57 protein-coding genes, 2 tRNA genes and 1 riboswitch (1 of these 60 running past the window's edge) are annotated in these 56,693 nt (G+C 56.9%); of the genes, 32 read left to right on the plus strand and 27 right to left on the minus strand.

Translation table 11 applies throughout. The annotated features are described in order from the left end of the window. Positions 1-59 precede the first annotated feature (59 nt). The 7 genes from ACN080_RS06850 to ACN080_RS06880 all read left to right on the plus strand — a co-directional run bounded on the left by ACN080_RS06850 (position 60) and on the right by ACN080_RS06880 (position 5,292). Positions 60-133: transfer RNA gene (locus tag ACN080_RS06850), tRNA-Cys, on the plus strand. Between the two features lies 1 nt (position 134). Beyond that, positions 135-206 (plus strand) — tRNA-Val (locus ACN080_RS06855). Positions 207-444: 238 nt separating this feature from the next. Continuing rightward, positions 445-1,326, plus strand: coding sequence for a cytochrome (locus ACN080_RS06860; RefSeq protein ID WP_419104318.1), 882 nt, complete (start codon positions 445-447; stop codon positions 1,324-1,326). A gap of 28 nt (positions 1,327-1,354) precedes the next feature. Continuing rightward, positions 1,355-1,969, plus strand: coding sequence for a peptide deformylase (gene def, locus ACN080_RS06865; protein WP_419113371.1), 615 nt, complete (start codon positions 1,355-1,357; stop codon positions 1,967-1,969). 23 nt (positions 1,970-1,992) lie between these two features. Further along, on the plus strand, positions 1,993-2,919 hold the full coding sequence (fmt, locus tag ACN080_RS06870; protein WP_419113372.1) for a methionyl-tRNA formyltransferase: 927 nt from the start codon (positions 1,993-1,995) through the stop codon (positions 2,917-2,919). Beyond that, positions 2,916-4,649 carry an RsmB/NOP family class I SAM-dependent RNA methyltransferase gene (locus tag ACN080_RS06875; RefSeq protein WP_419113373.1) on the plus strand — a complete coding sequence of 578 codons (1,734 nt, stop codon included), beginning with the start codon at positions 2,916-2,918 and terminating at the stop codon, positions 4,647-4,649. The genes fmt and ACN080_RS06875 overlap by 4 nt, the downstream gene beginning before the upstream one ends. A 34-nt stretch (positions 4,650-4,683) precedes the next feature. Further along, complete coding sequence (locus ACN080_RS06880; protein WP_419100479.1) at positions 4,684-5,292, plus strand: DedA family protein; 609 nt, start codon at positions 4,684-4,686, stop codon at positions 5,290-5,292. Between the two features lie 80 nt (positions 5,293-5,372). Here ACN080_RS06880 and ACN080_RS06885 read toward each other — a convergent pair whose 3' ends face one another. After that, entirely contained in the window at positions 5,373-6,728 is a 1,356-nt protein-coding gene (locus tag ACN080_RS06885; protein WP_419104321.1) for a Na+/H+ antiporter family protein, read from the minus strand. 164 nt (positions 6,729-6,892) lie between these two features. Here ACN080_RS06885 and rpe point away from each other — a divergent pair, with 164 nt between their 5' ends. Beyond that, a complete protein-coding gene (rpe, locus tag ACN080_RS06890) occupies positions 6,893-7,558 on the plus strand; it encodes a ribulose-phosphate 3-epimerase (protein ID WP_419100523.1) in 666 nt (221 codons plus the stop codon). A 14-nt stretch (positions 7,559-7,572) separates the two neighbouring features. After that, positions 7,573-8,370, plus strand: a complete 798-nt coding sequence (locus ACN080_RS06895; protein ID WP_419113374.1) for a hypothetical protein — start codon at positions 7,573-7,575, stop codon at positions 8,368-8,370. 24 nt (positions 8,371-8,394) lie between these two features. Here ACN080_RS06895 and ACN080_RS06900 read toward each other — a convergent pair whose 3' ends face one another. Continuing rightward, positions 8,395-9,132, minus strand: a complete 738-nt coding sequence (locus tag ACN080_RS06900; protein WP_419111901.1) for a DUF6318 family protein — start codon at positions 9,130-9,132, stop codon at positions 8,395-8,397. A gap of 210 nt (positions 9,133-9,342) precedes the next feature. After that, positions 9,343-9,651, minus strand: a complete 309-nt coding sequence (locus ACN080_RS06905; RefSeq protein WP_419113375.1) for a hypothetical protein — start codon at positions 9,649-9,651, stop codon at positions 9,343-9,345. A 167-nt stretch (positions 9,652-9,818) separates the two neighbouring features. Next, positions 9,819-9,950, plus strand: a riboswitch (FMN riboswitch). A gap of 143 nt (positions 9,951-10,093) precedes the next feature. Between ACN080_RS06905 and pnuC the strand changes: the two genes are divergently transcribed. From pnuC to hisF, 8 genes are all read left to right on the plus strand, one after another. Beyond that, complete coding sequence (gene pnuC, locus ACN080_RS06910; protein ID WP_419104324.1) at positions 10,094-10,807, plus strand: nicotinamide riboside transporter PnuC; 714 nt, start codon at positions 10,094-10,096, stop codon at positions 10,805-10,807. Next, positions 10,804-11,856 (plus strand): bifunctional diaminohydroxyphosphoribosylaminopyrimidine deaminase/5-amino-6-(5-phosphoribosylamino)uracil reductase RibD, encoded by a 1,053-nt coding sequence (gene ribD, locus ACN080_RS06915; protein ID WP_419113376.1) that lies wholly within the window; start codon positions 10,804-10,806, stop codon positions 11,854-11,856. The genes pnuC and ribD overlap by 4 nt, the downstream gene beginning before the upstream one ends. 47 nt (positions 11,857-11,903) lie before the next feature. Further along, positions 11,904-13,220, plus strand: coding sequence for a 3,4-dihydroxy-2-butanone-4-phosphate synthase (gene ribB / locus ACN080_RS06920; RefSeq protein ID WP_419113377.1), 1,317 nt, complete (start codon positions 11,904-11,906; stop codon positions 13,218-13,220). Beyond that, complete coding sequence (locus ACN080_RS06925) at positions 13,210-13,827, plus strand: GTP cyclohydrolase II (protein ID WP_419113378.1); 618 nt, start codon at positions 13,210-13,212, stop codon at positions 13,825-13,827. Before ribB ends, ACN080_RS06925 begins: the two co-directional genes overlap by 11 nt. 106 nt (positions 13,828-13,933) lie before the next feature. After that, positions 13,934-14,404: a 6,7-dimethyl-8-ribityllumazine synthase gene (ribH, locus tag ACN080_RS06930; protein WP_419100470.1), complete on the plus strand. Its 471-nt coding sequence runs from the start codon at positions 13,934-13,936 to the stop codon at positions 14,402-14,404. 143 nt (positions 14,405-14,547) lie between these two features. Next, positions 14,548-14,811, plus strand: a complete 264-nt coding sequence (locus ACN080_RS06935) for a phosphoribosyl-ATP diphosphatase (RefSeq protein ID WP_419100469.1) — start codon at positions 14,548-14,550, stop codon at positions 14,809-14,811. Positions 14,812-14,840: 29 nt separating this feature from the next. Then, positions 14,841-15,686 carry an ATP phosphoribosyltransferase gene (gene hisG, locus ACN080_RS06940; RefSeq protein WP_419113379.1) on the plus strand — a complete coding sequence of 282 codons (846 nt, stop codon included), beginning with the start codon at positions 14,841-14,843 and terminating at the stop codon, positions 15,684-15,686. A gap of 71 nt (positions 15,687-15,757) precedes the next feature. After that, positions 15,758-16,519: an imidazole glycerol phosphate synthase subunit HisF gene (gene hisF, locus ACN080_RS06945; protein ID WP_419113380.1), complete on the plus strand. Its 762-nt coding sequence runs from the start codon at positions 15,758-15,760 to the stop codon at positions 16,517-16,519. Here the strand turns inward: hisF and ACN080_RS06950 are convergent. Both ACN080_RS06950 and ACN080_RS06955 read right to left on the minus strand, forming a co-directional pair. Then, complete coding sequence (locus tag ACN080_RS06950; RefSeq protein WP_419113381.1) at positions 16,516-17,679, minus strand: MFS transporter; 1,164 nt, start codon at positions 17,677-17,679, stop codon at positions 16,516-16,518. The genes hisF and ACN080_RS06950 overlap by 4 nt on opposite strands. A 4-nt stretch (positions 17,680-17,683) precedes the next feature. Further along, positions 17,684-18,169, minus strand: coding sequence for a DUF2087 domain-containing protein (locus ACN080_RS06955; protein WP_419113382.1), 486 nt, complete (start codon positions 18,167-18,169; stop codon positions 17,684-17,686). 303 nt (positions 18,170-18,472) lie between these two features. Between ACN080_RS06955 and ACN080_RS06960 the strand changes: the two genes are divergently transcribed. The 3 genes from ACN080_RS06960 to ACN080_RS06970 are packed head-to-tail and all read left to right on the plus strand — an operon-like array spanning position 18,473 to position 21,719. After that, positions 18,473-19,714 carry an alpha-hydroxy acid oxidase gene (locus tag ACN080_RS06960; RefSeq protein ID WP_419104331.1) on the plus strand — a complete coding sequence of 414 codons (1,242 nt, stop codon included), beginning with the start codon at positions 18,473-18,475 and terminating at the stop codon, positions 19,712-19,714. A gap of 1 nt (position 19,715) precedes the next feature. Continuing rightward, on the plus strand, positions 19,716-21,077 hold the full coding sequence (locus tag ACN080_RS06965; RefSeq protein WP_419113383.1) for an MFS transporter: 1,362 nt from the start codon (positions 19,716-19,718) through the stop codon (positions 21,075-21,077). 42 nt (positions 21,078-21,119) lie between these two features. Beyond that, a complete protein-coding gene (locus tag ACN080_RS06970) occupies positions 21,120-21,719 on the plus strand; it encodes a DUF4230 domain-containing protein (protein ID WP_419113384.1) in 600 nt (199 codons plus the stop codon). 202 nt (positions 21,720-21,921) lie between these two features. Here the strand turns inward: ACN080_RS06970 and ACN080_RS06975 are convergent, their stop codons facing one another. Next, complete coding sequence (locus tag ACN080_RS06975; RefSeq protein WP_419113385.1) at positions 21,922-22,563, minus strand: TIGR03085 family metal-binding protein; 642 nt, start codon at positions 22,561-22,563, stop codon at positions 21,922-21,924. Positions 22,564-22,627: 64 nt separating this feature from the next. On the opposite strand from ACN080_RS06975, the gene hisI reads away from it, so the two are divergent. The 9 genes from hisI to ACN080_RS07020 all read left to right on the plus strand — a co-directional run bounded on the left by hisI (position 22,628) and on the right by ACN080_RS07020 (position 30,560). Next, positions 22,628-23,026, plus strand: a complete 399-nt coding sequence (gene hisI / locus ACN080_RS06980; RefSeq protein WP_419113386.1) for a phosphoribosyl-AMP cyclohydrolase — start codon at positions 22,628-22,630, stop codon at positions 23,024-23,026. A 95-nt stretch (positions 23,027-23,121) separates the two neighbouring features. Further along, positions 23,122-24,690, plus strand: coding sequence for an anthranilate synthase component I (locus ACN080_RS06985; protein WP_419113387.1), 1,569 nt, complete (start codon positions 23,122-23,124; stop codon positions 24,688-24,690). Continuing rightward, entirely contained in the window at positions 24,691-25,302 is a 612-nt protein-coding gene (locus tag ACN080_RS06990; RefSeq protein WP_419104336.1) for a Trp biosynthesis-associated membrane protein, read from the plus strand. 156 nt (positions 25,303-25,458) lie between these two features. Further along, positions 25,459-25,707, plus strand: a complete 249-nt coding sequence (locus ACN080_RS06995) for an HGxxPAAW family protein (protein WP_419104337.1) — start codon at positions 25,459-25,461, stop codon at positions 25,705-25,707. 165 nt (positions 25,708-25,872) lie between these two features. Further along, positions 25,873-26,697, plus strand: coding sequence for an indole-3-glycerol phosphate synthase TrpC (gene trpC, locus ACN080_RS07000; RefSeq protein WP_419113388.1), 825 nt, complete (start codon positions 25,873-25,875; stop codon positions 26,695-26,697). A gap of 52 nt (positions 26,698-26,749) precedes the next feature. Beyond that, entirely contained in the window at positions 26,750-28,090 is a 1,341-nt protein-coding gene (gene trpB / locus ACN080_RS07005) for a tryptophan synthase subunit beta (RefSeq protein WP_419100455.1), read from the plus strand. After that, positions 28,090-28,950: a tryptophan synthase subunit alpha gene (trpA, locus tag ACN080_RS07010; protein ID WP_419113389.1), complete on the plus strand. Its 861-nt coding sequence runs from the start codon at positions 28,090-28,092 to the stop codon at positions 28,948-28,950. Before trpB ends, trpA begins: the two co-directional genes overlap by 1 nt. Then, complete coding sequence (gene lgt / locus ACN080_RS07015) at positions 28,947-29,906, plus strand: prolipoprotein diacylglyceryl transferase (RefSeq protein WP_419113390.1); 960 nt, start codon at positions 28,947-28,949, stop codon at positions 29,904-29,906. Before trpA ends, lgt begins: the two co-directional genes overlap by 4 nt. A 186-nt stretch (positions 29,907-30,092) precedes the next feature. After that, positions 30,093-30,560, plus strand: coding sequence for a hypothetical protein (locus tag ACN080_RS07020; RefSeq protein ID WP_419113391.1), 468 nt, complete (start codon positions 30,093-30,095; stop codon positions 30,558-30,560). A gap of 124 nt (positions 30,561-30,684) precedes the next feature. On the opposite strand, the gene ACN080_RS07025 is transcribed toward ACN080_RS07020, so the two are convergent. Beyond that, positions 30,685-31,707 carry a phosphotransferase gene (locus ACN080_RS07025; protein ID WP_419113392.1) on the minus strand — a complete coding sequence of 341 codons (1,023 nt, stop codon included), beginning with the start codon at positions 31,705-31,707 and terminating at the stop codon, positions 30,685-30,687. Between the two features lie 606 nt (positions 31,708-32,313). Between ACN080_RS07025 and gltB the strand changes: the two genes are divergently transcribed. After that, on the plus strand, positions 32,314-37,011 hold the full coding sequence (gene gltB, locus ACN080_RS07030) for a glutamate synthase large subunit (protein WP_419113393.1): 4,698 nt from the start codon (positions 32,314-32,316) through the stop codon (positions 37,009-37,011). Beyond that, positions 37,004-38,467 carry a glutamate synthase subunit beta gene (locus tag ACN080_RS07035; RefSeq protein ID WP_419113394.1) on the plus strand — a complete coding sequence of 488 codons (1,464 nt, stop codon included), beginning with the start codon at positions 37,004-37,006 and terminating at the stop codon, positions 38,465-38,467. Before gltB ends, ACN080_RS07035 begins: the two co-directional genes overlap by 8 nt. 76 nt (positions 38,468-38,543) lie before the next feature. On the opposite strand, the gene ACN080_RS07040 is transcribed toward ACN080_RS07035, so the two are convergent. Both ACN080_RS07040 and ACN080_RS07045 read right to left on the minus strand, forming a co-directional pair. Beyond that, positions 38,544-39,104 (minus strand): flavodoxin domain-containing protein, encoded by a 561-nt coding sequence (locus ACN080_RS07040; protein WP_419113395.1) that lies wholly within the window; start codon positions 39,102-39,104, stop codon positions 38,544-38,546. A gap of 38 nt (positions 39,105-39,142) precedes the next feature. Then, a complete protein-coding gene (locus ACN080_RS07045) occupies positions 39,143-39,730 on the minus strand; it encodes a flavodoxin domain-containing protein (protein ID WP_419100447.1) in 588 nt (195 codons plus the stop codon). 337 nt (positions 39,731-40,067) lie between these two features. Between ACN080_RS07045 and pyk the strand changes: the two genes are divergently transcribed. Further along, a complete protein-coding gene (gene pyk, locus ACN080_RS07050) occupies positions 40,068-41,537 on the plus strand; it encodes a pyruvate kinase (RefSeq protein WP_419100446.1) in 1,470 nt (489 codons plus the stop codon). A 976-nt stretch (positions 41,538-42,513) separates the two neighbouring features. Here the strand turns inward: pyk and ACN080_RS07055 are convergent. The 18 genes from ACN080_RS07055 to ACN080_RS07140 all read right to left on the minus strand — a co-directional run. After that, positions 42,514-42,720, minus strand: coding sequence for a phage holin (locus tag ACN080_RS07055; RefSeq protein ID WP_419113396.1), 207 nt, complete (start codon positions 42,718-42,720; stop codon positions 42,514-42,516). 15 nt (positions 42,721-42,735) lie between these two features. Continuing rightward, on the minus strand, positions 42,736-43,575 hold the full coding sequence (locus tag ACN080_RS07060; RefSeq protein ID WP_419113397.1) for a LysM peptidoglycan-binding domain-containing protein: 840 nt from the start codon (positions 43,573-43,575) through the stop codon (positions 42,736-42,738). An 85-nt stretch (positions 43,576-43,660) separates the two neighbouring features. Next, positions 43,661-44,059, minus strand: a complete 399-nt coding sequence (locus ACN080_RS07065; RefSeq protein WP_419113398.1) for a hypothetical protein — start codon at positions 44,057-44,059, stop codon at positions 43,661-43,663. A 12-nt stretch (positions 44,060-44,071) separates the two neighbouring features. After that, positions 44,072-45,079, minus strand: coding sequence for a hypothetical protein (locus ACN080_RS07070; protein ID WP_419113399.1), 1,008 nt, complete (start codon positions 45,077-45,079; stop codon positions 44,072-44,074). A gap of 9 nt (positions 45,080-45,088) precedes the next feature. Next, positions 45,089-47,062: a polysaccharide deacetylase family protein gene (locus ACN080_RS07075; RefSeq protein WP_419113400.1), complete on the minus strand. Its 1,974-nt coding sequence runs from the start codon at positions 47,060-47,062 to the stop codon at positions 45,089-45,091. A 15-nt stretch (positions 47,063-47,077) separates the two neighbouring features. After that, on the minus strand, positions 47,078-47,515 hold the full coding sequence (locus ACN080_RS07080; protein WP_419113401.1) for a hypothetical protein: 438 nt from the start codon (positions 47,513-47,515) through the stop codon (positions 47,078-47,080). Next, entirely contained in the window at positions 47,508-47,921 is a 414-nt protein-coding gene (locus ACN080_RS07085; protein ID WP_419113402.1) for a carbohydrate-binding protein, read from the minus strand. The genes ACN080_RS07080 and ACN080_RS07085 overlap by 8 nt, the downstream gene beginning before the upstream one ends. 15 nt (positions 47,922-47,936) lie before the next feature. Then, entirely contained in the window at positions 47,937-48,860 is a 924-nt protein-coding gene (locus tag ACN080_RS07090; RefSeq protein WP_419113403.1) for a hypothetical protein, read from the minus strand. Continuing rightward, positions 48,860-49,942 (minus strand): Gp37-like protein, encoded by a 1,083-nt coding sequence (locus ACN080_RS07095; protein WP_419113404.1) that lies wholly within the window; start codon positions 49,940-49,942, stop codon positions 48,860-48,862. Before ACN080_RS07095 ends, ACN080_RS07090 begins: the two co-directional genes overlap by 1 nt. Continuing rightward, the gene (locus ACN080_RS07100; RefSeq protein ID WP_419113405.1) at positions 49,942-50,811 is read right to left on the minus strand and encodes a phage distal tail protein; all 870 of its coding nucleotides are present in this window, start codon (positions 50,809-50,811) and stop codon (positions 49,942-49,944) included. The genes ACN080_RS07095 and ACN080_RS07100 overlap by 1 nt, the downstream gene beginning before the upstream one ends. 10 nt (positions 50,812-50,821) lie before the next feature. Continuing rightward, a complete protein-coding gene (locus ACN080_RS07105) occupies positions 50,822-53,980 on the minus strand; it encodes a tape measure protein (RefSeq protein WP_419113406.1) in 3,159 nt (1,052 codons plus the stop codon). Positions 53,981-54,023: 43 nt separating this feature from the next. Beyond that, positions 54,024-54,494 carry a hypothetical protein gene (locus ACN080_RS07110; protein ID WP_419113407.1) on the minus strand — a complete coding sequence of 157 codons (471 nt, stop codon included), beginning with the start codon at positions 54,492-54,494 and terminating at the stop codon, positions 54,024-54,026. Further along, the gene (locus ACN080_RS07115) at positions 54,455-54,733 is read right to left on the minus strand and encodes a hypothetical protein (RefSeq protein WP_419105057.1); all 279 of its coding nucleotides are present in this window, start codon (positions 54,731-54,733) and stop codon (positions 54,455-54,457) included. The genes ACN080_RS07110 and ACN080_RS07115 overlap by 40 nt, the downstream gene beginning before the upstream one ends. 125 nt (positions 54,734-54,858) lie before the next feature. Continuing rightward, positions 54,859-55,428 (minus strand): hypothetical protein, encoded by a 570-nt coding sequence (locus ACN080_RS07120; protein WP_419105058.1) that lies wholly within the window; start codon positions 55,426-55,428, stop codon positions 54,859-54,861. An 82-nt stretch (positions 55,429-55,510) separates the two neighbouring features. After that, positions 55,511-55,711 carry a hypothetical protein gene (locus ACN080_RS07125; protein ID WP_419113408.1) on the minus strand — a complete coding sequence of 67 codons (201 nt, stop codon included), beginning with the start codon at positions 55,709-55,711 and terminating at the stop codon, positions 55,511-55,513. Between the two features lie 3 nt (positions 55,712-55,714). Continuing rightward, complete coding sequence (locus tag ACN080_RS07130) at positions 55,715-56,137, minus strand: hypothetical protein (protein WP_419113409.1); 423 nt, start codon at positions 56,135-56,137, stop codon at positions 55,715-55,717. Positions 56,138-56,141: 4 nt separating this feature from the next. Further along, positions 56,142-56,381, minus strand: a complete 240-nt coding sequence (locus tag ACN080_RS07135; RefSeq protein ID WP_419105061.1) for a hypothetical protein — start codon at positions 56,379-56,381, stop codon at positions 56,142-56,144. 2 nt (positions 56,382-56,383) lie between these two features. Continuing rightward, on the minus strand, positions 56,384-56,693 hold the 3' portion of the coding sequence (locus ACN080_RS07140; RefSeq protein ID WP_419113410.1) for a hypothetical protein. 14 nt of this gene lie beyond the right edge of the window; the window shows 310 of its 324 coding nt (coding positions 15-324); its start codon lies off the right edge, out of view; its stop codon occupies positions 56,384-56,386.

The following is a 56,693-nucleotide window of genomic DNA, read 5'->3' on the forward strand; positions in this document are numbered from 1 at the left end:
CGTCAACCGCTCTCTCGGAAACACTAGTTTTCGCAACTCAGGCCCCGGCCTGAGCGTGTGGTGGGGTGGTCGAGTGGTTAGGCAACGGTCTGCAAAACCGTGTACGCGGGTTCGAATCCCGTCCTCACCTCCACGCGCGATTGGCGCAGCGGTAGCGCACTTCCTTGACATGGAAGGGGTCACTGGTTCGATCCCAGTATCGCGCACAAAGAGAAGCCCGGCCTCCTAGGAGGTCGGGCTTTTTGATGCCCAGTGATCAACAGGGGACTTAGCCAGAAGACAGCAGCAAAGCAGTATAGGGGTAGCCGAGCTTACCTACGGGTGCCCTCGTATTGAGGTGACCAGGCGCGTATAATCGATAGAGCGCCGGCAGCCCAGATTGATGCAAGGTACCCGGCGCCTGAATCTATCGCCAACCCCGCCCCACCACGTCAGGACGTTTCTTTGACCACTCCCATGCTCGCGCAGGCCACCGACCACGGTCGAATGTATGCGCGCACCGTGGGCGGGGAGTTGCTGGTGCCTTCCATTACTACAGTTATTGGGCAACAGGCCAGTGACTTGAGTGGTTGGCATGGCTACATGGCAGCCAAAGCTGCTCTTGAAGATCAGCGAGCCTACCGAGCATCAAGTAGCGCTGGGCTCAAATTTGCCATTATCCGTGACGCGGCGAGCGCATCGGAGCGCTACCGAGACGATGCCGCAGCCCGCGGGGACCGTGTGCACAACTATGCGGAGCAGGTCGCCCTACGAGCCATGGGCCTGCCTCATGAGCTGGAAGGCTACCGTGAAAACCTGATAGCCCACGGTGAGCAGGCCTACGCTGACCGTTTTGATGAGTGGTGGGAACAGTACCGCCCTCAACCCTTAGCTACCGAGGTCACTATCTGGAACCAGACAGTGGGTTATGCTGGCACCCTTGACCTGGTAGCAGAAATAGCGGGCCACACCTGCATCATTGACTATAAAACCAAGGGCACCGACCGCAAAGGTCGGGTAAAGCCTCTGGACGATAAGGTCGTTATGCAACTGGTGGCCGGGCTCAAAGCTGAAGAGGCTCTTATCGACGCTGAAAACGGTGAGTGGGAGCCTTGGAAACACGGTGGAGCTAGCATCTTGATGGGGGTAGCCGTGGGCCAGACCCAGGTTGTTCCCCAGCAAGCCAACCCACAGGTACTCAAAAGCAACTGGTTCAAATTCTGTGCCCTCAAAAGAGTATGGGATCTGAACCGAGAGCTGACTGAGAGTACCGAAGAGTCACTGATGCCCCTGGTGCCGCCACCGTTTGCTGATTCTGCCGAGCACCCCGGTAAAGCTGCCTCATAGACCCCTGTACCCTAGCCCAAGAGAGCTCATGACCATTCTGACTATCCGCACCGTAGGTGACCCGGTTCTCCGCACTCCCTGTGACCCCATTACCGTTTTTGACCAGGACCTGTGCAGGCTGGTCCATGACATGCTCGAAACCATGTACGCCGTTGAAGGCGTGGGATTAGCTGGCCCCCAGGTGGGGATTGCCAAGCAGATTTTTACCTTTGGCAACATTGATGGGCTTGAAGGGCACGTCATTAACCCGGTGATTGAGATAGGGGACGAACCCCAGGAGGGTGGCGAGGGGTGCCTTTCCGTTCCCGGTTTATCTGCTGCGACTCCGCGCAAGAACTGGGCGCGAGTTACGGGTCTTACCTGTGAGGGGCAGCCTGTGACTTACGAGGGCCAAGGCCTTTTTGCTCGCATGCTGCAGCACGAGACTGACCACCTGCATGGCACTATGTTTATTGATCGCTTGGTGGGCGAAGACAAGAAAAACGTCTGGCGTAAGATCCGCCAGTCTAGCTACAACGAGGTAGCCGCCGCCGTCCAAGGGGAGAGGGCCTCTCAGGCCTCATCGGTTTTTGGTGCCCTCGGCGGTTCGCTGGGCGCAGGCCAAGGAAAGGCCGGGCGCAAGCCGGGTTCCTTTGGTATCTAGTCGGTCCTCACAAGAAAGTTGATATGAAGGTTTTATACGCTGGCACGCCTGAACTCGCGGTTGCCCCGCTTGATGCCCTGCTCCAAGCTGGGCACGACGTTGTTGCTGTGCTGACCCGTGAAGATGCTCCGGTGGGGCGTAAGAGGGTTCTTACTCCCTCACCCGTAGCCCAGCGTGCTCAGGAGCTGGGAGTACCCGTTATTAAGGCCAGCCGCTGGGACGACGAGATTCACGCTGCTGTAGCTGACACCGGGGCGGAGATTGCGGCTGTTGTTGCCTTTGGAGTCCTGCTCCCTCAGCGAGCGCTGGACCTTCTTCCCCACGGCTGGATTAACCTCCACTTTTCTGCGCTTCCTAACTGGCGCGGTGCCGCACCGGTTCAGCGAGCGCTGATGGCCGGGGAAAGCGAAATCTTCTCGAATACTTTCCGTATTGAGGCAGGCCTGGATACCGGCCCGGTCTTCCGTCAGGAGTCAACACCTGTGGGCGAGTTTGATACCGCCGGTGATATCCTGAACCGGCTCGCGGCTACCGGTGGAGCCCTGCTCTCTGCTACCTTTGCAGACATTGCTCAGGGCGCTACCGGCCAGCCCCAAACCGGGCAGGCAACACACGCTGCCAAGCTCACCATCGCCGACGGAAAAATTGACTTCAGCCGCACCACCGGCCAGATTCTAGCTCAGGTAAGCGGCGTGACACCCGAACCTGGGGCATGGGCGGAGCTTGGCGGTGCCCGCTTCAAGATTGGCATGCTTCGCCGCTCAGAAGCTCCCACTCGAGGGACACCAGGCACAGTCCACCTTGTGGGCAAGAAACCTGTTGTCACCTGTGGTGACGGTAGCCTTGAACTTACCCAGGTCCAACCTGCCGGGAAGAAGATGATGAACGCCGCCGATTGGGCACGAGGCCAAAGCGCGGCTATCAAGGATCAGAAAGTAGTTTTGGTATGAGTGCCCATGACGCACCCCGCGCAGCACGCGGTCACGGTAAAGGCCGTCCTAGCTCAGCCAATCGAGGCGGTACCCCCAACCCGCGCGGCTCCCGCGGCAAACGAAGTGCCGGGCCCCAGACCGGTAACACGAGTGGTTCCTACCGTGGGCGTCCTGCACAGGAAAACAGCGCGCACGACAAGGAGAGCCGCCGTAATGCTAAGGGCCGTGAACGCAACCGGAAGGCCTTCAAAGACCGCGTCTTTTCTGATGCCGCGCCCTCACAGCGCGCCCGCAGAGCTGATAAGGCCCGCGCTGTCGCCTACCAGGTATTGCTGGCTGTAGCCCATGAGGACTCTTACGCTAATCTGGTTTTGCCCAAAGCTATCCGCACTGCACGGCTCGATGCCCGTGATGCTGGCTTTGCCACCGAGCTGACCTACGGAACCTTGCGTAATCAGGGAACCTATGATGCGATTCTGGCCCACTGTGTTGACCGTCCGGTGGAAAAAATCGGTACCAAGATTCTCTTGGTCCTCCGTTTGGGAGTTCACCAGCTCATGGCCATGCGAGTGCCCGATCATGCCGCTCTCAACCAGACCGTTGCACTGGCCCGTTCCGAAATCGGTACCGGCCCTGCCAACTTCGTCAATGCGGTCTTGCGCCGGGTCTCAGAACGGAGCCCCGAGCAATGGCACGAACTGATTGCCTCTCAGGCACCCGATGAGCTGACCCGTCTGGCCCTGGAGAAGTCCCACCCGGCCTGGGTCGTCCGGTCCTTCCGTCAGGCCCTTGCTGCCCACGGCCGTGCGCCCAGTGAGGTAGAGCAACTGCTTGAAGCCGATAACCTCTCACCGGTAGTGAACCTGGTTGAGTTACCCGGGCTGGGGACCCTAGACGAGGCCCGCGCCGCCGGTGCGAGCGACGGTGAGCTCGTTCAAGGTTCTGCCCTGTACGCTTCGGGCGACCTAGCCCGGTTAGAGACAGTGCGCAGTGGTGTGGTTCGGGCCCAGGACGTCGGCTCACAGTTGGTAGCTCGTGCTCTGGCTGATGCCCCACTGGAGGGCCCAGACAGTCGCTGGCTTGACCTCTGCGCAGGTCCCGGCGGTAAAGCCGCCCTACTTGGTGCCCTGGGGGCCCAGCGCGGGGCTACCCTGGTGGCTAACGAGTCTGCTGAGCACCGGGCCGAACTGGTCCGCCGTTCTCTGGCCCCGCTTCCGGAAGGCACCTACACGGTGCTCACCGGTGATGGCCGGGAAATTGCCAGCACACTGAGCCAGCAGAAAAAAATGCCCGGTAGCGCAGAAGCCAGCGCACTTTTTGACCGTGTTATGGTCGATGTTCCCTGCTCAGGTCTAGGTGCCTTGCGCCGCCGTCCCGAGGCTCGTTGGCGTAAGAACCCCCGCGATATCGCTGAGCTTCTGCCCCTTCAGCTCTCGCTCTTCCAGGCCGCAGCAGAAGTCACCCGACCCGGTGGTCTGATTGCCTACGTCACCTGTTCTCCACATACCGCAGAAACCCAGAGCATCGTGCACGATATTCTGCGTAAGACCGACGTGACCCTGCTCGACTCGGGGGCCGCACTCACCTCGGTAGCCCTGACCGATGACCGGGGGCAAAGCCTACTGGCAGGGGAGAAAGACCCCTCCTTTAGCCCTGATGGAGCAGGTCAGGGCGCAACCACCGCTCAGCTCTGGCCCCATATCCACGGGACTGACGCTATGTTCTTTGCCCTCTTTCGCAAAAACTAGGTCTGTAAGCCCTCACTTTAGAAAGTTATAATCTATGTCCTCTTTACTAGACCCCCAGCATCTCATAACCACGTTCGGCCTCATTGGCATTGCGCTGGTTCTTTTCGCCGAGACCGGCCTGCTGATTGGCTTCTTCCTGCCCGGCGACTCGCTCCTGTTTATCGCAGGGCTCATGACTAGCGGCGAGACCAAAATTGCACCTCTATGGGCCCTACTTTTGGTGACCGTCACCGCAGGTTTCGTGGGTGACCAGACCGGGTACCAGATCGGAAAGAGCACAGGGCCGGCAGTTCTGCGCTCACGGGCTGGTCGCATGATTGGCGATGAACGCATCAACAAGGCCCACGAGTACTTTGCAAAATACGGTGCCCGAACCGTAGTCATCGCCCGCTTTGTCCCCATTGTCCGTACCGTCGTCCCCGTCTTAGCAGGCATCAACGAGATGCCCCGCACAACCTTTGTTAAGTGGAACCTGATCGGAGCATTCCTCTGGGGCACCCTGCTGCCCATCGCAGGTCACTACCTGGGAGGAATCGCCTTTATCCGTGAGCACGTTGACCTGATCGTTGTGGGTATCATTCTGCTCTCTTTGATTCCTGTCCTGATTCAGGTGCTCACAACCCGCAAATCAGCCAGCTCTTAGATGCCACAGCAGGCATGGCAAAGGGGCCGCTGCTACCCGGAATGGTAGCAGCGGCCCCTTGAGCTCGTGAGGTAAGGTTTTTACAGAATCATGGCCGCGACCCAGCCTGCGCCCAGCAGTGGCAGATTATAGTGCAAGAAAGTGGGAATGACGGTGTCTCGAATATGGTCGTGCTGACCATCAACATTCAGACCGGAAGTGGGTCCCAGGGTTGAGTCAGAGGCTGGGGAACCGGCATCACCAAGCGCACCTGCGGTACCGATGATAGATACCGTCGCAAGTGGCGAGAATCCCAAGGCAAGGCACAGCGGCACGTAGATGGTGGCGATAATGGGCAAGGTTGAGAAAGAAGAACCAATACCCATGGTCACAATAAGACCGACAACTAGCATAGCTAGAGCAGCCGCGGCCCTGTTACCTGCGAAGACATCGGCAACAAATGAGACCAGCGGCTCAACGTCACCGGTTTCTGAGATAACGGAGGCAAAACCCTGTGCCGAAATCATGATGAAGCCGATCAGCGCCATCATGCGCATACCGGACGTAAAGACATCATCAGCCTTGCGCCACTCAACCGCCCCGGTCACCATGAAAATTGTCAAGCCAACAAGTGCTCCGACCAGAAGTGAGTTAGCCTCGGTCTCCATGCTCTGCATAAGAACCTGCACTGCGAAGGTCGCAACAATAGCAATCAGAGCAACAAGGACCTTGAATGTGCTGATCTCCTGGGAAGCCTGTGATGCAGAATCAATGTCAACATCACGGTAGATTCGGGGTTTGCGGTAAGAGAAGAAAATAGCAAGGAGCAGACCGAAAACCATACCGGCGGCAGGAATCATCATCGCTTGCATGACATTAATACCGTCTGTGGACATACCTGCCAACTTGATATTGCCCAGCAGAATGTCATTGAGGAAGATAGCGCCAAAACCAACCGGTAGGAACATATAGGTTGTCACCAAACCGAAAGTGATCACACAGGCCAGCAGACGGCGGTCAATATGCAGACGGTTAAAAACAGCTAAGAGCGGCGGAATAACCAGAGGGATAAAAGCGATATGCACGGGAATAAGATTCTGAGACATTACGGACATGGCCAAAATCCCCGCGAGAAGGAACCACTTGACGGCAAATTCAAGGCCGTTTTTTCCTTGAGCGCTTTGGACACCCACCCGGTTAATAATTGATCCAGCAAGTAACTGGGGTAGCCCTGAGCTGGAGACGGCCATAGCGAATGCACCCAGTAGGGCATAGGAGAGAGCAAGCATGGCTCCGCCGGAGAGGCCCTCCTGATAGGCCACCATGGTTCCATCGAAACCGAGCCCGCCGAACAAACCACCCACCAGCGCACCAATAAAGAGCGCTAGGACAACATGCACACGGGCCGCGGAGAGGACAAGCATCACGAGTACTGCAAGCAGAACCGAGTTCATCATTTTCCTAACCTTTGCGAGAAGAAGCCAGTATATTTTAGCTGTGAGGGAGCTGTAAGCCCCTACACATACAGGCCCCTGAGACTGTGATGGTGATTATCTTTACTGCTTCAGGCGCTCAAGGCACTAGCATGGAAACAGCACATCATCTTGACCGAGGAGACTTCATGACCTGCCATATTCACCCGTCTATTCTGAGTGCAGACTTCTCGCGGCTGGGCGAAGAACTCAAGGCTATTTCTTCAGCCGATGCGGCCCACATCGATGTGATGGACGGGCACTTTGTCCCAAACCTGACCTGGGGCCTACCCGTGGTGAAGAGGCTCAAAGAGGTTTCCCCGGTGCCGTTTGATGTGCACCTGATGATTGAGGACGCTGATCGCTGGGCTCCCGCCTACGCCCAAGTGGGCTGTGAATCGGTGACCTTCCACGCTGAGGCGGCTACCGCCCCGATTAAGCTGGCTCGTACCCTGCGTGAGTCCGGGGCACAGGCCGGTATGGCTCTGCGCCCGGCCACCGGGGTGGAACCCTATCTGGATATGCTCACCGAGCTGGATATGCTATTGATTATGACGGTCGAGCCCGGCTTCGGCGGCCAGCCCTTCTTGGACCTTACTCTGCCCAAGATTCGACGTGCGGCCGCCGCTATTGAAGGCTCAGGCGCTGACCTGGTGCTACAGGTTGACGGCGGGATAACCACCGAAACGATCCTACGCGCGGCAGAAGCCGGTGCCACCTGCTTTGTGGCCGGTTCTTCGGTCTATGGGGCCGACGACATCCCCGCCGCTATTGCCGGGCTGCGCCGGGCGGCAAGTCTCAGCCCGCAAGCATAAATGAAGGGAAAATAATGAGTAGCCAAACACACCTTCTGACCCAAGCTGATGCTGCGCTCTCACGGGCGCAGGAAAAAATCAGCCAGAAACGTCTGGAAGAAGCTCTGGCTGACCTGCGTGAAGCCAGCGCTGGGTTTGAGAATGCCGGCGAAGTCTTTGGCCTGATTCTTGCCCTTAAAATCTCAAGCGAGGTTAACCGCGATCTAGGCAGGCTTGATGGCGCTCTGGAGCAGGTTAAAGAGGCTTACACTCTACTGGCTGAGAAGAAACCCCATGCCGAACAACTCCCGGATTTTGCCACAGAAACGGGTTCAATCTATGCGGAGCTGGGGCAGCTTGAAAAAGCTAAGCAATGGTACGCTCAGGGGCTAGGCGGCTACGAGTCCTCCGGTAACGTCCAAGGGCAGGCTCATAATTACCTGGCTTTAGCGGGTTTAGCGCGCTACGGTTCGCAAGAGAGCCAGGCCCAGGAGCTTTTAGAAACCGCCTATGGGCTCTACCGTCAGGCTGGTATGCCCCAGCAAATGGTGCAGGTACGTAGTGCTATGGCCCAGGGGCTTCTGGCAACCGGTGAAGAGCAACAAGCTCTGAACTACCTCACCGAGGCACTAGACCTTGCCCGCGAACACAATGACCTGGTGGGCTTGGGGGAGACTCACCAGCTTCTAGCCCTGGTTATTGCCCAGCAGGGGAATTCAGAGCAGGCCGAAGAACACCTGCGAGCAGCTACAGAGCACTACCGTGCGGCCGGTGACCTAGAGGCCGCTGAGTTTGTCCAGGACTTGCTTCAGAAACTGCCCCCAAGCTCATAATGCCTAGGCCACAGGTTCAGTTTTTTACTGCCCAGGTTTACTGCCCTCGGTGGTGGTAATGAATTTCCAGTTGCCCTCGATGTACTCAGCAATAAATACGACTTCCATGGCGGGGTCACCCTCGATGTCGTAGGTGTATTCCCTTCCTGTTCGCGGGTCTGTCCCGCGCATGAGGCCGTCTGTAAGCTCAAGGCTGATGACCATACCTTGGGCCCCCTTGCCCACATCGGCTAGGGGAGAGTTGAGCCGAGATATAGACATCGTGTTGCCTTCAATCCACCCCTTGATGGTGTAGACGTCCTTACGCGATGCAATAATCTCTGACCACCGGGGGCTGACTCTGGGTGAAAGTGTATCTTCAAGGGGCTTGAAGTCACCCGTCTCGACCGCGTAGTTGAAGGTTGCGGCCCAGTGCTCGGCAAAGAGATAAAGCCCATCTGCGGTTTGTTGGCGAGCACCGGGGTCTGCCACCGGTGGGGCCAGCTCGGTTTTGGGGCCTTCGGTGGTTTTGCCGTGCAACCGGGGTGATACTGATTGTGAAGGAGTCACCCTGCCTGCTGAATCATGGGGTGAGGCAGAGGGCTGGGTCCCTAGCGTGCTTTGGGGGCTGGGGCTTGAACTGGCTGATGGGGTTGAGCTGGTGCTTTGCTCAGCTTTTTGATAGCCAGTCTTCTCTGGCTGAGGGGCTTGAAGAACGCACCCGCTCAGGCTGAGTACGAGAGCAAACCCTAGGGCGGCGGAAGGAAACAGGGAAGCGGTCATTGCGGGCTCCTTAAACACTGGTAGAAGAATCTGATACAACCAAAACAGGCTGTACCTTCTTCTTACTCAAGGAGCCGCATAAGCGCTAGTGACATGGGAAAACTAAGCTATTTATGACTCGGTTGTGACATAGTTATTGCCTCCGGGGGTAACTTATCCACAGATAGATGTAGATTATCTCCCATGCGTCCAGACTTCCCTGCTGGTGTGCTACCCCCTGATGTTTTCCTCTGCCCGCTGGGCCGCTAACGGGTTACCCATCGCCTGATGAATGGTAGCCAGCATCATCCAGTACTCGGTCTGCTCAGCCTCGGGGCGCTTGGCCAGAATGGGCTTGACCAGAGTGAGCACGTTAAGAGCCTGCTTGTTTTGGGCTTCGTCCAAGAGCTTCTGCGCACCGCGAACAGCACGGGCAATGGCCTGTTCCGGCTTGCGCTTAAGCAGATGAGCAACTGCCCCGTGCTCCTGCTTAAAGGTGGTATCGCGTTTTTGGACGTTAGCGGGTTTTGTATCGCTCATGGGCTTTACCCTTCACTGGGGAGAGAAAAAATCTTCACCTATCCTAGCAAGCCGACCTCTTATCTGCCCTGCCCGTTTAGAGCCGCCTAGTCGAGCTGAGTTCGGCGGTCAGCAAACAGGTACCCAAGACAGCCCCGTACGTGCTATAACTTGAACAGTAATAAAACATCGTGCTCCGGGACCCGGTGAAAATCCGAACCGGCGGTGATAGTCCGCTAATCCTTAGCCCCTTTGGGGTAGGGACCTGACAGGTGAAACTCCTGTACCGACAGTACAGTCTGGATGGAAGGTAGCACGAGCAAACCGTCGAGACGGCCCCCGTGCCGTCTGCCGTACCCGTTCGGGTGCAAAGAAGACCTGCCCTGGCAGGCACTATCTTGGCGCACCTGTGCAGGGCACACCTGGTTTTGTTCTCCCGGAGCCACTAGCTTCGGGAGTTTTTATGGATCTCTTGCGGTGGCTCTTCGACGCACAGATTGCCCTTGGCGATCACCAGTCACTCTTGGTGCGCGAAGTCCTCGGAAATATTTTTGGCCTGCTGTCTGCCCTGGGCGGTATGCGCCGTAAAGTTTGGGCCTGGCCGGTAGGCATTATAGGTAATCTGCTCTTGCTCACCGTCTTTTTGGGCACAGTCTTCGGGTCTGACTACGGTACTGCTAATCTCTTAGGCCAAGCAGGCCGACAGCTCATGTTTATCGCGGTATCCATCTGGGGCTGGTACCGGTGGAGCCAAACCCGCAGGGGCCTGGGGGCGAACCAGTCAGCTGTATCACCGCGCTGGGCCAGTGGCCGGGAACGAATTTTTATGGTGCTTTTTATGATCCTGGGAACAGGCTTACTGACCCCGGTATTCCGAGCGCTGGGCTCCTATGAGCCAGTCTGGTCCGACGCCTGGATCTTCACCGGCTCCCTGCTAGCAACCTTCGGCATGGCTAAGGGTTGGGTTGAGTTCTGGCTGGTCTGGGTAGCTGTCGATATCGTCGGTGTTCCTCTGCTCTGGTCAGCCGGTTACTACGCCAGCGCCTTCATGTATATTTTCTACGGTGCTTTCACGCTAACCGGTTTCTTTATCTGGTGGCGAACCCGCAACCGCGAGGCAGACCGGGTGGAACTGGAAACTATCTTCCCTGACCCCACAGTGGATGTCCGAAAATGACGCATGTGGGCAAGGTGCTGGCCATGCGGTTGGCGCTTGCGGCTGCACGGCGGGGCCTTCGGGGCGCCAACCCTCTGGTCGGCGCAGTCATCCTATCCGCCGATGGTCACCATCTAGTGACTGGCTGGCACCGAGGGGCCGGAACCCCGCACGCCGAGGCCCACGCTATTGCCCAGGCTCGCTCAGCCGGTATCGACCTGACCGGTGCCCGTATGCTGGTTACCCTAGAACCTTGCAACCATACCGGCCGCACCGGCCCCTGTGCCCACGCTATCGCCCAAGCCGGAATCAGCGAAGTCATCTACGCCTCCAGCGACACCACCGACCTGGCCGCAGGTGGGGGAGACTACCTGCGCTCCCAGGGAATCACGGTAGGCTCTGGGCTTTTAGCTGAGGAGTCTTTTGCCCTCAACAGGCGCTGGTTCCAGGCTCAGGTAGCCGGTCGCCCCTTCGTCACCGCAAAAATTGCCAGTAGTTTGGACGGCTTTATCGCGGCCGGCGACGGGACCAGCCAGTGGATTACCGGCCCAGAGGCCCGCCAGGACGGGCACACCCTGAGAAGCCGGGTAGACGCCATTGCTGTCGGTACCGCAACCGTTGCGTCTGATAACCCCCAGCTCACCGCCCGTGCTCAGGGCCGACTATCAGAGCGCCAGCCCCTGCGCGTCGTCATTGGGCGTAGCTCACTGCCTGACGCTAGCTACCTGCAATCTGCGGTAGCGGCAGGTCAAGCCCTGCACTACCGTAGGCGTGAACTAACCGAGGTTTTCTCAGACCTCTACAGGCAGGGAGTCCGTCACCTCATGATTGAGGGCGGCCCCACCCTGCTGACTGCCTGCATGGCTCAGGACCTGGTGGACGAACTCTACTGGTACCGGGCGCCCCTGCTCCTGGGCGCGGGGAAACCTGCTCTAGGGGAGCTGGGCATCGACACCCTGAGCCGGGCGGCCCGTTGGGAGCTCGATGACCTGGGCATGTCCCCAGCCCTGCGACAGCTTGGCGTCGACACAGCAACCCACCTGGTACCGTCCTCTCAGACCCCGCACTAAGACTTTTTACCTAGCCGAACTTTCCAACCAGCCCGAAAGACCACCTCATGTTTACAGGAATTATTGCCGCAACAGGAACCGTAGAATCCATTGAACCGGTCCTCGACTCAGCAGGCCGCCCCAAATCCGCGGTGGTCACAATCAAGGCGGGCGATCTTATCGCTGACCTTGAGCACGGCGGTTCCTTAGCCGTCAACGGCGTGTGTCTGACCGCCACCCGCACCCAGGAAATTGCCAAGGGTAGCTTTGCTGCTGACATGATGGGCGAAACCCTAGAGCGCACCAACCTAGGCAGGTTGGCCCCCGGCGACCGGGTCAACCTGGAACGCTGTATGCCCGCCAACGGTCGCTTTGACGGGCACCTAGTGCAAGGACACGTTGACGGGCTGGGCACCGTTGTGCTGGTTCAGGACCACGAGTCCTGGCGGACCATCCGGATTAGGGCACCCCGTGATATGGCCTCCTACCTGACAGAAAAGGGCTCCATTACCGTATCTGGCGCTTCCCTGACCATCACCGCTGTTTCCCAACCCCAGGCGGACACCACCTGGTTTGAAGTGGGCCTGATTCCTGCCACCCTTGAAGCAACCACCCTGGGCGAACTCACCGTGGGTGATACCGTCAACCTGGAAACCGATGCGCTGGCCAAGTATGTCCAGCGAATTCTGGCTGTTTCCGGTTCTGTGCCGGGCCTGGGTATAGCTGCCCCCGTCCCGGCTGCTTCATCGGCCCACCCTACCGAGGCCCTCGATACCGTTGAACGAGCCATCGCAGAAATCGCTCGTGGAGGGGCCGTGATCGTTGTAGATGACGAAGACCGCGAAAACGAAGGTGATATCATCTTTGCCGCCGAACACGCCACCCCTGAGCTCATGGCCTTCACCATTCGCTATACTTCCGGCGTGATTTGTGCCCCGATGAGCGGTGAGCGTGCTGACCTACTCAATTTGCCCCCTATGGTGGAGGTCAACGAGGACGCTAAGGGCACCGCCTACACCGTCACCTGCGATGCACGGTACAAGGTGACCACCGGCATCTCAGCGGCTGATCGAGCCAACACCCTAGGAGTACTTGCAAACCCCGAGTCTGGAGCGCGTGACCTGACCCGCCCCGGCCACGTTCTGCCGCTCCGGGCGGTAGAAGGAGGCGTGCGCGTGCGCCCTGGACACACCGAAGCCGCCCTTGAACTGAGCACCCTCGCTGGCCTATCGGGTGTTGGCGTTATCGCAGAAGTAGTGAACGACGATGGCACCATGATGCGCTTTGATGGCCTGCGCGCATTTGCCACCCAGCACAAGATGCCCATGATTTCAATCGCTGATCTCGTGAGCTACCTAGAGGAACGTGACACCTTTGAACAATAAAATAGCTGAACTGATCCAGAGCAGCGACCCTGTTCTGGTGCCCACTGCGCAGGGTATTTTTGCTGTGCGCGGCTTTGAATTTTCAGATGGTAACGAACACATGCTGGCCACAGCCGTTGATGCTGACGGGAATGAGAAAACGGAGGAGAGCTCCCCACTCATCCGGCTTCACTCAGAGTGCGCTACCGGCGATTTGCTGGGGTCCTACCGCTGTGATTGCGGACCCCAGCTAGAACAGGCGCTAGAGACCGTCCAGCGTCAGGGCGGGGCTGTTCTCTACCTACGCGGGCAGGAGGGCCGGGGCATCGGGCTGGTTAACAAGCTTCGGGCTTATGCCCTACAAGACCGGGGGATAGATACCCTGGACGCCAACCTTCAGCTGGGCTTGCCCGCAGATGCCCGCGACTACACCCAGGCCGCTGCTGTCCTCACAAGGCTGGGGCTCACACAGATCCGCCTGCTCAGCAACAACCCCGCCAAGGCAGAAGCCCTGGAAAGGCTGGGAGTGAGGGTACTTGAACTAGTACCTGACATTGTTGAACCCCGCCCCGAAAACGAGGGCTACCTAGCCACCAAACGCGACCGGATGCGGCACCGCCTGGCCTAGCAACCAGCCCTATAGGGCTCAATGGCCGATAGACTTCAAAACAAGAACTAAGAGAGTGCCTGCCCCTAAGCAGGCAGAACCGAAGGCCCCAAGCAAGGAGAACACCATGAGTGGCGCAGGAGCACCTACACCCACCATTAACCCCCAGGACACCGCCGGGCTGTCCCTGGCTATCGTTGCCGCCTCCTGGCACACCCAGATCATGGACGGACTGCTTGATGGCGCCCGCCGTGCGGCCCAGGAGGCGGGAATTGAGCCCCTGATCGTGCGCGTTCCGGGCACCTTTGAGTTGCCGGTAGCTGCCGCTCACTTGGCGGAGAAGTTTGATGCTCTTGTGGCCCTGGGCGTTGTAGTGCGCGGTGATACCCCGCACTTTGACTACGTCTGTGATGCCGCGACCAGCGGTCTGACCAAGGTATCTGTTGAGAGCAAGACCCCTATTGGCTTTGGTGTTTTGACCTGCCATACCGAACAGCAGGGCCTGGACCGGGCGGGGCTTGCCGGTTCATCCGAGGACAAGGGCTATGAAGCTACCGCCGCCGCATTAGAAACCGTGGTCGCCCTGCGCTCAATCTAAGGCTTCATGACTCAGAAGGTAAGTGCTCAGGGGTGGTTTTCAGCTCAGCCCACCCCCAGCGCTGGCCTACCGGGGTGCCCGAAATGCAAGATGCGGGCACCCCAGCTACTCCCACCCACCCAAATCACGGTAGGCTAAAGGGCGTGAAGAATTTTGAAACCCTGTTCGCAGAATTAGCTGAAAAAGCTCAAACCCGGCCTGAAGGCTCCGGCACGGTTGCCGAGCTGGACCGCGGTGTACACTTTATCGGCAAGAAAATTGTTGAAGAAGCGGCAGAAGTATGGATGGCTGCCGAATTCCAATCCGACGCCGAATGTGCTGAAGAAGCCTCACAACTGATTTACCATTTGCAGGTCATGATGATCGCCAAGGGACTGACTCCCGAAGATATCTACAAGTACCTCTAAATCTCATCACCCGCAAAGGACTATAGACTATGCTGCGCGTTGCTGTTCCCAATAAGGGCATGCTCTCCCAAGCCGCCATTACTATGCTGACCGAGGCCGGTTACCTTCAGCGTCGTGACTCTCGCGAGCTGGTTCTGGTGGACCGTGAAAATGATGTGGAGTTCTTCTACCTGCGCCCCCGTGACATTGCGGTTTACGTTGGCGAAGGTACCCTGGATGTTGGTATTACCGGCCGGGACCTGCTGATTGATTCTGGTACCCACGCTGAAGAAGCCCTCAACCTTGACTTCGCCCGTTCTACCTTCCGCCTGGCCGGTCCCGTAGGAGTGTACAGCGACCCCAAAGAGCTAGAGGGTAAGCGGATTGCAACCTCTTACAAGCGTTTGCTGACCGACTACCTGGAGCGTTCCGGTATCAAGGCTTCGGTTGTCAGGCTGGACGGCGCGATTGAGTCGTCTACCCGCCTGGGCGTTGCCGATGCTATCGCCGATGTGGTGGAAACCGGTAACACTATGCGTGCCGCCGGTCTTGAGCCTTTTGGTGACCCGATTATGCGCTCAGAGGCCCTGCTTATTAAACGCCCAGGTGTGGAGGATCATGCCGGTCTTGAACGTCTTCAGCGCCGGCTAGAGGGTGTGCTGATTGCCCGCCAGTACGTGCTGATTGACTACAACATTGCCGAAGAAAACCTTGCTCAGGCGACCCAGCTCACTCCCGGTCTTGAGGCCCCCACTATTTCACAGCTCTCTCGGGAAGGCTGGGTAGCTATCCGCTCAATGGTTCCCCGCAAGAGCGCCAATCTGGTGATGGATAAGCTCTATGAGATTGGTGGTCGCGGAATCCTGGTGACCGCTATCCAAGCCGCCCGCCTGTAACCTCCCCGCGCGGTTCCTCTTCGAGGCCCGCCTACCAAAACATTGACTGACCGATAAGAAAGGGCTAACCCGTGGGTGTAGCTATTCGTGTGATTCCTTGCCTAGACGTTGACGCTGGTCGCGTAGTCAAGGGCGTCAAATTCGAGGGCCTACGCGATGCCGGTGACCCGGTGGAACTGGCCAAGCGCTACAATGCCGAGGGCGCCGACGAGCTAACTTTCTTGGACGTTACCGCCTCTTCATCGGAGCGCCAGACCACCTTTGATGTGGTGGCTTCAACCGCTGAGCAGGTCTTTATCCCCCTGACAGTGGGCGGCGGTGTACGGTCGGTGCAGGACGTTGACCGGCTCCTACGAACCGGTGCCGATAAGGTATCCATCAACACCGCCGCAATCTCCCGACCAGAGGTCATCAACGAGATTACCGAGCGGTTTGGCTCCCAAGTTTTGGTGCTCTCCTTGGACGCTAAAAAATCTGACGCGACTCCCAGCGGCTATGAGGTCACGACCCACGGCGGACGCAAGTCCACGGGCTTGGACCTGTTAGAGTGGGCCGCTGAGGCTGCCGAGCGCGGTGTAGGCGAGATCTTACTGAACTCTATTGATGCCGATGGCACCAAGGCCGGCTTTGACCTGCCTATGATTCGTGCGGTGCGCCAGGTGGTTTCGGTGCCCCTGATTGCTTCGGGTGGCGCCGGTGCGACCGAGCACTTCCCGCCCGCCATTGAAGCTGGGGCCGATGCTGTCCTGGCCGCCTCTATCTTCCACTTCGGTGAAGTCTCTATCGGCGAGGTCAAAGCCGCAATCCGCGAGGCTGGCTACCAGGTACGCTAGACCCTCCCGCGCAAACGGGGGATAACTAGAGCGAAAGCGCCCGCCCCAAGAACTATGGAGCCACTGGTCAGCATAAGCTCACGTGGGACAGTCGATCCCCACAAGCCACCGGCAAGGTAGCCAAGGAGCAAGCAGATTTTGACCAGCCAACCGTAGGCCGCCCAGGCTCGCCCCTGCTGGTTCTCAGCTACCCTGCTCATGATGGTGCTGTTCATGAGGCTGATAAAGATCCCGTTGCCAGCCCCAGCTACCAGGTAGATTCCTGCCGCCCCCAGCGCCGTAGGCAGAAGCCAGGCAATACTGAAAATACCAGCACCCATGAGCATGCCACTGGCAACCAAGGGTAGAACCGGGCGATGAGCCGGAATCTTAGCTGATAGAAGAGAGCCCATAATAATCCCCAGCGCCCAGCACCCCGAAACAAGACCGAAGACAGTCTCGTTCAAATGCAGGTAGCCGGTCAGCACAAAGACGGACACCACATCGTCTAAGGATGTTCCCAGAACGCAACAGACCAGAAAAAGAAAGCCTGCCCCGCCCAGAAGCTGGGGGCTTGACAGTATCCTAAAACCGAGCAGGGCGCCCTTGGTTTCCCTTGCCTCCACAACCAGCGCGTCCCGGGTCGATACCGCAAAAGCCAGTAGGGCCACGCAGAAGAGGGCCAGTGAACTGGCCAGCAGGAGCGCCTGAACAAGCCCCTGCCCAACCAGCAAGCCGCCCACCGCTAGGCCCAGAACACCGGCAAGGCCCGCAATCATGCTCAACCAAGAACCTGTGCCTTGGGTATCGGTTGAATAGTGGGTGGCCAGCTTGCGAGCTACCGGCCCCACCAGCGCGGTAGCTGTGCTAACGGCGAGCGTTCCCAGAATAATAGCTGGCCAGATGGTCCATGCGGCTATCGCACAATAGATAAGGGACTGAAAGGCCAGGGCGAGCGGCCACCACCACCAACGGATAGCGGTGTCAGCGAGCTTGCCACCCCACAGACCCAGAAGAACCTGCGGTAGTAGGGAAGCTAGCAGGAGAGCTGAAAGCAGATTAGCCTGCCCCTCAGCGGCCGCCTTGAGCCCGAAAGCTATGCTGATCATGGACTCACTGACCGAAGAGAGAAAAACAGCACCCAGGACAAGTTTCAGTTTGAAAGGGGTGGAGCGATTCATCTGCCTACCTTTCAGCCAGATAACCCGGCAACCAGATAGCCTCCCAATCGGGTGCCTCATCGTGCAGGAGCGTGCCTTCGCGCACGGCAAGTTGGGTAGCTAGCCGGTAGCTCCTGCCGCTTGAGCTTCGCACCAGATAGCCGTATTGCACCATCTCCCGGCGCATGAACGCAAAATCGTGCCAGAGTGCTTTCAAAATCTCGTTGACCTCTGGCTCAGAGTAGATTCGGCCCGGTTCAAAGTAGGTGACCAGGTGCAAGAGAATATGGGCCCGCGTTCTGCGTTTGGATGGCCAGCTTGTGAGAACCCCGTCTTTGAAGAAGCGCTGTACCACGGTTTGGTGGGTGAGTTCAGCTTGAGCTACGAGTGAGGGTTCTGCTGTTTGCTGAGCTAGTTCATCGATCAGACCCTGCCGGGCAGCGGTAAAGTTCAGCCCGGTTTCCTGCATGCGGGCGCGGACAAGTTTTTTAAAGTTTCGGTTAGCGGTCATAGATACAACGATTCCTGCGTACTCTAGCTACGCCGTCTATCGGTATTCCTATGCCAGCCAGCCCGCTGTCAGGGCTGCTCCCAGAGAAAATCTATTCCCTTCGCACTGTGTGCCGCTTGCTAGAGTTACGGCTGGTGCTGGGCGTTGGGGCCGCCACAGATATTAAAGCACACCCTCTAGCTTGAAAAAATAAAATAATTTATTTTTCCCTAGTTTTTAAAAAAATAGATGGATTTTTTAGCTTGCGGTGCCAAGCACGATAACCTATCTGATACCCAAACGTGAAAGAAACCGGGAGTCATTATGCCTACGCCTCGCCTGGTACCTCTAAGGCGCCAGCTTCCATCAGCTCACATGCTCAAGGACTTTATGAAGTTCGATCTGCCCACCACAGATTTCCGGGCCCGCCGCCTAGCTAGAGCAGCCGACTCTTGGGACCTGCGCGCTCTAGCCCAACGACGCACCCCAAAGGGTCCTTTTGACTATGTAGATGGTGCTGCAGAGAAAGAGCTGTCACTACAGCGGGCACGTCAAGCCTTTGACAATCTGGCCTTCGAGCCGGGGGTGCTACGAGATGTTGCCCAAGTCGATCTATCAACTGGCATGGCTGGAGCCCCTTCCGCTATGCCGCTGGCTATTGCCCCGACAGGTTTTACCCGCATGATGCATGCCGAAGGCGAAATCGCAGGTGTGAAGGCCGCTCATCAAGCAGGTATCCCTTTTACCCTCTCTACTATGGGAACTGAGACCATCGAAGATGTTGCCGCCGCAGGACCAGACGGTCGCCGCTGGTTCCAGCTCTACCTGTGGAAGGAGAACCGTTCTAAGGCTTTTGAGCTGGTTGAACGTGCCCACAAGGCAGGCTATGACACCCTCATGGTAACCGTTGACACCGCTGTGACCGGTGCCCGCCACCGGGACGTTCGTAACGGCATGACCTTCCCTCCCAAGCTAAGCGCCAAGACTGTCATTAACGCTAGCTACCGGCCTGAGTGGTGGTTCAACTTTCTGACCACCAAGCCTTTAGGTTTCACCAACTTTGGGGAGGGAACCAAGTCGGTGCAAGAGATCGGCAATATGTTCGATCCCACCCTCAACTTTGAGGACCTTGCCTGGCTCAGGCAGCAGTGGCCCGGCCAGTTGCTGGTTAAGGGGATTCAGACAGTCTCAGATGCCCAGCTATCTGTAGAGGCTGGTGCTGATGGTGTTGTCCTGTCCAACCATGGGGGCCGCCAGCTGGATAGGGCACCAGTGCCCCTCTATACTCTGCCGGAAGTCCGCCAGCGCCTGGGGAATGACTACACTGTCCTGCTGGATACCGGTGTCATGTCCGGGGCAGATGTCGTTGCTGCCTGCGCCTTAGGAGCGGACGGTGTCATGATTGGACGGGCCTATCTTTATGGTCTGATGGCCGGCGGGGCAGAAGGAGTCTGCCGCCTGCTGGATATTTTCCGAGCAGAGATGACACGTACCCTACAGCTCATGGGCATCAGCTCTCTTGACCAGCTCACTCCCGATCACGTCCGTTTGGATTGGAGGCCTTAGAATGAGCACTCTTGCTACCCTCAAAGCAGACTTGAACCCTAATACCCGCAGAGCACTGCTGGCTTCTATGCTGGGCTCCTTGGTTGAATGGTATGACTATGCTCTATACGGAGCTGCAGCCAGTTTGGTCATCGGTCCGCTCTTTTTTGGGCAGATGGAATCAGGCTCGACCATCGCCGCCTTTGCCACCTTTGCTGTGGGCTTTGTGGCCCGCCCTCTGGGTGGTCTCTTGATTGCCTGGTTGGGGGATAGGCGGGGCCGTAAACCTGCCATGCTCCTGACCATTATCATCATGGGTATTTCTACGGTGGGTATTGGCCTTTTACCGACAGCTGAGCACCTCGGTGTCTGGTCAGTGGTTCTACTGGTTATTTTGCGTCTCTTGCAAGGGCTGGGTGCTGGCGCAGAACTAACGGGGGCACTGACGCTGGTAGCTGAGTACACTCCGGTACAGCGCCGAGGTTTTTGGACCTCTCTGGTTCTTTCGATGCCACCAGCTGGCTCCCTGCTGGCCACTTTAGCTTTTATGCTGGTGAGCGGACTGCCGGAAGAAACTTTTAGAGGCTGGGGTTGGCGTCTTCCCTTCCTGCTTTCGGCGGTACTTTTTGCAGTGGCAATTTTTATCCGTAACAAGCTGGAGGAATCCCCGGAGTACCGAGCTGCTATGGCTCAGCAGGAGCAGAAGAAAGAGGCCCTCAAAGTTCCCTTGGCAGATGTCTTGCGCACCAATTTCAAGCAGGTACTCATCGGCTTTATGGCTGTTACCGGCCATAATGCCAATAACTACATCATTTCGATTGTTTCGATTACCGTCATGATTAACTACGGTGGGCTAAGCCGCAGCGACGCCCTGATGCTGGTTATGCTGGCAACTATTTTTGGTGTTGTGCTATCACCGGTGGGTGGTGCCCTGGGCGATAAGCTGGGAGCTGGCAAGGTCATGCTCCTGGGATCAGTCACAGGACTAATCTTTGCCTTCCCACTGTTTACGGCACTAACGTCGGGTAGTTTCCTGCTCATTTTCTGTGCTCTCTCCATTTCTTTTGGTGTCGTCTTGGCGACGACATCGGGCCCCCAGGGTGCTTTCCTGGTTAACCTCTTTCCCATCAAAACCCGCTTTACTGGCGTTGCCTTGGCCCGTGAACTGAACGGTGTGGTGATTGCAGGTTTCACTCCTATGATCGTTGCTGCACTCTTTGAATTCGGTCAGGGGAGTATCGTTCTGCCCTCCCTCTATATGGCTACTTGTTTCGCTGTGACAGTGGTGGCAACCCTATGGGCTAAGGACTCGGGTAATAATTCCGCTGCCCAGGTTGTCCCGGCAGTCAATGGGTGGGATCCTGAGCTCAGTTCTAAGGTATAAACCGGGCTTTAGTCTGGAAGATTTTTGAGGAATAGATCCCACATGAAAAAGAAAACACGGGGCTTGGCCCTATTCCTAGTGCTGGTAGCCTTGGGTGTTTTAGCGGTGAGTGCTATCTTCCCTAAGAAAGATGACCTCAACCATGAATTGTCGGAGGGCTTTGAACCAATTGCAGAGCTCAGCCTAGAAAAGTACTACTTCACAGATATAGCAGTCATTGATGAGCCCGCAAAGGTTCTTGGCTTGGATATTCCCTTTGCACACAAGAAGGTCATCTTCACCCATGAGGGCTCAGTCAAAGCTGGGATCGATAACTTTGAGGCTATAGAGGTAGCAGTGAATCAGAAGTCACAGACAATCACTCTGAGAGCCCCAGATGTCAGGTTGCTCGAAACCAAAATAGACCCCTCCAGCGTCAACGTCTACGATCAGGCCATGAACCCTTTCAACCAGCTAAAAGTGGAGGATATTACCGGGTTACTGGCTAGCAAAGAGCAAGAAGCCAAGGACAAAGCCCTTGAAAACGGTCTGCTGGACCGAGCCCGGGACCGTGCCAAGAGCCTGCTTTTATCCCAGGTGCAGAGCCTGGTTACCGGGACCTCTCTTGAGGGCTATAAGGTTGAGCTTGAGTGGCAGGGCTAAGGGGTGACAGGGCTAAGGGGTGACAGGGCTAAGGACGATCCCTGGGCGGGGGAGAGATGCAGGGCCTCTAGGCCATCAGCTGTAGAGACTTTACTCTCATGATTAAGCGGTAGGGGTGGACGTGCGCCACTCCTACCGCTGAGATTAAAACACAGGGTGAAAAGGATTAAAGAAAGTTCAGCCTAAAAATAGCTGGCTTAAGTTAACCTGCGAGGGTGGCCTGAGAGGCATCTTCCCGGCCAAAGAGGTAGAGCACCAGTTCGCCCGGTTGGCCGGTCAGAATCTGCGCCTTTTGACCGGGATGTGGAGCAATAACTGTGTGGACGCTGGGCCTGTATCCCGGTGCATCCAGTACCAGGCCAGGGGGGAACTTCTTACCCGCCATGAACCGAGCGCGTTTTCGCAGAGCCTCCCAGAGCTTTTGCTGAACTTCGTCCTGTAGGGTGCGCGGTTCCACGGTGGCATCGGCGGCCCGGCGTACGTCCTCGGTATGCACAAAGTACTCCAGCAGGTTCATGGCCAGGTCGAGCTGAGGGGCGCGCGAACGCATGCCCAAATACCCCGGCAGAGCCTGAAAACGCGCCAGACCCTGCTCGTATCGCTCGGATTCGGCCAAATCATCAGCCAGTTGCCCGGTTAGTCGGTCAGTGCGGGCGGCTAACGGTCCGCCAACAACACCTGCCGCGGCCAGTGGTTGCGACTCTCTCAGGAGTAGGTGGGCCAGCATGTGCCTGGTTTCCCAACCCTCACAGAGGGTACGGGCCAAAGGGCCTGCTTGGGACAGTGCCAAGCAGAGAGCTTGGCGTTCAGAAGTTACGAGTTCTAAGGGAGAAAGTGCCGTCATGCTTCCTATCCTAACCCTAGGGCGAGAGCAAAGGGGCTTGGGGCCTATCGGTTAGGATAGTTGGGTGACTACACCACTTCAAACCGCAGCCCCCCAGACCTCGCTTGACCCCGCTATTGTCGCTCAACTCAAGCGTGATGAGAATGGGCTCTTTGCCGCAATTATCCAGCAGTTCGACAGTAAAGAAGTTCTCATGCTGGGCTGGATGAATGATGAAGCCCTAGGTCGGACTCTGACCGAGGGGCGGGTAACTTTCTGGTCACGTTCTCGCCAGGAATACTGGCGTAAAGGTGATACCAGTGGCCACTACCAGTACGTTAAGAGCGTCAGCATCGATTGTGACGGTGACGCACTTTTGGTGCAGGTAGACCAGGTAGGAGCTGCCTGCCATACCGGAACCCCCACCTGCTTTGAGGCGGGTGGAGTTTTACCCGCCGTCAGCGGAACACGGCCTGTAGAATAGGCCCGACTAGGCCTTTTCGCAGGGCACCTTGTGCGGTTCCCCTGACCCTTGAGGGAACGCCCCCTACCATTCGCCACGTATTGTCAGAGGTAAAGATGCAGGATCTTGGAATCATTGAACCCACCCTTGAAAAGTTTAGGCAACTCGCTACTACCCGCCGGGTTATTCCGGTTCGGGTCAAGGTTTTAGCTGATGCCATGACTCCCATCGGTATTTACCGGTCGCTGGTCCTTGCCGACGGTGCCCCGGCTCCTGGTACTTTCCTGCTGGAATCTGCCAATGAGCAGAAGCAGTGGTCACGCTACTCTTTCATCGGCGCCTCTAGCCGCTCTACCTTGACCACACACGACGGGAAAATTGTCTGGCAGGGTCTCACCCCCAGCGGTGCGCCCACCGAGGGCGACCCCGTCCAAGCTATCCGTGAGACCCTTGAGATGCTCCATACCGAACCTTTTGAGAATCTGCCCCCGCTCACCAGTGGCCTGGTGGGCTACATGGGCTGGGATGTTGTTCGTCACTGGGAGAAACTCAGAGGCGGCCCCGCAGATGACCTTAAACTGCCCGAGTTTGCCCTCAATATCGTTTCAGACATGGCGGTTCACGATAACGCCGATGGCACTGTTACCCTGATTGCCAACGCTATTAACTTCAATGGCACCGACGAAAACGTTGATGCCGCCTATGCCGATGCCCTCTCCCGGGTGTACGCCATGATGGACAAGCTGGCCCAGCCTGCCTCCGAGAGCGTATCAACCCTGTCAGATATCGGCCAGCTTGAAGACCGCCTTGCCACCGTCAAGCACACCTGGCTGGAGCAGGGTTTCCTTGAGACAATCGAAAAAGCCAAGAAGAACATCATCGATGGAGACGTCTTCCAGATCGTGATTTCACGGCGCTTTGAAGTGGAGAATCAGGCAAATGCGCTCGATGTTTACCGGGTACTGCGCCAGTCCAATCCCTCGCCCTATATGTACCTCTTTAACTTTGAGTCCACCGCAGATCGGGAACCCTTCCAGATTGTCGGCTCATCGCCTGAGGCGTTGGTGACCCTCAAAGACGGCCTAGCGACTACCCACCCGATTGCCGGTTCCCGCCCCCGCGGTGCCAGCCGTGAAGAAGACCTGGCTCTGGCAGAAGAACTCCTGGCCGACGAGAAAGAACGCTCCGAGCACCTCATGCTCATTGACCTGGCACGCAATGACCTCTCACGCATCGCTGTTCCCGGGAGCGTTTCGGTCACCCAGTTCATGGAAATTGAACGTTTTAGCCACATCATGCACATCTCATCAGAAGTGCAGGCTCAGCTGGCTCCTGGCATGAACGCCTACGATGTTCTGCGGGTAGCCTTCCCTGCCGGTACCCTCTCCGGTGCCCCTAAGCCCCGGGCCATGCAGCTCCTTGACGAGTATGAAATCAGCGCCCGAGGCGTGTACGGGGGCGTCTGTGGCTACTTTGATTTTGCAGGTAACATGGATATGGCTATTGCCATTCGCACCGCCGTGCTCAAGAGCGGGCGGGCCTATGTCCAGGCCGGGGCCGGGATCGTGATGGATTCTGAGCCCGCCTCCGAAGCCCAGGAAACGGTCAACAAGGCTGCAGCTCCGTTGCGCGCTGTGCTAACAGCATCGGGACTGGCTCCGCTATCCACCGAGGTGATTTCTTAGATGTCTGAGCAAATACAGAGCGGGGCAAAGACCGTGCCCGCTTGGGCTAAGCCGTCCCGGGTGATGGCCGGATCTATGCTGGCCGCTGGGTTAGGCTTTGCTTGCACACTGTCCACCTGGATTCGGGCAGAAGTTACCACGGTCATTGATACGAGCGTGATTGATGTTTCCGGGGCTGAGGCCGCTTCAACCGTGAGTGCCCTAGCCTTGGTCGCGCTCCTGGCATCGGTGGCGCTCCGTATCGCTGGCCGACGCTTGCGCAAGATACTTTCGGTCCTTATCGCCGGGGCGGGCCTTGGTCTTGCGGTAGCGGCCTATAGCGTCCAGGCAGACCCGCAGGCAGCGGCGGCGGCTCAGGTGAGCGCCGCAACGGGAACAACTGCGGCGGCTAATGGCTATGAGCTCACTGCTATGCCCTGGCTGGGTCTTGCGGCTGGCTTACTGATCACCCTGAGCGGTATCTGGGCCTTTGCTGCTAGCTCTCAGTGGAGGAGTGGCCGCAAGTACGATCGTTCTACCAGGGGCCAGGGGAGCACGCACTCTGACGAGAACCCCGATGAAATTGATACCTGGGACTCCCTGACGGCGGGGGATGACCCCACAAATCGCTAGCGCTGCAGCTGCTCTGGCCGTCATAAGAGGAACACCGGACACACTAAGTCCTGAAGATTTCGGAAAAGTACCGCCTTATCTCCTAAGATAGATACCAAACATAGGTGCGCCCCGCCCATACCCGGTGGACACCCCACACACATCAAGGAGTCTTACATGGCACAGCATACCGTCGAGATGGTCCCCGACCTTCCCTATAACAACCACGGCAGCACCATCGCGTCCTGGGCGATGATGATTATTATGATGCTCGGTTCTATTATTGGGGCTGTGGGCTTCTGCCTGGCTAATACCCCCATCTTTACAGTGGGTGTCGCCGTGATTGCCCTTGGTGTTGTTGCGGGTATTGTCTTGCGTTCTGCTGGCTACGGCCAGGGCGGTAAGCACACCAAGTACAACCACTAAATGGCTACTGCAAACCAGTAACTTCTTTTAAGGACGTCACGCACCTGCGCGGCGTCCTTTGCCTTTCTCACCCGGTGAACCCACCTGGCATGTTGCGGTCCATCTGGGTGATACTAGAAGGGCATGCCACAAAGCGCACCGCGCACACAACCCCAGGGGGCACCTATGACCGTACTCGATGACATCATTGCCGGTGTCCGCCAAGATACGGCGGCACGTCAGGCCCTTCTACCGCTTGAATCTGTCAAAGAACGAGCCTCCGCACAGCCTCCTGCCCTGGATGCTTACAGCGCTTTGCGAGGCGCGAGCCAACAGACCGTAGAGGTAATTGCTGAAGTTAAGCGGTCTTCCCCCTCCAAGGGGGAGCTATCCGATATTCCAGACCCTGCCCAGTTAGCATCCGCCTATCAGGCCGGGGGAGCCGCCGCGATTTCGGTGCTGACCGAAGAACGCAGGTTCAAGGGTAGCCTTGCTGATCTCGACGCTGTTCGTGCGGCGGTTTCTATTCCGGTTCTGCGCAAAGACTTTACGGTGGACGAGTACCAGATTTATGAGGCGCGTGCTCACGGTGCCGACCTAATCCTGCTGATTGTTGCGGCCCTCGACGATCAAACCCTCCGACGCTTCTTGAACCTGACCCACGAACTGGGCATGAACGCTCTGGTGGAAACCCACACCCCTGAAGAGATTCAGCGGGCTATCGCGGTGGGTGCCCGCATCGTAGGTGTTAACGTGCGTAACCTCAAGACCCTTGAGGTCAATAAGGACATATTTGGGGAGCTTGCCCCCTTGCTCCCGCAGGATGCAATTATTGTTGCCGAGTCAGGTGTTGCTTCACCCGCCGATGTTGCCGATTACGCCTCCCACGGCGCGCAGGTTGTGCTGGTAGGTGAAGCACTCGTCAAGTCGGGCACTGCCACCGAGACCTTGCGCGATTTTCGGGGCGCTGGGGAGAGCGCCCGCCGTAACTACCTCGATACTAACCAGTAACCAGCCCCGCGCCCACCTGCTATCTACCACCCACTTCCTAAGGACAACCACAGTGACCGAAACCCTCGCCGACCAGTTCCTCGCCAGCGGCCAGAGCCTCAAGAACGCTCCGGGCCCCTACTTTGGTCACTACGGTGGCCGCTACATGGCCGAATCCCTCATCGCCGCTATCGATGAACTCGAAGCAACCTTTAACCGTGCAAAAGAGGACCCCGAATTTTTGGCTGAGTTTCGCCGCCTCTCGGCCGAATACTCCAACCGGCCTTCCCTGCTAACCGAGGTTCCCCGCCTCTCGGCTGAGGCCGGCGGTGTGCGCTTCTTCCTCAAACGTGAAGACCTCAATCACACCGGTAGCCATAAGATCAACAACGTGATTGGTCAGGCACTACTGGCCAAACGTATGGGCAAGACCCGCCTGATTGCTGAGACAGGGGCAGGCCAACACGGTGTAGCCACGGCAACAGCTGCAGCCCTTTTCGGCATGGAATGTGTTGTCTATATGGGGGAGGAAGACACCGAGCGCCAGGCCCTGAACGTGGCCCGTATGCAGTTGCTTGGTGCCACAGTTATCGCTGTTCAAACCGGCTCACGCACCCTCAAGGACGCTATCAATGAGGCCCTGCGCGATTGGGTCTCCAACGTGGATACCACCCACTACCTGCTGGGAACAGCCGCCGGCGCCCACCCCTTCCCGGCTATGGTTCGCTACTTCCACGATGCCATCGGTGCTGAGGCACGCCAACAGTTTATTGAGGCAACCGGGGGTCTGCCCACCGGTATTGCCGCCTGCGTGGGCGGTGGCTCAAACGCTATCGGCCTCTTCCACGCTTTCCTGGATGACCCCGAGGTTAAGATCTACGGTTTTGAGGCCGGCGGTGATGGTCTTGATACTGACCGTCACGCCGCGACCATCAACCTGGGCCGCCCCGGCATGCTCCACGGAGCTATGACCTACCTGATGCAGGATGAGGACGGGCAGACCATCGAGTCCCATTCAATTTCTGCCGGTCTGGACTATCCCGGCGTAGGCCCAGAACATGCCTACCTTTCGGATATTGGCCGCGTGGATTACCAGGCCGTGACCGACAGCGAGGCTATGGACGCTCTGCGCCTGCTCTGCCGCACCGAGGGCATTATCCCCGCTATCGAATCGGCGCACGCCCTGGCCGGGGCCCTGCGCCTAGCCCGTGCCTGGGCCGAGGAAGACCCCGCAACAGCTTCCGAGAAATCTATGCTGGTCTGCCTCTCCGGTCGAGGAGACAAGGACATGGAAACCGCTCTGGCCTGGTTTGGCCTGGGCAAAGCAATCCCTTCCAGCAGCCTGAGTGTGGGTAATAAAGAAGCCGCAGCAGAGCAGAAGCAAGTCAGTCAGACTGAAAGCAAAGGTGCATAATGAGCTACATCTACCATCCTGACCAGGCCCGTTACTCGGTGCGCAAGGGAGTGTTCCCTGCCCCCAACCCGGACTCAAAGCTAGCGGCTCGCTTGGCGGCCTGCAAGGCCGAGGGCATAACGGCAGTCATTGGCTACCTGCCGGTAGGGTTCCCCACGGTTGATGAGTCCATTGAAGCAGCTATTGAGATGGGTCTGAACGGCGCCGACATCATTGAGCTTGGCCTGCCCTACTCCGACCCCGTCATGGATGGCCCAGTGATCCAGCGTGCAACGGCCCAGGCTATTGCCAAGGGCTTCCGAACCGATGATTTGATGCGTGCTGTTCGCGAAATTACCCAGGCAACCAATGCCGTCGTGGTTGTCATGACTTACTGGAACCCCGTGCTACGGCGCGGTATCGACCGGTTCGCTCAGGAATTGGCCGCCGCCGGTGGCGCGGGCCTGATTACCCCCGATCTGGTCCCCGATGAGGCATCTGACTGGTTTGAGGCCTCAGAAAAGTACGGTTTGGACCGTATTTTCTTAGCGGCGCCGTCGTCTTCACCTGAACGTCTGAAAATAATTTCTCAGGCTTCCAGCGGGTTTGTTTACGCTGTTTCGGTCATGGGTGTAACTGGCGCTCGTTCGTCGGTGAGCACAGCGGCAGAGCAGCTGGTGGCAGACTTGCGCGAGGCTGGTGCCCCTGCGGCCTGCGTGGGTCTGGGGGTTTCTCGCCGGGAGCACGTCGAAGAAATCGGTGCCTATGCCGACGGTGTGATTGTGGGTACCGCACTGGTCAAAGCTCTCGCCGAGGGGGGCCCTGACGCTGTGGGTGTTTTGACCCGCGAACTGGCTGGCCGTGAGGTGAAGGCCGCGTGAACGATTCAACTTTGCTAGCCTCCATTCCATCACCCAGTATTTCAACTATCGAGCTGGGCCCGCTGACCATCCACTATTACGCGCTCTGTATTCTGGCCGGCATTATGCTCTGCCTGTGGCTGACCTCCCGCCGGTGGCAGGCCTGGGGCGAGGACCCCGAGCGGGTCTGGGATATCGCCCTGTGGGCAATCCCTCTGGGTATCGTGGGTGCCCGTGCCTACCATGTTCTGATTACTGACCCGGGGACCTACTTCGGTCCCGGGGCTGATCCCCTGGATGTTTTTAAAATCTGGGAGGGTGGTATCGGTATTATGGGTGCCATCTCAGTGGGTGGCTTGGGGGCCTGGCTGGCCTGCCGCCGCTACGGTATTTCTTTGGGCAAGTTTGCCGACGCGGCCGCACCCGGCATTATGCTGGCTCAGGCGATGGGCCGCTGGGGCAACTGGTTTAACCAGGAACTTTTTGGTAAGCCGACCACCCTGCCCTGGGGCCTTGAGATTTCGGCTAGCTCACCTAACTTCCCGTCCCAGTACCCTGTGGGCACCCTCTTTCACCCCACTTTCTTGTACGAGTCACTGTGGAACATTCTTGGCGCAACGCTCTTGCTTTACCTGGGTAAGAAGGGCTTCTTCCAGCGGGGGCAGACCTTTTGGGCTTATGTCGTCTGGTACGGATTCGGACGTCTGATGATTGAGGCTTTCTTGCGCATTGATACCGCTGAGATGCTCTGGGGCATGCGTATCCATGTGTGGACGTCCGGCGCGATTATGCTCCTGGGTATTGTGATGTTCGCAGTCATGGGTCTAAGAGCCCGTAGAGGCGGTGAGCGTGCCGGTGCTTATCAGCAGGTTTCCTCCGTCGCGTCAGCTACCCTCAGGGGTGGCAAGGATCAGCCCAGTTCTTCCTGCTTCGGTGCGCAGGATCCTGCCCCGTCCTCCGCTCCTTTGGGCGACTAGCGCTAGTCTTAGACTTGGAGCCTGCCATGACTGCCGCAAGACCCTGTTCTTTCTCTTGAGCCTCTCTTGATTATCCTGGGGCGAAGAGAGAAGGGATGGGGTCTTTCTCTTCCCTTGAAGAAATTGCTATGCCTACTTATCACGCACTAGGGTGTATGTAAAAACGGTTAAAATGTGGAGGCTACCATGCGGCATTTTTCCTTCCCTCACTTCACAACCTTTCCCGCTTATGTGCTGTCTTCTGCGCTGTGGGCGCTGGCAATTTTTGGGTTACTGGCCTCACTGGGGACATTTTTTTCTTGGCGATTTTTTGAACCCGGTCTGACTGTTTTCTTAGCCACTTTTGGCCTTATCGTGCTGGCATTCTTACCCACCTACTTCAAGTTTAAAGAAGCGAAGAACCAATCAGGCGGAGTTGTGCGCCCTGGAATGTGGCAAGCCTGGATGCCCACCAGCCCCCTTGAAGCTGTGCTAGCCCTGGTCATATATGGCTTTGCTGCAAACGGTATCTATTACGCTCTTGCCTCAATAGCCGGTGGAAACTTTACCCGGCTTACGGTGATGCTCGGTTTGGTAACAGCGCTTCCTATGGCTGGAGTCGGCTTCAACCGGCACCTATCGCGGGGGCACTCAGAACCCAAAGTAGTGGAGTAAATCAGGTCACGGAGCCAGCAGGTTTAGCTGTCCATATTCGGTCTCAGGAGGGTATCGCTATCGTCTGTGATTAGCTTTAGCACCCCTGGCTAATCAATGAGTCTTTTGAGGTTGGGGTAGCGGATTAGGTATGGTCCAGGGCCAATCTACCCAGCAATGCGGATGCGCGGTGGGTCCGCATGCTCACCAATGACGAGTTGGTAGACCTGCTAGGCGTGGCTGTCGAGGCGTAGAGGTAATAGCCGGCTAGAGAGATAAGGGTAGCCCTGAGGAAGTCTTCACTGGGCTTATTATGAGCAGGCATGAGTTCAAGGAGCTGGGACAATGACAGCTCTGGATCGGCGATGAGCGCATCCACAGCAATTAGTGCAAGGTCTACCTGGTTGTTGCCCACTGTTGCCCACGGCCAATCCACTAAGATTGCTCTGCCCTGGGGGCCAATGAGGATGTTATCAGCGCGCAGGTCCGTGTGGACGTAGCTATCTCCCGCTAGTCTGCTCATCAATTCCTGATCAACCAAGGTCGCATACTCCGCCGCATGGCTGTTGGCCCAGGTCAGAAGCCCCACGAGCTTGTGGTATGTAGAGGTCTGGGAGGCATGGATAAGCTTCTCCACCCTGATACCTTCAGCTAGTTTGTGCCACAGAGCAAGCTCATCTAGATCCTCTTCAGCCCTTGGCAGTTCAAGGTGCTTAGCAAGGGGAATCTGCCCGATATCGGTCAGAGACTGAAAGGTGCTAGCCAGTTCGTCCAGTTTCCAGGGGTGGGCTGGCTGGTGCCCCTCGATATCTTCAAGCAGTAGAGCCACCCAGTGACTGCCGTCAGTGGCGGAGATTTCTTGGTGCGCTAAAAGCAGTGGAACCGGTGCATAGGCAGGAAAACTACTAGTAACTTGCGCTTCTTGACGGTGCAGATCTGCTGTATCGGGGTGGGTGGATTCATCAACAGCTTTGAGAAAGGCGCGCTTGCCGGAAGAGAAGATGAGTCGGTCAGCGGTGCCCAGGCTGTAACCTCCGCTCTGCGATATAGCTGTTGTGACGGTGTCTCCCATCGTTTGTTCAACCCAGGTGCGGAGCTCCGCTGGAAGGCCCTGCCAACTGGCCCGCTGGCTGCCAGTAGATAGGGTGCTAGCTGTATCAGCCGTCATTTTTGTTTCCTTTTTCTGCGCTAGTTCAGGCCCTGTTAGCAGACCGCACCTTAAGCAAGTCTGTCGATCAGACGCAATCAGGCATTGTGTACTCAATTTTACATACCGTAAGAGTGTTCACAATGTGAGAGAAAAGGTTTCAAGTATGTATCTTTTCGCTCAAATTCTTGGAGCTAAGAGAACCCATAATTACGAAATATATTCATTTCCTAATACGCTATAAGCCTTGGTTTGCCTGCCTCTATAGTGGAGTTTTAAGCCAATTTCCAAGGCGATAGAGGGCAAACCGATCGACTCATTAGCCGGCGCCTTGTTGTATCTTTACACGCAAGAGCGTATATATTTACACAGATGTAACTCTGTCTCAGAAGACTAGTGAAGCACCCCTCGGCACCCCCTACCAGGGCAGAAGGGAAGGGTGTGAGAACAGTCCCATCCGGCACCCCGGTGGTGAACTGTCCACCTGCGCTCCACCGAATCAGCGAGGAGACCACCGACCAGTCAGGCTGCCACTGTCCTAGCAGAACCGAAGAGACTCTCGTGAGGCTCAGGCGGGAATGTCTATCCAGCGGCGGCACCCGAACAACGTAAGTAGGAATGGCCCCCATGAGTCACACCCCGATCGGCGGTGCAGCACACGCTGCAGAGAACCTTACCCAGGAGTTAACCCTGGATCATGCGCCCTCACCCTTTGCCACTTTTGCCTCTATTCCAGAGGCTCGGGGGCTCTATCACCCCGAGAACGAAAAAGACGCCTGCGGCCTGGCAATGATTGCAACTCTGCGCGGTGAACCTGGTCATGACATTGTCGACTACGCGCTGACCGCCCTGCGCCGTCTTGAACACCGAGGCGCTGTGGGCGCTGACGAGGGTACCGGTGACGGTGCAGGTATCCTGCTCCAGATCCCCGACACTTTCCTCCGCCAGGCAGTGGACTTTGAACTTCCTGCACTCGGCAAGTACGCCGTAGGTACAGCTTTCCTGCCCACCGGTGGTAACAACGCCACCGAGCTCATGGAGGGACTCACCCAGATTGCAGAACGTGAGGGCTTGCGTGTATTGGGTTGGCGCGAGGTGCCAGTACGGGCAGAGATTGTAGGTAAGGCCGCCCGTGAGGTCATGCCCCACTTTGTGCAGATGTTCATTGCCGAAGCTAGCGGTGAAGATCTGGATGCCGTCAATGCCCCTTTCACCGGGCATATCCCCATTATCGACCTGGATGAAGACGCCGAACGTCGCCAGCTTGACCAGAAAGCCTTCCGCGTCCGTAAGCGTGCCCAGCACAAGCTGGGTGTCTACTTCCCGTCATTTTCATCGCGCACCATTGTCTATAAGGGCATGCTGACTACTGCTCAGCTTGAGCCTTTCTACCCGGATCTTTCTGACCCGCGTTTTGCCACCAAGCTGGCTATTGTTCACTCGCGTTTTTCGACCAACACCTTCCCCTCGTGGCCGCTTGCTCAGCCTTTCCGCACTATTGCCCATAACGGTGAGATTAACACGGTCAAGGGTAACCGCAACTGGATGCGTGCGCGCCAGTCACAGCTCAAGTCCCCGGTCCTGGGCCGCAACCCCGAAGAACTCTTCCCCATTTGTTCTGCTGGCGCATCTGATTCCCAGAGCTTTGATGAGGTCGCAGAGCTGTTGATGCTGGCTGGCCGTTCAGCCGCCCAGGTACTCATGATGATGGTGCCCGAAGCCTGGGAAAACCACGAGACCATGGATGAGGACCGCCGTGCTTTCTACCGCTACCATTCATCGCTCATGGAACCCTGGGACGGCCCAGCGGCTATCGCCTTCACTGACGGCGATAACGTGGGTTCGGTACTTGACCGCAACGGTCTGCGACCGGGCCGCTACTGGGTGACCGATGAGGGCCTGGTTATTTTGGCTTCTGAGGTCGGCGTAGTTGATATACCCGAAGAGAAGATTATCGAAAAGGGGCGAGTCTCGCCGGGCAAGATGTTCTACGTGGACACCAAGGCTGGCCGACTGGTTCCCGACGAAGAGGTTAAGGCAACTATTGCTGCGGAACAGCCCTGGAAGCAGTGGGCTGATGAGAATATCGTTAACCTCTCGGATTTGCCCGAGCGTGAGCATATTCGTGCCTCCCGTAAATCTATTCTTAAGCGTCAGCAGACTTTTGGTTATACCGAAGAGGAACTGCGAAAGATCCTTGCCCCCATGGCTAAGACCGGGGCAGAACCCATCTACGCAATGGGTACCGACACCCCTATCGCGGTACTTTCTAGCCGTCATCGCCTGCTCTTTGACTACTTCGTCCAGTCCTTTGCCCAGGTAACTAACCCGCCCTTGGACTCAATCCGCGAAGAGCTGGTAACCAGTCTTAAGACCTCAATTGGTGCAGACGGTAACCTGCTCCGTAAGGGAAGGGTCAAGGTTCAGCATGTGGGCCTGGACTTCCCTGTTATTAACAACGATGAGCTCGATAAAATCGCCCATATTGAGGACGAAGACGGTATGCCCGCCGCCCTCAAAGTGGCTGGCCTGTACCCTGCCCACGGTGGGGAAGAGGCCCTGCGAGCCCGCCTGGCTGAGATCTGTGAGAAGGTTTCAGCGGCTGTTGAGCGTGGCGTTCAGTTCCTGATTCTTTCGGACCGTAACTCCAACGGGGCTTGGGCACCCATTCCTTCCCTGCTGCTCACCAGTGCGGTTCACCACCACCTGCTCCGTAGCGCTACCCGTACCAAGGTCGCCCTGATCGTAGAAGCCGGTGATGTGCGCGAAGTCCACCACGTAGCCACCCTGATCGGCTACGGCGCATCGGCTGTCAACCCCTACCTGGCCATGGAATCGGTTGAAGAGCTAGTAGCTCAGGGAGAGATTACCGGGGTTACCGAATCTGAAGCTGTCTACAACCTGATTAAGGCACTGGGTAAGGGGCTGCAGAAGATTATGTCCAAGATGGGCATCTCAACGGTTGCCTCCTACTGTGGCGCGCAGACCTTTGAAGCTCTGGGCCTATCCCAGACCCTGGTTGACCAGTTCTTTACCGGTACCCATTCACAGATGGACGGTGTAGGCCTGGATGTGATTGAAGCCGAAACCCGTAAGCGCCACAGCGATGCCTACCCTGATGACGGCGTATCGGTGCCCCACCGTGCACTCGAAACCGGCGGCGAATACGACTGGCGCCGTGACGGCCCGCCCCACCTCTTCAACCCGGAAACCATTTTCCGTCTACAGCACTCCACCAAGACCCGCCGCTACGATATCTTCAAGTCCTATACCCAGCGGGTGGATGACCAGGCTAAAGACCTGATGACTCTTCGCGGCCTCTTGAGCTTCACCCAAGACCGTCAACCGGTACCGATTGAAGAAGTTGAGCCTGTCTCAGAGATCGTCAAGCGCTTCTCCACCGGTGCAATGTCCTACGGATCAATCTCCCGTGAAGCCCACGAGACGCTGGCTATTGCCATGAATAAGCTGGGCGCTAAGTCCAACACCGGTGAAGGCGGCGAGGACGTTGAGCGTCTGCTTGACCCCGAGCGTCGCTCAGCTATCAAGCAGGTCGCATCGGGCCGGTTCGGCGTGACCTCTCTCTACCTGACCAAGGCTGATGACATCCAGATCAAGATGGCTCAGGGCGCTAAGCCCGGCGAAGGAGGCCAGCTTATGGCCGCTAAGGTCTACCCCTGGGTGGCCGCGACCCGCCACTCCACCCCGGGTGTCACCCTGATTTCACCCCCGCCGCACCACGATATCTACTCCATTGAGGATCTAGCCCAGCTCATCTACGACTGCAAGCGCGCCAATCCGAGCGCTCGCGTCCACGTCAAGCTGGTATCAGAGATCGGTATCGGTACCGTGGCCGCAGGCGTGACTAAGGCTAAGGCCGACGTTGTGCTGATTTCAGGCCATGACGGCGGGACCGGTGCGGCTCCGCTCAACTCTCTCAAACACGCAGGTGCCCCCTGGGAACTGGGTCTGGCCGAAACGCAGCAAACCCTCATGATCAACGGCCTACGTGACCGCGTGGTCGTTCAGGCAGACGGCCAGCTCAAGACCGGCCGCGATGTCATCATTGCCGCCTTGCTGGGCGCAGAGGAATACGGTTTTGCTACCGCGCCCCTGGTCGTTGAGGGCTGCATCATGATGCGCAAGTGCCACCTGGACACCTGCCCGGTGGGTATCGCAACCCAGAACCCCGACCTGCGCGCCCGCTTTACTGGCAAGGCCGAGCACCTTATCAACTTCTTCGAGTTCATTGCCCAGGAGGTTCGTGAGTACCTGGCAGCCCTGGGCTTCCGTTCACTGGACGAAGCTATTGGCCACGCCGAGGTCCTTGACACTTCAGGTGCCATCGCCCATTGGAAGGCCGAAGGTCTTGACCTGAGCAAGCTACTGGCCTCAACAGCCGTCGAATACCAGGGGCAGGGAATCCGCCACCTGCGCGACCAGGACCACGAACTCGATGCCCATATCGATAACCGCTTTATCGAAGCCTCTGCCGCAACGTTCGAGAGCCGTCAGAAGGTCACCATTGACTCAGCCGTGGTCAACACGGACCGATCCGTAGGAACCATGCTAGGGCACAAGGTCACCAAGACTTTCGGTATCGACCTGCTCGAACCCGACTCCATCACCCTCAATCTCAAGGGCCAGGCCGGACAGTCTCTGGGCGCATTCCTTCCCCAAGGCGTGACCATCCGACTGACCGGTGACTCTAACGACTACGTCGGTAAGGGCCTCTCCGGGGGCCGTATCGTGCTCAGCCCGGACCCCGCCGCACCCCTTGTTGCCGAAGAAAATGTCCTAGCCGGTAACGTCATTGGCTATGGCGCTACCAGCGGCCAAATGTTTATCCGCGGTATCGTGGGCGAACGCTTTCTGGTTCGTAACTCCGGTGCAACAGCGGTGGTTGAAGGTATCGGTGACCACGGATGTGAATACATGACCGGTGGAACCACCCTGATACTGGGCTCAACCGGCCGTAACTTCGGTGCGGGTATGAGCGGTGGCGTTGCCTACGTCCTAGACCTGGATATGACCCGGGTCAATAAGCAGGCACGCGAATCAGGTGAACTCACCTTCCTTGAGCCCTCAGCCCAGGACCGCGACCTCATTACCGACTTGCTGACCCGCCACCGCCAAGAAACAAATTCAAGGTTGGCGGCCACCCTGCTGGCCGATATTGAGGGCACCTGCGCCCGCATTACCAAGGTATTGCCCCGCGACTTCGCCGCAGTACAGGACATCCGTGCCGAGGCTAGCGCTCGCGGCCAAGACGCCGAATCCATGAAGGTTTGGAACAAGATTTTGGAGGTGACCGCTTGTGGCTGATCCCCGCGGTTTTCTAAAGGTAACCAGTCGTCAGGACCGCCCTAAGCGCCCGGTGCCAGTGCGTATTTTGGACTGGAATGAAGTCCAGGTTCAGCAGAACTCGGCTGTGCTCAAAACCCAGGCCTCCCGATGCATGGATTGTGGTGTTCCTTTCTGCCACCTTGGGTGCCCCCTAGGCAACCTGATTCCTGAGTGGAATGACCTGACCTGGCGCGAGCAGACCGAGAAGGCTGTTGAACGCCTTCACGCGACCAATAACTTCCCGGAGTTTACCGGCCGTGTTTGCCCAGCTCCCTGTGAGACCTCGTGCGTGCTGGGTATCAACCAGCCCGCCGTGACTATCAAGCAGATTGAATACTCTATCGCAGAGCAGGCATTTGAGGGCGGCTACATTGAGCCGATTATGCCCGACCGCATGATTGATAAGACTGTTGCTGTGGTGGGTTCTGGCCCTGCCGGTCTTGCCGCTGCCCAGCAGCTTACCCAGGCTGGTTTTACGGTTGCTGTCTTTGAGCGTGACGACAAAATTGGTGGCCTCTTGCGCTACGGCATCCCGGACTTTAAGCTGGAAAAGCAGATTCTTGACCGCCGTATCGCGGTTATGGAGGCCGAGGGCACCCGGTTCCGCACCGGCGTTGAAATTGGTCAGGACATCTCCTGGGACGACCTCAAACGCCGCTACGATGCTGTTATCGTGGCAACCGGAGCAACAGCCCCCCGTGCTCTGCCTATTCCCGGTGCGGATCTTGAGGGCGTTCATTTTGCCATGCCCTACCTGACCCAGGCAAACCGGGTGGTAGCTGGTGACCTAGAAGCGCCCAGTATCGACGCCGCTGGTAAGAATGTTATTGTTCTGGGCGGTGGCGACACCGGTAGCGACTGTATCGGTACCGCTGTACGCCAAGGCGCTGCCTCTATCACTAACCTGGCGATTGGCCTCCAGCCACCTACAGACCGCCCCGAAGATGAACCCTGGCCCATGTTCCCCAAGGTCTTTGAAGTCTCCTCGTCACACGAAGAAGGTGGTGAACGCAACTACCTTGTCTCGACCCTTGAATTTGTGGGGGAGAACGGTAAGCTCACAGGCTTGAAGGTTGCCGATACCCAATACCCGCCCGACGGCCGTCGCCTGCCCAAGGCCGGGACCGAGCGTATCATTCCAGCCGACCTGGTCTTCTTGGCTCTGGGCTTCACAGGCCAGGAGAGCGACACCATTACTGCCCAGGTGGGTGCTGAACTTGATTCGCGTACCAACGTTGCCCGCGACGAGAATTACATGACCGATGTTCCCGGTGTATTCTCCTGCGGTGATGCCGGCCGAGGCCAGTCACTGGTGGTCTGGGCTATCGCGGAGGGGCGTGCCTGCGCTGCGGCAGTGGAGAAGTTCCTGACCGGATCTACCCAGCTCCCGGCTCCGGTTGCACCCAGCGATCGCGCAATTAACCTTTCGGTCTAACAGGCACAGAGTTTTCACGTAAAAAGGCCCTGGCCCCTAGAAAGTAGGGGCCGGGCCTTTCATCTTTATAAAAGAACTAGGACAGCGCGGTTTTGAGTGCTGTTACAAGCGGTTCTATTTGCTCTGGGCTGGAGTAGTCTACCGTTTTAGCGGTGAAGCTATCGAGCATTTGCTGGTTAGCCAGCGATTTGCGGGGGATAGCGGCAATGGCAGAGCGGATCCCAGCAAGTGCGGCTTTGTGTTTGAGCGATAACCTGGTGTGGTCCAAGCCCCCGCGAACGTGGCAGGTGCTGATAGCGTGGCTGACCAGGGTTTCTTTAATATTCTTGGACAGCATGGCATCGAGCTTTTCTTGGCTCCCGCCCTCTAATCCGCTAAAGGAAACGGTAAAGAGGGCTAGGGGCCGCTGAGCGAGTAAGCCAGCGTGCTTCTTGAGAGCACTTGCACCGGTGAGAAATCCGCCGTAGTCACTCAGACCCGCAACAACTGCATTAGACTTTTCAATGGCAGCTTCAGTGAGGTCTTCGACGGGCAGGAGCTCACAGCGGTAGCCGCCTCCGAGCTGTTCGCTAATCCAGTGAGCGTATCGTTCGGTGTGCCCGTACTGACTGGCGTAGGTAATAAGGACAGTTGTCATGGTGCGGGTTTCCCCTTCAGTTCCTGTGGTGCTTGGTTTTAGCCCTTGCTATCGTTCAGGTAGGTCTTGACCTGCTCTACCAGGGGATCGATCCACTCACGGTTGGTGTAGTCTCCACCGCCGTTATCAAAGGATTCAATCATCTGGCGGTTAAATTCGTTTTGGTGAGGCTTGAGTCTTAGGGCGGTACGTACACCGGCTAGGACAGTCTTGTGGGTCGTAGACATGTTCTTAAGGTCTAGACCGCCGCGGAAATGGTAGGCGGGGTGGCCTTCAGCTACGTCGGCCTTGTAACTCTTCATGATTTTGTCATCAAGGTAGGAGCGGGGGTAGACCTCGGTGCCGTTGAAAGAGACGGTGAAGAAGAGACGGCGGGGTACCTTGAGCATTGCTTCACGGCGTTTGCGGAGTGTGGGGGCGCCGGTGAGAAAGCCTCCCAGGTAGCTAGCGCCAACAATCAGGATATCTGCCTGTTCAATGAGTTCATCGGTTGCTTCGGCAATGGGGGAGAGTAGCACGGTTGGTGCAGATTCTAGGGCTTCCAAATCTTCAGCAATCCAGCGGCAGTACCGTTGGGTATGGCCGTAGGTTGAACCGAAAAGGATAAGAACAGTAGGGCTGGGCATAGGGACCTCTCACTTATGGGTGCCGTATCGCGAGTATGAAACAGTGTTCAGGGTACGCCCTCATTTTAGCCCGCACAAGGGCAATGTAACCCTTAGCCCTAAAATATTGGAATACTGACTGAATATGTGTGTTTTTGTGGGAATTGGGTGGGGGAAGGGCTAAAAAGTGGTGGAGGACTCCATAAAAACCTCACAAAACAAAGTATACTAGGTGGTAGACACGTTGGTTTCAGACTATCGCTCTGTGAATGCCTTGGTAGTTAGTGAGCGGGTAACCGCGCACTTGCAGAAGCCACGTCATCAGGTTCTCAGACCCCTACAAACCTAAGGTTGATTGATGAGACGCGCAAAGATTGTTTGCACCATCGGCCCTGCAATTTCAGCTCCCGAGAAGATTGCCGCGGCTATCGAAGCGGGCATGAACGTCGCCCGACTAAACATGAGCCACGGTGACCACCAAGTTCACACTGACTCATACGCAACTATCCGCGAGCAGGCCGAAAAGCTTGGTCAAAACGTGGCAATTCTTGCCGACCTTCAGGGCCCCAAGATTCGTTTGGAAACTTTCAAAAACGGTTCAGAACTTCTTGAGCCCGGCGATACTTTCAAGATTACTACCCTAGATGTTGAAGGTAGCAAGGAGATCTGCGGTACTACCTTCAAGGGCCTACCCGGAGATGTTAAGCCCGGCGATACCCTCTTGATTGATGATGGCAAAATCCGTCTTGAAGCCATCGAGGTTAACGAAACCACTGTAACAACCCGGGTGGTTGTCGGGGGCCCTGTATCCAACAACAAGGGTATTAACCTTCCAGGTGTTGCTGTTTCTATCCCCGCTCTGACCGAGAAAGACGAACGCGACCTGCGTTTCGCCCTCAAACTCGGCGTAGACATTATCGCTCTTTCCTTCGTGCGCTCTGGTGATGACATCAAGCGCGTTCACGAAATCATGGAAGAAGAAGGCCGAAAGATCGCGGTTATCGCTAAGGTTGAGAAGCCCCAGGCTGTTGAAAACCTGCAGGATATCGTTGATAAGTTTGACGGTATCATGGTTGCCCGTGGTGACCTCGGCGTTGAGTTCCCTCTCGAAGAAGTGCCCCTGGTGCAGAAACGCGCGATTGAGTTAGCTCGTCGCTGGGCAAAGCCCGTTATTGTGGCTACCCAGGTTCTTGAAACTATGATTCAGAACCCCACTCCCACCCGTGCAGAAGCCTCTGACTGCGCCAACGCTATCCTCGATGGTGCCGACGCTGTGATGCTTTCCGGTGAGACTTCTGTGGGTAAGTACCCTATCATCACTATTCAGACCATGGCCCGTATCATCAAAGCAACCGAAGAGCGTGGTCTCTTCCGTGTTCCTGAGCTTGGTACTTCACCTAAGACTCGCGGTGGCGCTATCACCCGCGCAGCTGTCAACATTGCTGACCAGCTCGACGTCAAATACATGGCAACCTTCACCCAGTCCGGTGACACCGCTCGCCGTCTGGCCCGCCTGCGTCCTGCTAAGCCCGTTCTGGCGCTTACCCCTGAGCCCTCAGTTCGTGCTTTCCTCTCACTTCTGTGGGGTGTTGAAGCGGCAGTGGCACCGACTGCTCGTGACACCGATGAAATGACTGCTGTTGTGGACCGCTTCATGCTGGCTAACGGCCTTGCAGAGCCCAACGACCTGATCGTTATGGCCGCCGGTTCGCCTCCCGGGGTTGCCGGTTCAACCAACAGCGTTAAGGTCCACCGCGTGGGTGATCTGGACGATGCCGGGGCGATTCTTCCCGAGGCTCGTGAAACGGTTGGCCCTTTCCACGACTAATAAGCCTTGAAATAACCTAAAGAAGCTCCGCCTGCCCTTCTAGGGTGGGCGGAGCTTGCTAATAACCGTCCTGGCGCTCAGCGCCTGGTGATGGCGACCGGTAGATGCTCAAGCACAGCCTGTGGTGCCCGTATTGTTAGCTCAGAAGGGGGGGCGTGCCAGATGGCGCGCCGCAACCGGGTATAGGCCTATCTCGGTGACTCAGGATTAAGCGCATTAGTCTTGAATTAAACCACCGCAGGAACCACAAGAATAAAACTAGGTGATTTTGTCTCCCCACCGATCCACCTCTTGGCTTATATGTGGAGGGGCGGATTTTCTCTGGGCGGGTATCAGCCAATCTTCAGACGATAAAGACCTCCCCTGGTCAAGAAGCTTTTCTGCATATTGGTATATAACTTCATGGGAGAGCCAGCGACCTGCCCGTATGGCCCTAAAAAGCCCCCGACCGGGCTGTCTACCAGGGGCGGGGGCATTTTCTAATGCTTGCCACGGTGTTAAGTATGGGGTGCTGTGTCAACAAAAAACCCTCTCCTGTCAACAGGAGAGGGTTTATAACGCTTTGACTAGGCGTTTTATGGTGCCCAAGGTGGGACTCGAACCCACACTCCGAAGAACCGCATTTTGAGTTTTAGGGAGCTATGGTATAAGCAGTTTTGAGTGGTCAGAAACCCTTGAAAAATAAGCGATTCTGCAAGGTCTAAGCAACGAGGTACCACGAGCCGTCATCTCTAATGGGGTTCAAAAAGGGGTTCAAACTTCCTACAGTTGGACTTGAACCAGCGCCCCCTCGTTCATTGCTCAAAGGAGCACTTGGCTTGGGCATTGTTTGGCCACCTTCTTTCTAAGTGGTAAATCGCGGTGGGGAAAGCGCTGGCTGTGCTGAGTGAAGCGGTTGCTGGCCGCAACCGGGCATAAAAAGAAAGGCCCCCTACCGCACCCCGCCAAGGGGGGCATGGTAGGGGGCCGATTCAATTTACTTGCCTTCATCTTCCGGGCTGTTACCCGCGCCGGGGGTGTTAGCCAGAGCCAGACCAGGCACCAACACAGCCGATACTAGGGACACCCACAGCGGGGCCAGTTCCTCACTGACCAGACCATAAGCCGTCAGTAGGGGCACCACAGCCAGGGCCACCCCGTAAACCCACTTACGGGCCTGCGGGTTATCAGAAAGCCACTTCATTAGCGCTCACCTCCCTTACCAGATACGCAGAACCACACCCGGCGCCAGAGAAACACCGGGGTTAAGGCTCTTGAGATAGTCAATGTCAAAGCTGTAATAATCAGCGATCTTCCCCCAGGTGTCCCCAGGCTCAACCACCCACACCAGGGGGGAAGGAATCTTGATTTTCTGGCCCACCTTCAGCACAGAATCGGGGCAGATACCATTCTCAGAAGCGATAGCTTCCACCATGGCACGGCTAGCCTCCCCCTTGTAGTAGCGGGCAATCTTACTGAGAGTATCGCCCTTTTCCACCACCCATTCAGGCTGCGCTACCGGGGCCGGAGGTTGGTTGCACAAAATAGTTGGGGTTGGTGTGATAACTGCCTGAGTGGGGGTCTGCCCCCGACGGATTTGGTTGACCCGGTCTGCAATCCAGCCAATCTTATCCGTGTACTTCCCGGGGCACGCGGTGGAAGTCCAATGGCTATGCGGGTAGATGAAGAAGTCCTTGCCGAAGTATTCTTCCAGCATTGCAATGACCTGCGCGGTGTTCTCCAGGGTGGCTTCGCCGCCGTTGGGGTCAAGTTCAAGGCCAATGGTGGTTTCATTACCTGCTAGTGCGTGCCAGGCCCGGTTTTCCGGTGATACTAGGCAGGCTACGCGGGTATCTGATACCACATAGTGGGCTGAGGTTGAGCTTGCTCCGCGGTCGGTTGAGAGGTAATCAGCTACCTGGTCGAACTTCTGGTGCCATTCGGGTAGGCCCCACCAATGGACGGTGGCTCCGGTGATGCCGTTGGGTCGGCCTGACCAGGAATTGGGTGAGCACCAGCTGGTTTCGTCGATCGTGATTCCGTTTTTGAGGGTGGTCATGGTGACCTTCCTTTCGGGTATGAGAAAGCCCCGGGCGCTTTGCTGCGCCGGGGCAGGTGTTTTTGGGTAAAGAAAAAGCCCTCATTTACGCTGGGGGCTTGGGGGTCATGAGCTCAGCCAAATCATCAGGAATGGCAGGTGCCGGTGGCCCCTGCCCGGTATCGATGTGTGCCCTGAGCTGGTAGATGTAGGCGGTAGAGAGCGATATGTGCAGGCGCGCTATATCTTTCATGGCGAAAGCCTCTGACTGCGCTTGATACATCTCCCGGTAGGCTTGTCCGGTCTTTTCGCGGAGCTCGTCCACCTCAGCGCGTAGGCGTTTGACTTCTTCTTGGAGGTTGTCCACTAGCGCTAGGGAGGCATCGGCGCGGTTCTTGCCCCGCTGAACCCAGGCGGTCACCAGCGCCCCGACTAGTGCTCCGCCTGCGGTGATAGCCACGCTAAAGAGCGACCATGCCTCGGAAGGGAAAAAAGTTGGTCCCATATTTTCACCTCCTTACACTGGTTTGCCAGGTAACTGGGCGGGCCAGGTGTCAGCGGTAAGCCAGAAGGCGTGGGAGTCCCAAACATCATTGAGATTGCCCGCCGATAGCTTGACCATGCTGGGATAGATATTGAATACCCCTACGATGTTCGCGCCGCCTTCCTGCCAGAGCGGCTGTATGCTACCGCCTTCAGGTGACTTCTTGAACCCCTGACCCAAGGGGTAGGTGTCTGTGGGTACGAAAGTGCTAGTCAGCTTGACTGAGTGAATCGCCAAGTAGACAACATTTCCACACCTTCGGAGTCTGACCTTATAGCCTGGCTTTTCCTGGATATGCGGGTTGAGCTTGCAGAACTCGGTGGTAATATCGCGCCAGCCTGTATCTTGCAGGGTACCGGGGTCGCCCTTGGGCCCCTGTTGTCCTTGTGGCCCGCGTTCTCCCTGCTCGCCCTTGGGGCCAGCTGGACCAGCAGGGCCGGGGTTTCCCTGTGGCCCCCGGTCGCCAGTATCACCTTTGGGGCCGGGCTGGCCTTGCTCGCCCCTCTGGCCAACTGTCCCAGGAGGGCCAGCAACGCCGGGGTCACCTCTTTCACCCTTAGGGCCAGGTGGACCCTGCTCACCAGGAGGGCCCTGTGGCCCAGCCGGGCCAGGTCTTCCGTCAGCGCCACGTGTCACATATTCCCCGCTCACGGGGTCAGGGACGGGGGCTACCTGTGCCAAATTCACAGGTGAACCAGCGGCTAGCTCGAAGGCGAAACTTTCGCACTGCACAGATACGCCCTCGAAATTCAAGACTGGCTGTGCCCACCATAACCAGCTTGACGGCTCAAGGTCGTTACTAGGAACCAGTAAACTAGCTTCACAATGTCCCTGATCACCGAGTGGTGCTACCACCGAAGCTGGCAGAGTCAGGGCCTCTACATCCCGCGCAAAACGGAAGGAAGGCCTGAAATGGACCTCTCCAGCCAACGGAGCTCCATCCGGAGCCAAAAACTGTCCTGTCACTTTTTCAAAAGCCACAACATACTCCTAACAGGTATATAGATGTACATTGGTGGCCGGCTTATCAATGCTAACCATCGTGGGTGGAGTATGATCTAGCGGAACGGTGACCGGCTGGCGCAATTTCAGAACACCGCTTGAGGGGATCACGTGTGTAGCCTCAACCCCCGCAACCGAGGAAACTACACTTGAGCCCGGTGTGCCTACAACATCAGCAACTAGCTCCACAGTGGCCCCCTTAAACCCCCACATAACGGATGCCAAGCTCTCACTAAAAGCCTGACTGCTCTCATGCGAAGCCAAGAAATCAGTTCTGTAACTATGAGAAGCATTAGCGTGGACTAGGCCTGTGACGGTTAAGACCAATAAGCGGCCTGCTGCTCTTTCTTCCACCAGATAATCAAGATAAGCAGTGAAATCAGCCATGCTTATATATCCAGATGTACCGATGTTATTAGCGTGAAACATGGCGACCATGCCAGCTCCCCGCTGTGCAACCCATCTGGTTACCGACTTCATGACACCAAGAGAGCTAGTGTCGCAGGAGCGATGAGCGAATCCGTCCCTCGGCACGCCATCTAAGTGCCTGTAGTAGCTGTTGCTCATATATCCAGTCACAAGCGCATGATGGGCAAAAAGAGTGCGCCCCATGAACGTGTCCGCAAAATTACTGACAGTATTGGAAGGCATGTGGCCGTCGTAGGTAACCGCTCCACCAGGAGGGCTGTAACAGTCCACCGCGATACGCGGCATAAGCTCACGTAGCTTATGAAGTGCACCTACCGTATCTTCGTAGATAGCGTCCTGCCCTACAACGTTGGTATGTTCCCTACCATGGTTGAAGACCTCCCCGCCATAGTTGATACAGTAGGACTCCATCTCTGGAAATGTCTCAGGCAGGATCTGGCGCGAGCCGATAGCGTCGGTTGTCGTCACTCGAGTAAAGGGCAGACGGCGTTCTATGAGCATAGGGAGAACTTTTTCTACAAACTCTTCCGGAGCATCATCAAATCGCAAAGAGACGGCGCCAACCCCACCGGTGCCAATAGAGCCTTTGCGTAAAGAAAGGCCTTGCTTGAGCAAGTCATGCCTAATAACATCCGAGGAATCGGATGTCTGCCCGATGAAAGCTAGCTCCCGCCAAGCAGACCAAACACCCTGAATAGAATCACGAACAAAAACACGAGTGCCAGTGCTCTGGTCTTCAACGGCATGGAAGCGCTGTGTTGCCGCATTCGATACGACTCGCACTGTCTCAACACTACCCGGGCGAACCGACGGAAGAGATAGAGCTTTCGCTACAGCTCTGTTCGTTACTACCCTCATACCATGTGGCAGAGTATCTAGATTATCCTCAGCCGTTAGTGCGGTGGTATCTACCCAGGGCTTGGGAATCTGAGGTCCTTGACCCCAGGAGCTCCATTCCCCATTTACCTTACGTTTGATGTACTGGGGCGAGTCATTTTTGAGTGGTTGCCATGTTATCAGCCCACCCTTAGTTGTCGCAGGATAGTAGGTGAGAATTCCTGGATAATCCTCGGGAAGTTCCAGCGCCTTGGCAATCTCTCGGTTAGGGACGGTATGAGCCCCAGGGGAAAGTGCATGAATATCGGCAGAGGCGCTGAGCTCACCGGGTTTGGCCCAGGCTGTTTCGCCCACTTCCTCTTTGGTAGCGTACGCAGAGAGATCAGGCTCATTGGTCTCGAGCGCGAATATACGGTCCTCTAACTGTGCATCGGCAGACTCGCGAGCAGACTGCTCAGCGGAAATAGCAGCCTGCGCCCCGGCCAGAGCAGTACGCGCATCTGAATCAGAAATCTGGTTGGACACGGTATTAAGGAAGGTGTCGAAGGTGGACTGATCAGCTTTCTGTCCGATAGCCTCAAAAGCCTTGGCCTCAAGCTCGCCAACCTTCCCATCAGCTAGCTCATTGATATGGGCAAGTGCCCGGCCCGTAAACTTTCCTCCCGAAAGGATAGGAAGGGAAACCTTGCTAGACATATTTATTCTCCTTTTCTAGACCGCAGCTACGGGCACTAGGATTGCACCTTCATCATCAGGGTCAGGGGTAGCCCCGGCAGCGGTAACCTCACCGGGTAGGTAATTTGAGTACGTCAGGACAGGCCGACGCAGACCCCCAGAGATTTTTTCCTCCAGCAAATCTGCCAGGTCAGTATCTTCAGTGAGACGTATTAGATGACTCCGCTGGGGCGCAGGTAAACCTGCCTGCGTGAAAAGCTCAAAGCTAACCGCATACACCCACCCCTCGGTGCTAATGAACTCACCAGAGATTCCTCCCTGATCATCGAGAGGGAGTGTGATCGGGCCAGCGTAGATATGATATTCCTGCGGGGCGACCACCATCTCCGGAGCTGGCGAAACAGTCACACTTCCCCTTAGAGGCACCCCATCGGGCGAGAGGAAAGTGCCCGTAAGCTGGACGGTTTTAGTCATTTACTTCCTCCCAGCCTTGAGGGTAGGCTGCCGGTGACCAGACATTTCCGTCCTGGCTAGACCTCCATTTCTTCCCCTGGAAAATCACGATGTCTCCCGTTTGGTAAGCATCATGTGCGCCCATAGGTTGTGCCCATCCCAAGGCAGAAGGAGCGAGCGCGGCTTCATCTGGTTTTCCGGCTTCCCTCACCTGGGTAAGGGCATCACAAATGCCAGCGGCTAAATCAGCGTCGCCTACGGAATACGCTTCGGCGTAAGCTTCAAGAGCCGGGCGTATAGTGGCCACAGCCTCCACAAGGGCTTTGGTTGCACTTTCCCTACTCTCACGGCGGTTTCTTTCACGCGCCACGGCGACGTATAGAGCTTCCAGCTCCTGATCGGTCATGGCAGATATTTCCTTAGCCATTGCCTGCCTTTCTGGTTAGTAGGTTCTAGGGGTGAACCAGCTGAAAGTCATCCCCATCGAATCGCCGGTTTTGAGCGCAAAGTTTCCGGTGCGGGAGCGGATATGAAGGTGGCCGTTAGTAGCTAGGTAGGCCTCATGCACCGCGTTTCCTTGGTTTACCAAGGTGTAGATCTCGGAGCTTGGCCTATATCCAGCTGGGATAACCTCACCGATAGAATGGAAGTTCCCAGGCATGGTGTACCCAAAAGCTCGACGAATCGGGTTTATGCCCGCAGTACAGAAGAAGCCGCCTTCGGCTGGGACGACCTGCACCCCGGCTGTGGGTGAGCGTATTTCCCATCCGCTAGGTTGGGAAAGTTCTACTCTGTGGGGGCTGATCGTTACCCAGCTGGTGTATGAAGCGCGCACTTCGACGTTGGTTTGCTGGATAAAGGCTCGGGTACCCCAGAGAACGGTGGAAGGCGCAGGGAGCGACTCGCGGCTATCAACCACGATGGTTGGTGAGATAATAGGCCTCTGCTTAACCCGCGTAGAGTCAGTGAGAAGCTGATTAGGCTGGCGAGTAACCTTCCAAAGCACCAGATATTCCTTGCCACCTGTTGCATCCAAGGACGTGACTACCGAGAGCCGGACGGGCATGGCCTTATTCACGGGGTCATACATCAGCACGATCCAGTAGGTGGTTTTATGGCTGACTGCAGGCAGGCTTACGGTGATGGGCGAATCCATCTTGTGATAGAAGCCTGAGACGACCGCGTGGTTAAAGCGGGTTTTAGAGTCTGTGGCTATAACACCGGTGTTATTGACGTTATTTAAGCCGGTTAGTCGGTAGGGGTTGCCACCCTCATCCAGCACGCCAGTGCCAAATCCGCGTGCAACGGACTTCCATTGCACGTCGCTGAGTGGCTCTTCGAGAATAGGGAAGGAAGTTTCAGCCATTATTGGGTCTCCAATCGTTGTAGCCTTCCGGCCAAATCATTGACACGGGATGACCATGTAGGGGTATTCTCAGCCTCTGGGCCGACCCCAAGTTTCACGGTGCGCCCCGTGCCATTCCAGATGATTTCAGCGCTGGTGACCTGCTCGGTGTATTCCACCGGGCCGACCTCAAGGGTGATAGTGTCGCCTAAATCAAAATCGACACCGAAGGTGGTGCCCTGGTCTTCTTCAAGGGTGAAGCTGGCCGAGTTTCTGGGACCCGCTTCAGCGAGCGCTTCAGCACCGGCCTTATCAAGGTCACTGTCTTCGTTGGTGTCGCGTCGGTCCTTAAAAGCCTCTACGCGGTGGCCCCACGCGCCGGGGGAGCTGTACTCCTTGAGCTTGCGGTCAGCGCCCTCGCCTTGCCCACCGATAATGAAAACATTCCCAGTGGGGGCAGTGCTCTTGACGTCACCTGAGGCAAGCAACCTGACCTGACGGGTCAGGTCACGGGTAGGCTCCACATCAAAGACAATCTGGCGCTCATCATTCCGGGTCGCGATGAAACGCAAGCCCGCAGGATTAGCTACCTTCTGGCAGGCCTCAAGCAGGCTACTGAACCGCTCCGAGCAGGAGGTGTTACCGCCGAGCCCGCGTGATTCAGCAACCACCAGCGCAGGAGAGCGCCGAGCAGATAGAGCACCCGGCCCAGCGTTCAGATTCACCAGGGTTTTGACGATGGTCTCGGCTGGGCCGCGCAGATCATAGCGGGCCCGACCCTGCGCACCTGGTTCTTTAGTTGGGTCTGGGTAGACCACCCGGTCAGCCAGCCTGTGGAGCTCGCATCTTCCGGAGATGGTGAGGGTGCTGCCCGTACCGTCTACCTGGGTGACGAACTCTCGGATAGCGCCGGAGAAGCGCAACTGGCCGTCCGTGGCCATGACAGACCACCCGGGGGAGAGTTTGCGTACTAGGTCATCGTCTAGTGCCAGCTCAAAAAGGAAGGTGGTCAGATTGTTATAGCGGGTGATGGCTTTGGCGGTGAGCGGTTCGAGTAGCCCCCTGGGTACCCCGGTGGGGTCGATAGCCCATAGCGATAGCATCAGATTGCCTCCAAGAAGCGTTCAGCATAGACCAGGGTTATGCGGGTTTCATGGGTAGCCCCGGTCATGGTGATATGCAGGTGATTAGCCCCCGGTTTGAGGGGGAAAAGTCTGGATGAGAGCGGGACTTTTTCCCACACATCGGGGATAAGCCGCCGCTTGGCGGTATCAATGATTAGGGTCTCGTCGGCGCGGAGCTGATGATTCACACGGAAGACTTCTTCCCCATTACTAATCATCAAATCCTCGCCAGGGCCAGTGACCTGCCAGGTTGGGGCGACCTCACCCGCACCAGCAATCTCCACCGTAAAACGGTCTTGCACGGTGGATTGAGACAAGACCACCGGAAAGAAGCTTCTACTGGAAGAAATGAAAGGTTTTGTCCCGGGGGCCACGCTCAGAGAAATGAGTTTCTGCTCGCCTAACCACCATGGGTCAGGGCATACAAACTTGAGCCCCAGCGTCTGCCAGGCACCGTGAAAGCCACTATCGAAGTCACCTTCAAGGCCGCCCTTATAACGCCCGCTAATCCTACGAACGGTACCAGTAGCCGGGTCCTCAATAACGATCTCAACCGGCCCCTCATGCGGGTCTAGGAAGCTGTAGAGCTCACGGCGCACTGCTGTGCATTCGGCCAGGGTGCGCTTATGGATAAGGAGCGGGATAAAAATCTCCCGCTCCTTATACCTGACGCCATTCTCCTTGGCTCCATCGGCCCCGATGCGGTCCACCAGCTGAATATCAACCGGGGGTAGCCCTAGCCCCTGGGAGCCGTGCAGATGAAGAACATCCTCATCGCGGGTGCCCAAGGAGAAGACCTGCTCACCCCGCCGAAAAGAAACCAGCGGGGAAGAGTTTTCAAGAGCCATGGTCTTCTCCTTAGAGTGCTAGGGCCATTTTCTGGCGGCGTTCCTTCTCAATCTGTGCGGCAACTTCATCAACGGTATAGCCGTGAACAGAGCCAATCTGGATAGAAGCCGCATGACCCTGCTGCGCCGAAGCCGAAGACTGCGCGATTTCGTACATGGCCGCCCACTGCTGGTCGGTCAGCACATAATCAGGGGTAGCCCGCTGGTGGTCAATGAGTTGGACCCCTCGATTGATGATCCCGCCCTTATCGTAAAGAGCCGGCGGTTCACCAACGATTCCACCGAGCGCAAAGCCACCGGTGAGCTTATCTTTGACCCACTCAACAGCCGAGCTGATGGACTTCTTGGCGATTCCCACCGGCATCTCAACAAAGCCGTTACCCTCAAAGCGACCAAGGGCTGCGTCAATGGCCTTATCCGTCAGCCCGGTAATTTTCTCGGCGATAACACCCAGAAAATCAAAGCCACCGCCATCTCCTACATCGTAGGTTTTCACCCCAGCCCCAGGGGCACCCCAGGCCTTGACTAGCGCACCATAATCCAGGGAGGTAGGCACCTTTGTGCCAGCAATAGCCGGGTGCATGATCGACCCAGGGTTATCGGTATGGTGCAAGGACAGGGCATGCCCTAGCTCGTGACGCAAGATAGCAAGCGCCATATTGCGCGGGGAGCCGGGGTTGATCTGAATGCTTGAGCCGTTGTTGAACCCCCAGGGGCCAGCAGTGCCGTAGCCGAAAGAGACACTGGGGGAGCCTGTGCCCATGATGATGGGCAGAGCCGAACGGCCAATCCAAGCTTTGGCCACATCTTCGGTGTTCACACCGTGGATGAAGGTCTTAGGGACAAAAAGCCGGCCAGCAGAAGCGATTGCATTCTGGAAAGCACCCCAGATACCAGAACGACCCGAAGGGGGTGCTCCGGTACTGTAGGACTCTGATCCGGCCCAGCCCCGGCGGGTGCCAGCTGCAGCGCCCTGGCCCTGGTTGAGCCAGGTTTTTGCCGCTCCGACACCACCGGCATTAGCTGCAGCGTTGAGGCCGTGAATGAAGCTAGAACCTAAGGCTCGTGTAGCCTCAGGCACGAGCACCCCTTCACCCTTACGCATGGGTACTAAGAGCTCGTCCTTCTTAGCGCTCTGGTAGCCGGGGAGGGTACCGCCACGAGCAAAACCCAGTTCAATTCGGGAGATGTTCCCCTCTTCATCATTTGAGGTCCAGAAATTATTTAGCTTGTTGTATCCAGCAATCAAACCATCGTTGATCACAGTATTGATAACCCAGCTAATAGGTTCTTTCACTAAATTTTTGAGCCCATCCCATACCCTGCCGATACCGTTTTTGGTTTTCTCGAAGGCCCCCTTGAGCACCTCAAGAGCCCCGCTGAGCTTAGGAAAGACTTTGTCGGCAATGAAGCTACCGACCGTGGAAATCTTGTCACTAATCCAGGACCAAACCGGGCTGATAATGCTTTCCCAGAACCATTTAAAAACGGGGCCGAGAACGTTCTTCAAGAAGCCGTAGACTAAACCGAAAATGACTTCGATGATCTTCCAGGCCACCTGAATAGCGATAACGATCCCGTTCCACACCGGGGTGATGATATTACGCCAGAGCCACATGAAGATAGGGGCTAGAACATCACGCACCACCGCAACCACAAGGTTAAAGAGTGGCACGATCATTGTGCTCCAGGCCCACTGGATGATAGCCACAATCAGCTTGAAAGTCGGGGCGATAATGGTCTGCCAGAGCCAGATAAAAATCGGACCCAATGTGCCCTGGATAAAACTCCATACTGCGGCGAGCGCAGGTTGGATGTAAGTAATCCAGGCCTGCTGGATAACCGTAGCTATGGCGGACCAGGCTGGGGTGATGACTTCTTGCCAGAGCCAGGTGAACCAGTCACCCAAGATGCGCAGGCCGGTTTGGATGGCCGGCCAGGCTGTAGCGGTCCACCAGTCCACGACAGCTCCGATAGCTACCTGGATGTTAGCCCAGGCCACCTGCACTAGGTCGCGGAACCATTCAAGGTTGTTGTAGGCCCAGATGATGCCTGCGGTTAGGGCTCCGATAGCGATAACAGCGATGCCGATGGGGGAGGTGACAAAAGCCAGCGCAGCACCGGCTGTTGTAGTAGCCGCACCCCACAGGGTAGTAGCAATGGTCACCAGTTTCAGGGCACCTTGCCAGGCGAGGAAGGTGGCTACTGAGGCACCGATGCCAGCCAGGATTGGGCCGATAATGTTCCAGTTATCTGTGATGACCGCCCCGAACTTGGCTGCAAGATCGCGGGCGCTTGTAAACGCCCCAACCAGGGTTGAGGCCAGAGCCTCGGCGAGGGGTCCTACCGCGTTGGTTGCTAGGTCAATTTTCTCGGTGATGAACCCGAAGATAGGGCGAATCAAAGGGAAAATGTCTTTGAGTAGGGTAGCGCCGAACCTCCCGAGTGCGGCGTTCATATTTTTGAAGGCGCCGCTGGTGGTTTCCCCGCCCTTGAGCGCTGCGCCTTGCATGGAGCTCATTGCGGCCAGGAAGGTGTCAGAGCTGATTTTGCCTTCAGAGCCTAGCTTGTAGACTTCTTCAGCGGTGATACCCATTTCTTTGGCCAGCATTTGCACCACGGGAATACCGGCATCGGAGAGCTGAGCGAAAACATCACCCTGCACCTTGCCGCTGGTGGCCACCTTGTTGAAGATTGATCCCATGGAAGCCATGTCGGTGCCAGCTATGGTAGCGGCGTCACCGACTAGGCCGAGGTATTTGGCTAGGTCTTTACCTGGTTTGATACCGGCTGCCACGGCAGAAGCGGCGGTGGTAGCTGCTTCATCCATGCCGAAAGCCGTGCCCTTAACTGCGGTAAGGGCGTTGTCCATGATGGCTGAGACGTCTTCGGCGGTGTTACCCAGGCCAGAGAGTTTAGATTCTGCGTTTTCGATAGCTGAGAGCCGACCAAAGCCCTTGACCAGAGCGGTGCCGAGCAGGCCCGTGAGCGAAGCGGCAGCCGCCGCCGCACCCACTTTTATGCCCTTACTGATTTTATGACCCATTGAGTGAGCCGTTTTCTCAGCAACAGCCTCAACGGGGCCAAGCTGCTTTTCAACCTCACGCTTAAATCCCTTGCCCAGGGAAGGGATAATCGGTAAATAAGCCTTAGCCAGCTCAATAGCCACAGCAATACCCCCTTTCAAGGGTGCAGGTTTCAGGTTGGTTGTTTCACCCAGTAGCGAGCGCGGAATACATATCCTTGGCCTGATCACCCAGCATTTCCAGCACTTCCGCTAGGGGCGTGGGTTTGCCGCGGTGCTTTACGGTCTCGTCCACTGGTTCAAGGCCTGGCAGGTAGATGGGCGCAGGGGGTTTAGCGCCGGGTTGTGAAGCGTCCTTTGACTTCGACCAGATCAGCCACTGCATCATGTTGGAAATCCCGTTGAGCATTTGCTCAGTAGGGCTCCACTGCCTGCTAGTCCCATGCTTTGCCACAGCTAGCGCCGACCCTGGTGTTTCGTTCATGCGCCGGGCAAAAATGAACAGAGCATGCCAGGGCAGGTCAGGGCTACCGACCTTAGAGAGGGCCGGTAGCCCGTGGGTTAGCAGATCTGCTTCCAGTGCTGGTCCGTGGCCAGCTTCTAGAAGGTCAAGGACGGCTAGGATTCCCCCAGGTCTACACCTGATGCTTCCTGCCACTGGACGAAAAATTCTTTGAGGTCTTCGAAAGTAAGTTCGTCGATAACCTCCAGAGCCTCCTCATCGGCGTGCATTTCAATGATCTTGAACATGAGTTCGGTTTCGTCTTCCTTACGGTTCTTACGTAGGAAGCCGACCTTCACCTTGAAAGGTTTGATGTTTACTTCCCCGGCAGGGGTGTCAATCGTGAGCAGCTTCTTTGAAGAGGGCTTGCGGTCTGCGGGCTTCTTCTTGGCCATCTTGGGGGTCTCCTTTGAACAAAATGAGTGATAACAAGGGGGTGCTGGGGGCTTTGGTGACCCGGCTCAGTAGCGCGCCCCCAGGATTGACTACCGAGCCGGGAGAGTAAGGAGTGGGGGAGCGTTTAGGTGGCGTCCGGCACGAACTCGTACTCGTAGCCATAGACCCCGTTCTCATCGGGATAGCACTCGACCGTGACGGGATAAGAAATCAGCCCACCATGGTGATACTGGCTTTCGCCAACTTCAGTGATCTGCGAGCTGGGGTAGACCAGACGGATCTTTGCCGCCCCGTCCTTCATATCGGCCACACGCGACTTGATAGGTAGCTGGTCAGCTTTCTTCAAGATGGAGCGGTTTGTCCCACCCGCACCAGGGGCGCTGGTGACGTTGGCATCCCCGAACACATCTTTGAGGGACTCCTCGGTACGTTCGATGATGGTGAAGGTGACGGTGATGCTGTATTCGGACTGAAGTACCCGCGCCAGATGACCGCCCCAAGACTTAACCTTGTCGGTTGAGCGAGTAGGGGCCTCTTTCAAGCCCTCCTCACTGATCAGACCACCAATCTTGAAAGCCTCATCCAGGGTCACGGTTGCGTCCGTGGGCAGAGCGGTACCTAGAGGGGCAGAGAAGATACCGCCGGCGACATTCAGCGGGGCACCCACTCGGGTTTGATTGACTACAGTAGCCATAAAAGTTTTTCCTTAAATAGAAGAAGCCCCGGAGGGGCTTAGAACTGATAGGTAGCGTGGGGGCGCCATGGGAATACCTTGATTAGGCTGCCTGCACGTTTCGTGCGGCTGCTGGGTCCTTGACAACCTGCACAGAAACACCGGTCTGGCCATAATTAGGCTTTTTAGGGAGCCAGCCCTGGGCTTCCCAAGCATCCTGCTCTTGCACCGAAGAACAGACATGGGTTACCCCTTCAATCGAGGGGTGGTACAAAGTAGCACTGGTGTAGGTTTTCTTAGCCATGGTTTAGTCCTCCAAATGGATAGTGATGGTCTCTAAAGTGGTTGAGATTGTGGCCGTGAATGTGACCCGGTAAAGGGCAGGTGCCTGCGGGTCATCGTAGGCTCGGGGCGGGGCGATCTCTGCTTTATAGATAGGTTGCCCGGTTGCTGTAGTGCCACGCATGGCAAGGGCAAGAAGGGCGGCGTAGGCCCGTTGGGCTGTAGCGTAGGCGCTGATACTGTCCTCTTCCCACACTTCAATGAGAAGATCAGCGGTGTCGCGCTGGCCCTCATAATCATCGTCGGTGCCACCGGTACGCGAAACCCGAACCGTACCTGCCCCACGCTCAGCTGGAACAATGGTACTGGCCTTGATCCCCGCCTGACGCAAGGAAGCCACCATATCGGCTTCAATATCCCGTGGAACCGAAACATCAAAACTGCGCATGGGATTACCTCGCATTCTTGAGAATCGTGGCGTTCTTTGAATTATCAAGTCGGGCCTTATAGGTTTCAGCATGCACATTAGCCAGCGCCCTGGTGCGGCCAACCTTGACGCTAGACCCATACCCCTCACCTGCTGCCTGCGCTATGCGCTCTGCTTCTTTCGTGAGAGCACCCTGCACGCTGGAACTCTTGAGATACTTTTTTATCTCGCCACTATTGAGCACTAGCTTCAGCTGATTACTCATGGTTAACCTGTTTTCTTCTGAACGATGACATGGACCCCGCTGGCCTGCAAGAAATCAGCGAACCCTGTCTGTGACCAGGTGCGGGGGGTGCCGATGACTTCGCACTCGCTACCGTCAGGCAAAATAACTCGGTCGTAGGCGCTGAGTTCAGTCCCCGGAGGGGCGTAGACATCCCAGGTGCTAGTGGTTGCCCAATCCCGCCCCAGGGAGGCTTGCTCGGTGGCGCTAGCGGGCGCTATCCCGTAGACCTGAACTATCTCAGGGGGCCTGTAGGTGCGTCGCTGATTACCATGAGCATCTCTATCCCCTAGA

Source organism: Rothia sp. CCM 9416 (assembly GCF_048513535.1).
GTDB lineage: Bacteria > Actinomycetota > Actinomycetes > Actinomycetales > Micrococcaceae > Rothia.

Bases quoted from the DNA above. Each gene is read 5' to 3' on its own strand.
- def (WP_419113371.1), top strand. From the start codon at position 1,355: ATGACCATTCTGACTATCCGCACCGTAGGTGACCCGGTTCTCCGCACT.
- fmt (WP_419113372.1), top strand. From the start codon at position 1,993: ATGAAGGTTTTATACGCTGGCACGCCTGAACTCGCGGTTGCCCCGCTT.
- ACN080_RS06875 (WP_419113373.1), top strand. From the start codon at position 2,916: ATGAGTGCCCATGACGCACCCCGCGCAGCACGCGGTCACGGTAAAGGC.
- ACN080_RS06880 (WP_419100479.1), top strand. From the start codon at position 4,684: ATGTCCTCTTTACTAGACCCCCAGCATCTCATAACCACGTTCGGCCTC.
- ACN080_RS06885 (WP_419104321.1), bottom strand. From the start codon at position 6,728: ATGATGAACTCGGTTCTGCTTGCAGTACTCGTGATGCTTGTCCTCTCC.
- rpe (WP_419100523.1), top strand. From the start codon at position 6,893: ATGACCTGCCATATTCACCCGTCTATTCTGAGTGCAGACTTCTCGCGG.
- ACN080_RS06895 (WP_419113374.1), top strand. From the start codon at position 7,573: ATGAGTAGCCAAACACACCTTCTGACCCAAGCTGATGCTGCGCTCTCA.
- ACN080_RS06900 (WP_419111901.1), bottom strand. From the start codon at position 9,132: ATGACCGCTTCCCTGTTTCCTTCCGCCGCCCTAGGGTTTGCTCTCGTA.
- ACN080_RS06905 (WP_419113375.1), bottom strand. From the start codon at position 9,651: ATGAGCGATACAAAACCCGCTAACGTCCAAAAACGCGATACCACCTTT.
- pnuC (WP_419104324.1), top strand. From the start codon at position 10,094: ATGGATCTCTTGCGGTGGCTCTTCGACGCACAGATTGCCCTTGGCGAT.
- ribD (WP_419113376.1), top strand. From the start codon at position 10,804: ATGACGCATGTGGGCAAGGTGCTGGCCATGCGGTTGGCGCTTGCGGCT.
- ribB (WP_419113377.1), top strand. From the start codon at position 11,904: ATGTTTACAGGAATTATTGCCGCAACAGGAACCGTAGAATCCATTGAA.
- ribH (WP_419100470.1), top strand. From the start codon at position 13,934: ATGAGTGGCGCAGGAGCACCTACACCCACCATTAACCCCCAGGACACC.
- hisG (WP_419113379.1), top strand. From the start codon at position 14,841: ATGCTGCGCGTTGCTGTTCCCAATAAGGGCATGCTCTCCCAAGCCGCC.
- ACN080_RS06950 (WP_419113381.1), bottom strand. From the start codon at position 17,679: ATGAATCGCTCCACCCCTTTCAAACTGAAACTTGTCCTGGGTGCTGTT.
- ACN080_RS06955 (WP_419113382.1), bottom strand. From the start codon at position 18,169: ATGACCGCTAACCGAAACTTTAAAAAACTTGTCCGCGCCCGCATGCAG.
- ACN080_RS06960 (WP_419104331.1), top strand. From the start codon at position 18,473: ATGCCTACGCCTCGCCTGGTACCTCTAAGGCGCCAGCTTCCATCAGCT.
- ACN080_RS06965 (WP_419113383.1), top strand. From the start codon at position 19,716: ATGAGCACTCTTGCTACCCTCAAAGCAGACTTGAACCCTAATACCCGC.
- ACN080_RS06970 (WP_419113384.1), top strand. From the start codon at position 21,120: ATGAAAAAGAAAACACGGGGCTTGGCCCTATTCCTAGTGCTGGTAGCC.
- ACN080_RS06975 (WP_419113385.1), bottom strand. From the start codon at position 22,563: ATGACGGCACTTTCTCCCTTAGAACTCGTAACTTCTGAACGCCAAGCT.
- ACN080_RS06985 (WP_419113387.1), top strand. From the start codon at position 23,122: ATGCAGGATCTTGGAATCATTGAACCCACCCTTGAAAAGTTTAGGCAA.
- ACN080_RS06990 (WP_419104336.1), top strand. From the start codon at position 24,691: ATGTCTGAGCAAATACAGAGCGGGGCAAAGACCGTGCCCGCTTGGGCT.
- ACN080_RS06995 (WP_419104337.1), top strand. From the start codon at position 25,459: ATGGCACAGCATACCGTCGAGATGGTCCCCGACCTTCCCTATAACAAC.
- trpC (WP_419113388.1), top strand. From the start codon at position 25,873: ATGACCGTACTCGATGACATCATTGCCGGTGTCCGCCAAGATACGGCG.
- trpA (WP_419113389.1), top strand. From the start codon at position 28,090: ATGAGCTACATCTACCATCCTGACCAGGCCCGTTACTCGGTGCGCAAG.
- ACN080_RS07020 (WP_419113391.1), top strand. From the start codon at position 30,093: ATGCGGCATTTTTCCTTCCCTCACTTCACAACCTTTCCCGCTTATGTG.
- ACN080_RS07025 (WP_419113392.1), bottom strand. From the start codon at position 31,707: ATGACGGCTGATACAGCTAGCACCCTATCTACTGGCAGCCAGCGGGCC.
- gltB (WP_419113393.1), top strand. From the start codon at position 32,314: ATGAGTCACACCCCGATCGGCGGTGCAGCACACGCTGCAGAGAACCTT.
- ACN080_RS07040 (WP_419113395.1), bottom strand. From the start codon at position 39,104: ATGACAACTGTCCTTATTACCTACGCCAGTCAGTACGGGCACACCGAA.
- ACN080_RS07045 (WP_419100447.1), bottom strand. From the start codon at position 39,730: ATGCCCAGCCCTACTGTTCTTATCCTTTTCGGTTCAACCTACGGCCAT.
- pyk (WP_419100446.1), top strand. From the start codon at position 40,068: ATGAGACGCGCAAAGATTGTTTGCACCATCGGCCCTGCAATTTCAGCT.
- ACN080_RS07055 (WP_419113396.1), bottom strand. From the start codon at position 42,720: ATGAAGTGGCTTTCTGATAACCCGCAGGCCCGTAAGTGGGTTTACGGG.
- ACN080_RS07060 (WP_419113397.1), bottom strand. From the start codon at position 43,575: ATGACCACCCTCAAAAACGGAATCACGATCGACGAAACCAGCTGGTGC.
- ACN080_RS07065 (WP_419113398.1), bottom strand. From the start codon at position 44,059: ATGGGACCAACTTTTTTCCCTTCCGAGGCATGGTCGCTCTTTAGCGTG.
- ACN080_RS07075 (WP_419113400.1), bottom strand. From the start codon at position 47,062: ATGTCTAGCAAGGTTTCCCTTCCTATCCTTTCGGGAGGAAAGTTTACG.
- ACN080_RS07080 (WP_419113401.1), bottom strand. From the start codon at position 47,515: ATGACTAAAACCGTCCAGCTTACGGGCACTTTCCTCTCGCCCGATGGG.
- ACN080_RS07085 (WP_419113402.1), bottom strand. From the start codon at position 47,921: ATGGCTAAGGAAATATCTGCCATGACCGATCAGGAGCTGGAAGCTCTA.
- ACN080_RS07090 (WP_419113403.1), bottom strand. From the start codon at position 48,860: ATGGCTGAAACTTCCTTCCCTATTCTCGAAGAGCCACTCAGCGACGTG.
- ACN080_RS07095 (WP_419113404.1), bottom strand. From the start codon at position 49,942: ATGCTATCGCTATGGGCTATCGACCCCACCGGGGTACCCAGGGGGCTA.
- ACN080_RS07100 (WP_419113405.1), bottom strand. From the start codon at position 50,811: ATGGCTCTTGAAAACTCTTCCCCGCTGGTTTCTTTTCGGCGGGGTGAG.
- ACN080_RS07115 (WP_419105057.1), bottom strand. From the start codon at position 54,733: ATGGCCAAGAAGAAGCCCGCAGACCGCAAGCCCTCTTCAAAGAAGCTG.
- ACN080_RS07120 (WP_419105058.1), bottom strand. From the start codon at position 55,428: ATGGCTACTGTAGTCAATCAAACCCGAGTGGGTGCCCCGCTGAATGTC.
- ACN080_RS07125 (WP_419113408.1), bottom strand. From the start codon at position 55,711: ATGGCTAAGAAAACCTACACCAGTGCTACTTTGTACCACCCCTCGATT.
- ACN080_RS07130 (WP_419113409.1), bottom strand. From the start codon at position 56,137: ATGCGCAGTTTTGATGTTTCGGTTCCACGGGATATTGAAGCCGATATG.
- ACN080_RS07135 (WP_419105061.1), bottom strand. From the start codon at position 56,381: ATGAGTAATCAGCTGAAGCTAGTGCTCAATAGTGGCGAGATAAAAAAG.